Raw genomic sequence first — 57080 nt, forward strand, 5'->3', positions numbered from 1 at the left:
ACACCACGGCGGGCAACAGCGCCGGCGTCAGCAGCGGTGTGACCGTGTCGATGATGTAGCGGGTCATGCCCAGCTGATCGTTGACCTCCTTCAGAATGAAGCCGGCGCACACGGTGGCCAGCGGATACAGCATCACCTTGAAGCCGTCCAGGGTTGCCTCCACCTGCTGCTGAAACGACAGCAGCCGCTGCACCGAATAGAGCACCATGGTTACGCCCAGGGCCACCAGCACGCCCTTCAGCAGATCGATGTCGTAATACACGCTGGCCAGTACCAGCACCGCCATGGGCAGCAGAAAGTTGGTCAGTCCCAACCAGCCGGGCACGCTGCGCTCGGGGGCGGGCGTTTCTTCGTCCTGCCAGCCATCGGGCACAGGCTGACCGCCCTGAGCACGGGCCTCGGCCTTCTTCATGGCGCCCAGATCCGGCAGCTTGCGTGCGGCCACCAGTGCCACCACCAGCAGCGCCGCCCAGCCGTAAAACATCCAGGGAATGCTGGCCACATAGAGAGACATGCCCTGGCCGCTTTCGGTGGCGCCGGCGTCTTCCAGCAATGAGGCGAAAAACACCGCCCAGGTGGATACCGGCACCAGAATGCAGATGGGGGCGGCGGTGGAGTCCACGATATAGGCCAGTTTTTCCCGAGAGATATGAAAGCGGTCGGTAATGCGCTTCATGGATGACGATACCGCCAGGGAATTGAGGTAGTCGTCGATAAACACCACCAGCCCCAGGCCGACCGTGCCCACCATGGCGCCTCTGGGAGACTTGATAAGCCGGGTCATGACGGCGCCAAAGCTGTGCACGCCACCGCCTCGGGCCAGCAGGTTGATAAGACCCCCCATCATGCCGCACACCAGGATCAGCCAGGCGATGGTTTCGTCCATCATCACCGCCAGGGTGACGTCCGCCAGCGGGCTCACCAGGTTGGCCGGGTCAAGCAGCAGCAGGCCAAGCAGGCTGCCCGCCAGCAGCGACTCCACGGTTTTGCGGGTGAGCACCGCCATGGTGATCACCAGCGCCGCCGGCAGCAGGCTAAGGGCACCGTAGTCGCTGCCTGATTCATGGGTAAAACCGAGCCAGGCAAAGGCCAGGGCGGCAATCACGGCCACCGCCAGGCCACGCCAGAGCGGTGGCCATTTGACACTGGGGGTAAGGGCCAGGGAGTTGGGCTGTTCCATCATCATCTTCCTTTTTTGGTCGAGGGGACGCCTGTGGGGGCGCTCTTTTATATCAATCCACCCGAAAAGCAAAGCGCCCCGGCTTGTTATGGTGTTATTGGCCGGGGCGCCGGTGCCGTCATCAGGCGTTTTTCAGCATCCATTCCAGTTCGATATCGGTAATGCGCTTTTCAAATTCGAGCAGTTCGTCCTGCTTGCAGATGCGGTATACCTCAACGAACTCCTCGCCCAGGTAGCGCTTGAGCGGCGTGTCGCCTTCAAGCCGGGCCAGGGCACTGCTCTGGCGGGTGGGCAGGGGCAGGCCTTCCTGCTCCAGGCCGTTACCCACCACCGGCTCCGGCAGCGGCAGCGTGTTGTCGAGGCCATGCAGCAGGCCGGCCAGCATGGTGGCCACCACCAGGTAGGGGTTGGCGTCGGCACCGGGCACCCGGTATTCAATGCGACGCGCCTCGTCGTCGCCGGCAGGAATGCGCAGCGCCACGGTGCGGTTGTTGTGGCCCCAGGACGCCTGCACCGGTACATACATGCCCGGCTGAAAACGGCGAAAGGCGTTCATGTTGGGAGCCAGCAGCGCCATGCTGTCGGGCATCAGATCCAGCATGCCGGCCAGCGCCTGCTGCAGCAGCGGGGAGTCCTCGCCCTGTTCATCGGCAAACAGGTTGTCACCCTGTTCGTCGGTCACGCTGATGTGCACGTGCAGGCCGCTGCCCGGGTGTTCCTCATAGGGCTTGGCCATAAAGGTGGCGTCCATCTCGTACTGCTCGGCCACCAGCTTGATCAGCCGCTTCAGTGCCAGCGCCTGATCGCAGGCGGCCAGCACGTCGCTGCCATGATGCATGTTGATTTCAAACTGACCCGGTGCCGCCTCGGCCACGGCGCCGTCGGCGGGCAGCCCCTGCAGGGCGGCGATATTGTCGATGTCGGCGAGAATCTCCGCAAAGTTGTTGAGGTTGTCCACGGAATAGACCTGGCTGTAGGTGTCCCGCTTCTGGGTCAGCGGCGAGCAGGGGGGCTGCAGCCGACCCTGCTCGTCCCGGTCCCGGTCCACCAGGTAAAACTCCAGCTCCAGGGCGATTACCGGGGTCAGCCCGCGCGCCTTCACCTGCTTCCATACTCGGTTGAGTACGTTTCGGGGCTCCAGACCAAAGGGCTGTTCGTGTTCGTCCACCATGGTCAGCAGCAGCTGGGCCACGGTTTCCGCATCCGAGGCCGAGGGCACCAGGGTGCCGGCGATGGGATAGCAGGGCAGATCCGGCTCGCCGATGTCCTGGCCGATGCCGGTTTCTTCCACCACGTTGCCGCGAAAGTCCATGGCAAACACCGAGGCGGGAAAGAAGCAGCCGGCTTCAAGCTTGTCGAGGGCACTGATCGGCAGCCGTTTGCCACGAAAGATGCCGTTGAGATCGGTCAGTAAAACGTCCACATACTGGGTTTGGGGGTAGCGGGCAAGGTAGGCGGCCGCCTCCTGTTCAAAGGGAGTAAGGGCCGGCTCGTCGGCCGAGGGAAGGGTCGTTACCGTTGTATTCGCTTGCATGATTTCACCACCATGTGACCGTTAAAAATAATTTACGTTGATAACTTATGTGTGTTTATTATGTTTTGCAAGTGTTAAAAATTGTTGAGGTGAAAGCGGGCTGGTGCTAGGGTTTTGACTATATTTTTTACGGTGGCCGCGCGATAACGGCCAAGTGTTCAAAATTTAAAGCGGGTGAGCGAAGATGACAGCGGTTCATATATTTAACAAACCTTGGGTGGGGGTGATCCTGTGCCAGCAGCAGCTGGGGCCCCATGCCGGCCTGACCGTGCAGCAAAAATACTTGGACGCCATTACCGCCGCGGGGGCGGTGCCGGTGCCCCTGGTGCATCAGCTGGGCGAGGACGAGCAGGCCCTGGCGGCCATGCTGGCTCGCCTCGACGGCATTCTGCTTACCGGCAGCTACAGCAATATGGAGCCGCATCATTACGGTGAGCCCGGTGAGGAAGAGCACACCGATGTGGGTCGGGACCGGCTCAGCCTGCGGCTGATCGCCGCCGCCCGGACCATGAAGCTGCCGCTGTTTGGCATTTGTCGCGGTTTTCAGGAAATGGTGGTGGCCAGCGGTGGCAGCCTGCACCGGCGCCTGCACGAGACCGGCCTGTTTGCCGAGCACCGGGAAAACAAGGAACAACCCCTGGAGGTGCAATACGCCCCGGCCCACGACATTCAGCCCATGGCGGGCGGCCTGCTGGCGCAGCTGGCGGGCAGCGATGTGCAGAAGGTCAACTCACTGCATATGCAGGGGGCAAAGACCACCGGCACCGGTGTGCGGGTGGAAGCCACCGCTCCCGATGGCCTGGTGGAAGCCATCAGCCTGCCGGATCATCCCTTTGCCCTGGGCGTGCAGTGGCACCCGGAATGGCACAGCCGCGACGACGCCCTGTCCCGGGCGCTGTTCGATGGTTTTGTGGCCGCCTGCCAGCACTACGCTCAAGTGCGGGAGGCGGTATGAGCGCCGCTCAGGAACTGGCACCGGGCAGCCGGCTGGCGGACATTCGCCGGCGGCTGGGGCTCAGCCAGCGCCGCGTGGCCGAGCTGTCGGGACTGACCCACGGTGCCATTTGCACCATAGAGCAGGACAAGGTCAGCCCGGCGGTCAGCAGCCTGCAAAAACTGCTCAAGGTGTATGACATGTCGCTGTCGGAGTTTTTTGCCGAGCCGCAGGCACTCACCCGCAACAAGGTGGTCATTAACGAAGAGGAGCTGGTGGAGATCGGCAGCCAGGGGGTGTCGTTCAAGCTGGTGCACAACGGCAACCGTCAGCGGGCGCTGGGATTTCTTATCGAATGCTATGCCCCGGGCACCAGTACCGGCGGCCACCTCAAGCATCAGGGCGAAGAGGTGGGCACCGTGCTGGAAGGGCAAATCGAGCTGACGGTGGACGGCGAGCATTACCGGCTGCAGGCCGGGCAAAGCTATGTTATCGACACCGGGCTGCCCCATACCTTTACCAATACATCGGACCGGGAGTGCCGCATTATCAGCGCCCATACCCCGGCCAACCTGTAATCAAGGCGGAGACACATCATGGAGTTCAGAAACAAGGCTTACTGGCAGGCCGCAGCGAACAAACTGCAACCCGAGAGCCGGCTGTTTATTGAAGGAGAATACCGCGAGGCCATGGCCGGAGAGCGCTTTGCGGTAATCAACCCCGCCACAGATACCCCCCTTGCCGAGGTAAGCCGGGCCAGGGAGGCCGACGTCAACATGGCGGTGGTGGCCGCCCGGGCCAGTTTTGAGGCCGGCGCGTGGTCGCAGACCGCCCCCGCCGAGCGCAAGGCGGTGCTGCTGAGACTGGCGGAGTTGATGGAGCGGCACGCCGAAGAGCTGGCGCTGCTGGAAACCCTGGACACCGGCAAGCCCATTCGTCACAGCCTGCGGGACGACATTCCCGGCGCCGTGCGCTGCATGCGCTGGTATGCCGAGGCGGTGGACAAGATTTACGGTGAAATAGCCCCCACCGGCCCCGATGCCCTGGCCCTGGTCAGCCGTGAGCCCATTGGTGTGGTGGCCGCGATCGTGCCCTGGAACTTTCCACTGTTGCTGACCTGCTGGAAGCTGGGACCGGCGCTGGCCGCCGGCAATTCGGTGATCTTGAAGCCGTCGGAAAAGTCGCCGCTGTCGGCTCTGCGTCTGGCCGCACTGGCCAAGGAAGCCGGCCTGCCCGATGGCGTACTCAACGTGCTGCCCGGTTTCGGCCACGAGGCGGGCAAGGCCCTGGCCCTGCATGAGGATGTGGACTGCCTGACCTTTACCGGCTCCACCGGGGTGGGACGGCTGCTGATGGAATACGCCGGCCGTTCCAACATGAAACGGGTGTGGCTGGAAGCGGGCGGCAAGAGCGCCAATATCGTCTTTGCCGACTGCCCGGATCTGGCGAAAGCCGCCCGGGCCTCGGCCGCCGGCATTTTCTACAACCAGGGCCAGGTGTGTATCGCCGGCACCCGGCTGCTGGTAGAAAGCAGCATCAGGGACGCCTTTATGGCCGAGCTGAAAAAGGCCGCCGAGGCCTTCAAACCCAAGGATCCGCTGGATCCGTCTTCCACCATGGGCACCTTGATTGACAGCGATCACCACGGCAGCGTGTGCCGCTACATTGCCGAGGGCCTGGAAGAAGGCGCCGTGCTTGGCCTGGACGGCCGGGATCAGGCCGGCAACTTCATGGGACCGACCGTGCTGGAGCAGGTCAATCCGCACATGGCGGTGGCCCGGGAAGAGATCTTCGGACCGGTGCTGGCGGTGACCACCTTTGAACGGGAAGAGGATGCCGTGCAACTGGCCAACGACAGTCAGTACGGCCTGGGCGCCGGCCTGTGGACCTCGGATCTGCGCCGGGCCCACCGGCTGGCGCGCCGTCTCAAGGCCGGCTCGGTGTTTATCAACAATTACAACGACGGCGATATGACGGTGCCCTTTGGCGGCGTCAAGCAAAGCGGCAACGGCCGCGACAAGTCATTGCACGCCTTTGACAAGTTTACCGAACTCAAGACCACCTGGTTGGCACTGGATTAAGGGAGCATTTACATCATGGAACACGTCAACAGCTACTACGCGGCCACCGCCAACGAACACGCGCCCTGGCCGCAACTGACCGAAAACATACAGTGCGATGTGTGTGTGGTAGGGGGCGGTTACACCGGCCTGTCCACCGCCCTGTTTCTGACCGAGGCGGGCTTTGATGTGGTGCTGCTGGAGGCCGGCCGCATCGGTTTTGGCGCCAGCGGCCGCAACGGTGGCCAGCTGGTCAACTCCTACAGCCGTGATATCGACGTGATCGAATCCCGCTATGGCGCCGATACCGCCCGCATGCTGGGCAGCATGATGTTTGAAGGCGGCGACATTATTCGCGAACGCATTCAGCAGTACGACATTCGGTGCGACTTCAAGCCCGGCGGCATTTTCGCCGCACTGAACAGCCGGCAGTTGCATGAGCTGGAAAGTCAGAAGGGCAACTGGGAGCGCTACGGCCACGACGGCCTCGAGCTGCTGGATGCCGAGGCGGTGGCCCGGGAGATCGACTCAACGCGCTATGTGGGCGCCCTGCTGGATCACCGCGGTGGCCACATTCACCCCCTCAACCTGGCGCTGGGCGAGGCAGAAGCCATTCGCAAGCTGGGGGGGCGCATCTTTGAACAGTCGGCGGTCACCAGCCTGACATACGGCGATCCGGCCGTGGCAAAAACCGACAAGGGCAGCGTCAGCGCCAACTTCATGGTATTGGCGGGCAATGCCTACCTCGGCAACCTGGAGCCCAAGCTGTCGGCCAAAGCCATGCCCTGCGGCACTCAAATCGTCACCACCGAGCCGCTGAGCGAAGAGCAGGTCAGGCGCCTGATCCCCAACGGCTACTGTGTGGAAGACTGCAACTATCTGCTGGATTACTATCGGCTCACCGGCGACAACCGGCTGCTCTATGGTGGCGGCGTGGTCTATGGCGCCCGGGATCCGGACGACATCGACCGCCTGGTGTTACCCAAACTGCTGAAAACCTTTCCGCAGCTGGAAGGAATCAAGGTGGAATACCGCTGGACCGGCAACTTCCTGCTGACCCTGTCGCGCCTGCCCCAGTTTGGCCGGCTTGAGCCCAACGTGTATTACATGCAGGGCTACAGCGGCCACGGTGTGACCTGTACCCACCTGGCGGGACGCCTGCTGTCGGAAGTGCTGAAAGGTCAGGCCGAGCGTTTTGACGCCTTTGCGCGCCTGCCGCACCTGCCGTTCTTCGGTGGCCGCCGCTTTCAGGTGCCCTTCAGTGCCATGGGCGCCGCCTACTACAGCCTGCGGGATAAACTGGGGGTGTGACCCCTATCGGGGGAGCCGGAAGCTGGAAGAGAATACGTAGGTTGGCGATGAGCGAAGCGAATCCCAACATATGAGCCGACGGCTGAAATGTTGGGACTCGTGCCTCGTCCCAACCTACCACTTCTGTGCTCCACGTTTCCTCAGTTGGCCAGCAAGGTATCGGTGCGGGCCGCCATAATAAAATCATTGCGGTGCAGGCCATTGATGGCGTGGGTCCACCAGGTCACGGTGACCTTGCCCCATTCCAGCAAAATGGCCGGGTGGTGAAACTCGCTTTCGGCAAGTTCCGCCACTTTGTCGGCAAAGGCCCAAGCCTGCTTGAAGTTCTTGAATGTAAACTCTCGTTCCAGCTGCAGCACGCCGTCCCGGGCCAGAGGGGTCCAGTCGGGAATCTGCGTCATCAGTTCGGCCAGCTCGGCATCACTGACTCTGGGCGCATCGGCCCGGCAGGCCTCGCATTGTTGTTGGGCCAGTTGGGTCATGGGTTCTCCTTAAACGGCGGTTTTCTTGGGTGGAAAGGTGGGAGCAAACAGCCCCAGGGCCTGAGCCTTGCGCACCTCGGCCATGATGTCCATGTCGGCGATGGCAAAGAGATCGTCCAGGCTGTCCAGTACATAGTAGATGGGCTGCATGATATCGATACGATAGGGCGTGCGCAGCACGTCCAGCATGTTAAAGGGGCGAAACTCGGGTTCGCTCGACGCAAAGGCATATTGGGTTTCACCCGGCGATGACAGTATGCCGCCGCCATAGATGCGCCGCCCTTCCGGCGTGTTAAGCAGGCCGAATTCCACGGTGAACCAGTACAGCCTGGCCAGAAAGCCACGTTCCTTTGGGCTGGCCTCAAGGCCCAGCCGGCCATAGGTATGAGTAAAGCGGGCAAAGGCCGGGTGGGTGAGCATGGCGCAGTGACCAAACAGCTCGTGAAAGATATCCGGCTCCTGCAGGTAGTCGAGATCTTCCCGCCGGCGAATAAAGGTGGCCACCGGAAACTGCCGGTCGGCCAGCAGCGCAAAGAAACGATCAAAGGAGATCAGCGCCGGCACTCGGGCCACGCGCCAGCCGGTGGCCGGCACCAGCACCTGGTTGATCTCCTCCAGTTGGGGAATGCGATGCCGAGGCAGGGTTAACCGTTCCAAGCCTGTAAGGTATTCGTTACAGGCGCGGTGCTGCACGCAGCCGAGCTGGCGTGCAATCAGGGTGTGCCAGACGGCGTTTTCTTCCTCCGTGTAGTGAATGGTGCCATCGGGCCCGGGCTTGCGGGCCACGTAGGTGGAGGCGTTCATCAATATGCCCTTCGTCAGCGTCATTTCGTTGCTTTTTAATCTAGAGACTCGGGCGGACGCTGAGAAGGGCGGCTCGGAAGTTGGGCTTTACGATGGTGTCAGCTTTGGTTTACGGTGGGCGTTGGCACGCCAAACACCTGCGACAGATAGGCCAGGTAGCCGGCGTCTGCACACATGGCCTTGCCCGGGCTGTCGGAGAGCTTGGCCACCGCCTGGCCGTTGCAGCGGGTCATCTTGATCACCATGCTCAGCGGGGCGGTCTCCACCACGTCGTTGGTGAGATGGGTGCCAATGCCAAAGGCCGGGCGGCACTGGCCGGCAAAACGCAGGTACAGGTGCAGCGCCTTGTCCACGGTAAGGGAGTCGCTGTATACCAGCCGCTTGCCGAGGGGATCGATCTTCAGCCGGCGGTAATGGGCCAGGGCCTTTTCGGTCCAGACCACGGGGTCGCCGGAGTCGTGGCGCAGGCCGTCGAACAGTTTGGCGTAGTAGAGATCGAAGTCGCGCAAAAAGGCGTCCATGCCCACCACGTCGGTCAGGGCAATGCCGAGCCGGCCCCGATATTCGCTCACCCAGGCATCCAGGGCGGCTTTCTGGCTGTCGATAAGCCGGGGTCCCAGGGCCTGAAAGGCCTGCAGAAACTCGTGGGCCATGGTACCCATGGGCGGCCGGCCGATGAGGCGCGACAGCGCCAGGTTGCTGGTGCCGGAAAACTGCTCGGGCAACCCCTCGGCAAAGGCTTGCACCACTTCCTTGTGCCAGCGGCCGGAAAAGCGCCGGCGGGTGCCGAAGTCGGAAAAGCGAAAGCCTTCGGCCCCCTGGGTGCCGGCCACCTGGGCGATTTTTTGCTGCATTTTTTTTCGGGCATGCTGCCAGTCGGGGCTTGGGTAGTGATGGCGGCAAAACACCTCGCTGATAATGGCCAGCAGCGGCACTTCAAACAGAATGGTGTGCAGCCAGGGGCCGCGAATGACGAGTTCGAGCCTGCCCTCGATACACTCCAGCTGCACAAAGCGCCGATCCAGCCGGAACAGCCGCAAAAAATGAATAAAGTCGGGTTTGAGATAATCGAGGCCGGCCAGGTAGTCGAGCTCGTCATCGCTCAGTTGCAGGTTGCACAGGTGATCGATTTCCCGGCTGATGTCCTTCAGGCAGGCGGAAAAGTCCACGTTCGGCGTGCGGCAGCGAAAGCGGTATTCCACCTCGGCCGCCGGGTGTTGATGCAGTACCGCCTGCATCATGGTGTATTTGTACAGATCGGTATCGAGCAGGGATTGGATTACGGGTTCAGTCATGGCCTTGCTCAAGCTCCTGGCTGTCGTGCACGAAGTGGGCGCCCAGCTGAATCATTTCGGCCATGGCGTGGCGGCTGGTGTCGTCGGCCACGCCACGAATGGCGGAGCGGTTGACCACCACGTTCATGCCGGCGGCGAGCAGCTGTTTGACGGTGTGGAATACGCAGTAATCGGTGGCCAGCCCGCCGACCAGTACGGTGTCGATATCGTGGCAGCGCAGGTATTCAATCAGCCCGGTACTCTGGCGTTCGTCCAGATCGTGAAAGCAGGCGCCGTAGGGGTGCATGTCGGGCTCCACCCCCTTCCACACAAAAAAGTCGTAGTCGGCCGGATGGGGCAAACCGTCGAGCAACTCAAACCCGCGGGTGCCGGGCACGGCATGCAGGGGCCAGCGCAGATCCATGTTGTCACCTGCTATTTTGCTAAAGGCGGGATGGGCGTCGCTGGCTACCCAGTGGGCGGCGGGGGAGTGGGCATCCTTGGAGCCCAGGCGATGGCCGGCAAAGGCGGCCTGGCGATTCAGCTCGTCGGCGATGCTGTCACCGCCTGCCACCGGCAACTCATCGGGACAGACGGGGGTAAAGGTATACTGGGCATCCACGTCCAGACTGGCTACCCTGTGTTTGGCGGGCAATTTCATGTGCCACCTCCTGTAAGTGACGGGCGGACAACGGGCACTGTGCAGCACCGTGTTTTTAATATTGTTTTGATTGAGTCTAAGGGTAATTTGGTTCAGTATCGCCCCCATTCGGGGTATTTCCCCCTCATTAGCCAAAGGTGACCATAATGAGCCAGCTCCACCAGCCAGAATACCAGCGTTTTATCGATCAGGTGAAAGCCGACAACATGATGTGGGGGCTTCGCTTCGGAGACGAATGGGTGGTGTGTGATTCCACCGAATTTCAGGATACCGAAGTGATGCCGCTGTGGTCCACCCGGGCCGAAGCCAGCGCGCAGTGTGTGGACGAGTGGGCCCAGTATGAGCCGTTTGAAATTACCCTGGCCGAATTCCTGGAAATCTGGGTGGAAGACCTGTCGGAAGACGGCGTGCGCATTGGCCCCAACTGGAATGAGGAGCTCGACGGCATCGAGCTGGACGTACTGGAAATGGTAAAAGACCTGGCCTGATCTTCCGCCGGCCTTCGCCAAAAAAACGGCACTCGCAAGGGTGCCGTTTTTTTGTGCCTTTTGCCGGGTGCAACTAGAGTGTGAAAGGCGATATTCACAAGGCAAAGGAGAAGCGCAATGAGCAAGTTGCTGGTGTTGTATCACTCCATGTACGGCCATATCGAAACCATGGCCAATGCGGTGGCAAAGGGGGCGGCTGAGGTGTCCGGGGTTGAGGTCACCATCAAGCGGGTACCGGAAACCATGGATGCACAGGCGTTCAAACAGGCCGGAGGCAAGGTGGATCAGCAGGCGGAAGTGGCCAGCCCCACCGAGCTTGCCGATTACGATGCCATCATCATTGGCACGCCCACCCGCTTTGGCAACATGAGCGGCCAGATGCGCAATTTCTTCGATCAGACCGGCGGACTCTGGGTCAATGGTGGCCTGGTGGGTAAACTGGCCAGCGTGTTCAGCTCCACCGGTACCGGTGGCGGCCAGGAAACCACCATCACCAGCACCTGGATCACCCTGGCCCATCACGGCATGGTGATCGTGCCCATCGGCTATGGCGCCCCCGAACTGGCCGATATTTCCCAGGTGGGCGGCGGCACTCCCTACGGCGCCAGCACCATCGCCGGCGGCGACGGCTCGCGCCAGCCCGATGAACGGGAGCTGACCATCGCCCGCTATCAGGGCAAAACCGTGGCCGAGCTTTCAAAAAAGCTGTTTGGGTGAGTTACAGCGCCCAGCTAAGCTGCTGCCAGCCCCGTTCGGTGGCCAGGGCATTGAGGGTCTCGTCACCGTTGATCACCGCGGCCTGATCCACGTATTCCAGCAGCGCCAGATCGTTGAGCGAGTCGCTGTAGCCATAGCAGAAGCCGGGCTCGATGCCCTGCTCCCGCAGCCAGTGGCCCAGACGCACCACCTTGCCCTGCTGATAGCTGAACACGCCGGTGGGGCGGCCGCTGTAGCGGCCGTCTGCTATTTCGGTCTGCACGCCAATGGCATCCTGCACGCCCAGCCGTTGCGCGATGGGCCTGACCAGGTGCTCGCCGGTGGCGGAAATGATCAGGCAGCGGTGTCCCTGTTCACGGTGCCAGTTGAGCCGCTCCCGAGCCTGGGGGTAGACGATGGGCATAATGCAGTCGCTGATGAAGGCTTCTACCAGGGGGGCCAGCTCCGCCGGGCGGCGACCTTCCAGCGGCGACAGGGTCAGGGTCATGTAGGCGTGCATGTCCATGGTGCCGCGATAGTAGTCCTCCATCAGCCGGCGTTCTTCCGCCAGCAATGCCTCGCTCGCCAGGCCGTGCTCTGCCAGAAAGCTTAGCCACAGGGTGGCGGAGTCGCCGGCAATCAGGGTTTCGTCGAGATCAAAAATGGCCAGGTTCATCAGGCAACCTCTTTCAGTTCATGTTGGGGCAACAGTAGCTCCACTCGAGTGCCGGCGGCCAGTAGCGAAGCCGGTCCCCGGTTAAGGGCGTCCACGTCCAGGGTGGCGTGCTCCAGGCGCATACGGTAGCGGATCACGTTGCCCAGCAGCTGGTGGTGCTCCACTTGTGCCGGCAGCGGTGCCGTCATCATTTGGCCATAGTCCCGGCCCGCCTCCCGAATGTAAATGCTCTCGGGGCGAATGGCCAGCCGGCCCTGAATATGCAAGCCGAACAGGGCCCTGGCCTGCTGCGGGTCGAGCAGGTTGTAGCTGCCCATAAAGCCCGCCACAAAGTCGTTGGCCGGGTGGGTATAGACGGTTTCGGCGGTGTCGGCCTGAACGATGCTGCCCTTGTTCATGACAAAGATACGATCCGACATGGTCAGTGCTTCTTCCTGATCGTGGGTCACGAATACCGTGGTGAGCTCAAGCTGTTGCTGAATGCGCCGAATCTGCTCGCGCAGTCGCTTGCGAATGGGCGCGTCCAGCGCCGACAGCGGTTCGTCCAGCAACAGAATGCGCGGTTGCACCACCAGCGCCCGGGCCAGGGCTACCCGCTGGCGCTGGCCGCCGGACAGCTGGCCGGGATAATGGCGTTCGCGTCCTTCCAGGCCGACCAGCGCTACTGCTTCCGCCACCCGCTGGCGTACCTCGGCATTAGCGAGTTTCTGGGTACGCAGGCCAAAGGCAATGTTGCCGGCCACGGTCAGATTGGGAAACAGGGCATAGCTCTGAAACACCATGCCAATGCCCCGCTTCTGGGGCTTGAGGTGGGTGATGTCTTCGCCGGCCACGCGAATATGGCCCCGGTCGGGGCTGGCCAGGCCGGCCAGGCTGCGCAGCAGGGTGGACTTGCCGCAGCCCGAGGGGCCAAGCAGGGTGACCAGCTCGCCCCGGCGAATATCAAAGTTAATGTCGCTGAACACATGGGTGTCGCCAAAGGACTTGGCGAGATGGGCAACTTCCAGATAAAACATCAGGCGCTCCGGGATTGCAGACGCAGCGCCACCCAGGTGGCGATGCCGATAAACAGGAAATAGGACATCACCATGGCGCTGGTGAAGTGACCGCTGGTGGTACGCTGGCTATACAGGTACACCTGCAGGGTTTCAAAACGGGTGCCCACCAGCAGGTTGGCAAATACGAACTCCCCAAACAAAAATGAGAACGCCAGAAACAGGGCGCTGAGCAGGCCGTTGCGCAGGTTGGGCAGCACCACCTGCAGAAAGGCCTGAGTGGTGCCGGCCCCCAGCAGGTGGGCGGCGTCCATCAGATCGGGCAGATTGACCGCCTCCAGATTGTTGGCCAGGGCCCGGTACATAAAGGGCAGGCTCAGGGTGAAATAACACAGCACCAGAATCCAGGGGGTGCCCACCAGCGGAAGCGGGCCGCCGGCGTACAGCTGCAACAGTCCCACCGATGACACCACAGGCGGCACCGCAAAGGGCAGCAGCACCAGCAGGTTCATCAGCCCTTTCAGTTTCGGAAAGTAGTAAAACACCACGAACAGCACCGGCAGGATCAGCACCAGGCTGAGAAACAGGGCCGCCAGGCACACCAGCAGCGAGCGGCCAAAGGCGGCCAGAAAGCGGGTGTCGGTCCAGAGCGAGACATACCAGTCGGCGGTGAAGCCTTGCGGCAGAATATGGGCGCCCCAGTGTTCGGCCAGGGAATAGGCCAGGGTAATGACGATGGGGGTGGCCAGCACGGCCACCAGGGTCCACACCGTCAGGCGCGCGAACAGCGGAGATTCAGACATAACGACTCCGGGCAACAAGCCAGTGGTTGATGGCGGTTACCAGCACCAGCAGCGCCATCAGCAGCAGCGACAGGGCGGCCGCCAGCTGAGGCTCAAGGAAGATGTCTCCCGCCACCAGGCCGGCGATTTGAATGGTCACCAGGTTGTAGTTGCTGGTCATCAGGGCATAGGTGCTGGCATAGGCGCCCAGGGCATTGGCCAGCAGAATGATAAAGGTGCCGAGCAGGGCCGGGCTCAGCACCGGCAGCACCACCTTCAGCCAGTAGCGCACCGGGCCGGCGCCCAGCAGTGCGGCGGCATCGCGCCAGTCGTCGCGCACGGCATCAAAGGCCGGATACAGCAGCAGCACCGCCAGTGGCACCTGAAAATAGGTATACAGCACCAGCAGGCCGGTGCGGGAATAGAGCTGGAACTGCTCGGCCAGCCCCAGTTGTTGCAGCAGCAGGGTGAGGGCGCCGTTCATGCCCAGCAGCACGATAAAGGCAAAGGCCAGGGGCACGCCGGTAAAGTTGCTGGCCATGGTGGTGAAGGCCACCACGGCGTTTTGCAGACGCCCCGGTACTTGGCGCAGGGCCGCCGTTCCCAGGGTGGCGATGGCCAGGCCTGCCAGGCTGGACCAGAACGCCAGATCCAGGCTGTTGGCAAAGGCCTGGCGATACCAGGGAGAGCCAAGGATCTCGCGAAAATTGGCCAGGCTCCAGTCGCCGGCCACCTGAAAACCATTGATTGCCACCCAGCCAATGGGGGCGAGCTGAAACAGCGCAAACACCAGGCCAAAGGGCAGCAGTAACAGCAGCGGCAGACGCCGCCGCCGGGATGAAGGGCGCGCCACCGGTGGCACCTTCAGGCCGGCGGGCGCCGCCTGCAGGCGCTGAGCCGGCCGCAGGGCATGGTCGTTCATGACAGCAACTCCTTGCACAGGGGCTTGTCGTGTTCAATGCCCAGCAGGCTGGCTACGGTGCCACACAGCTCGGTCTGGCGCGGATGGGCGTGGCGGTCGTGACTAAAGGCCGAGCCCAGCACAAACAGGGGCACTTCGCGCTCTTCCGGCAGGGTGCCGCTATGGCTGCGATCCCGGTTCATGCCGTGATCGCTGGTGATCAACAACTGGTAGCCCTGCTCCAGCCAGCGCGGCACGTAATCGGCCAGCAACAGATCAAAGCGACGGGCGCTGTTGCGATACTGGGGCGAGTCCAGGCCAAACTTGTGACCGGCGTCGTCCACGTTCATCGGGTGGATCAACAGCAGATCGGGATCCGCACGCCGGCGCAGCCACTCGGCATCGAGCAACAGGTGGCTGTCGGGATAATCGTCCTGGTGGTAGAACACGCCGTGTTGAATGGGCAGGTTGTCATCGGCGGTAAAGCGGTCCTGTACGGCATCATAGGGCGCCCGATTATAGAGCTCGCTCACCCAGTGATAGGCCGCCGCCGCCGTGGTACGGCCGGCTCCTTGAGCCAGATGAAACAGGCTGGTTTCCCGGCTCAGTCGCACGACATTGTTGTGTACCACACCGTGATCCACCGGGCGGGTGCCGGTCAGAATGGTTTCATACAAGGGGCGCGACAGGGCCGGCAGCTCGCACTGCAACTTGTAGCCGGTGGCGCGTCCCGCCTCGGTCATGGCCAGCAGGTAGCCCAGGCTGTGCCGGGCTACCTCATGGGCCAAACCGTCAATGATGATCAGTATGACCTTGTTCATGCTTACCTCTGCTGGTGGATCAGCACCTGAGACTGCCATTGGCGCGGCAGGCGCTTGGTGCTTTGCTCCCAGGTGCCAAAGTCTTCAATGGGACGGGCCTTGGCATACATGTCGTTGGGCAGCAGCTGGGCCTGCACGTCCTCGGGCAGGGCCACACTGGTGCGAATGGGGCGGGCATAGCCTCGGGCCAGGTTGATCTGGCCGGCATCACTGAGAATGTATTCCCGCGCCAGCTTGGCGGCATTGGGGTGCTTGGCATACTTGTTGATGATGGTGGCGTAACCGGAGATCAACGAGCCGTCTGAAGGAATCACCACGGTAAAGCGGTCGCGGTCGATCTGATCCCGGTAGTTGAGGGCGTTGAAGTCCCACAGCACGGCCATTTCAATCTCGCCCTTTTCCAGGTTGGCGATATTGACATCCACCGGTGACAGTCGGCCCTGTTTGGCCAGATCCGCAAACAAGTCCAGCGCCGGGCTCAGGTCTGACTCATCGCCACCCATGGCAAAGGAGGCGGCCAGAATGGCGCTGTTGGCCTGGGCCGCCACGCCCACATCACCCACGGCAACCTGATAGTCGCCGTCGCGCAGGTCTGCCCAGGAGGTGGGTACCTTGTTTACCAGCTCGTTATTGACGATAAAGGCGATGGTGCCGGTGTAGCCCAGCATCCAGTGGCCGTCCTTATCCTTGGCCCACTCGGGAATTTCGTCCCAGGTGGTCGGTTTGTAGGCCTGGGTCACGCCCTGCTGTACGGCGATGGGAGCAAAGGCGGCGCCCACGTCACCGATATCGGCGGTGGCGTCTTCCTTTTCGGCGGCGAACTTGGCGATTTCCTGGGCCGAGCTCATGTCGGTGTCCTGGTGCTTGAGGCCATATTGGTCACCCAGATCCCGCCAGGTGTCCTTCCAGTTGGCCCAGCTGTCGGGCATGCCGACGCTGTAGACCTGGCCTTCGGCCCGGGCTTTGCTTTCCAGTTCGCTGAGGTCGGCGGCCTGGGCAAGGGTGCCCAAACCCAGGGTAATCAGACTTGCGGTGAACAGCTGTTTCATGAGTGTCTTATCCTCTGGACTAGGTCAGGTTCGAGACTCATGCTAGGCAGGCTTGATGACATTAATGAGTCAGTCATGCGACACTTGCATGGCAGTTTTGCGGTGTTTTGCTGAAGATGTCGGCTAATATTGTCATGTTAGTGTCACTTTTCTCGATCATGCTTGAGCTCATTCGTCTCTGGAACAGTCCAGGCATTCTCTTGAACACGACCACCCTGATCATCGATACCCTGCGTCGGCAGATCGCCGGCGGCTGCCTGGCTCCCGGCCACAAGTTGCCCGCCGAGCGGGAGCTGGCCGTGCTGTTTGATACCACCCGCATTACCGTCAAGGACGCCCTCTCCATGCTGGAAGCCGAAGGGCTTATCTACCGGGAAGAGCGGCGCGGCTGGTTTGTGTCACGCCCGCGGTTGATATACAACCCGGCCACCCGCTCCCATTTTCACGAGCTGGTGCACAGCCAGCAGCGTACCGCCGAGACTCGAGTACTGGCCTGCGAGGCGGTAGTGGCTCCCGGCGAACTGGTGGCAGAAATGGGGCTGGCACCGCTCAGCCGGCTGATCCGCATCTGCCGGGCCCGGCGTATTGACGAGCGCACCGTGCTTTATGTGGAGCATTTTCTGCGGCCCGAGTTGTTTCCGGGCATCGAACAGCAGGATCTGAGTCGATCACTGACCGAGCTTTACCGACGGAAATACGGGCTGGAATATGGCCGTTCGCGCTTTGATATTTGCCCCACGGCGGCGCGAGGAGAAGCGGCTGGGGTGCTCAATCTGGCCCAGGGCAGCCCGGTGCTGGCGGTAAGCCGCATCAATTACGATCAGTTTGATCGAGTGATCGATTGCGATCGCGAGGTCTGGCGTCATGACGCCGTGCGCATTCGCGTGGAAAGCCGGGGGGAACCACGTACTATCCTGCCGAGCCCGGCCTGCCCATAGCACTCGTCGGTCTGGAGATGCGGTGTCGATGAAAGGGCGTGCAGGGCGGGGACGAAAGGCGTAATATTCACCGCCCGTTTTTTACCCTCTTGTATACCCGCCGGCATGAATGACGGCAATCAAGGTGTAATGGCGATTGGACGCGTATGGATTTGAGGCCTAAAATTAGGCTTCGAACGTGTCCATTTTTTTATGCTTTCAGCGTCATTATTGAGGCGAACCCACACGTTATGCTGTCACTTGCCCTAGCTGTCGAACACCTGCCCCGAGAGGCCGCCCTGATGAGCGAGCCGGGCCTGCACTGGCTGTCACTGACCAGGCGGGATGACATGCTGTTGCTGGCCGCCGGCCTGCTGGCGGCATTGCCGGCGAGCCAGAGCACCACCTTGGTGTGTGCCGGTGATGAGCAGGAAGAACTGCTGGCCATGATTCCCGAGGCGGCCGGCCCCGACGAAATGTCGCTTTTCTCCCTGGCACCGGGCCGGCGTGGCGCCGATCTGAAATGGCTGACCAACGAGCTGGGGCGCAGTGGCGTCAGGTCCGGCGTGCTGCTGCTGGTACTGCCGGCGACCCGAGTCACATTGGCCGAGTCCCGAAGGCGGGCGTGGGCGTTGTCGTTGCAGGACTGGGCCAGCCGGCGCGGGCTCGTCATGCTGGTGCTGTGTCATGGTCAGGAGCAGGTACTGCCGGCCTCCCTGGCCGGGCGGGTGAATGGCCTGCTGCGGCTGGAGCGTAATGACGGCGGCATTCTGTTGCGGGTGGATGGCTGGCGCAATGCCCTCGGGTTGCTGGCCGGAGTCGATTACGACCTCATGCTTCATGCCGGGCGTTTTGCGGTGCGACCCGCCAGTGTGGCCCTACATGAATCTGCCCAGGACGAGGGGGGCACTCTGATTCAGCGCTCGGCCCTGGAGCACATGCCGGCACCGGCGGCGGACTGGCGTGTGCTGGATCCCGACGAGGATTTCTGGCAGCAGGCCACCACGGCAGGGGAAGGCACCCTGGTGATCGCCATTACCAGCAATGAGGAAGTGCCCGTCCTGGCGCGGCGCATTCACGCCCTGCGCCGTTTTCGCGGGCCCGGCTTCAGGCTGGCGATACGCAAGCTGCGTCCCTGCGTTCGGGATGCGGAACAGGAACTGCTGTTGCAGTGTGGCGCCAACCTGGTGATCCCTTATGGGTTGTCTCATGCCCAGTTTCTGTCGTTGCTGCGCTGCCTGCCGGGGCAACGCTGGCAGCGCAGCCTTGTCGGCAACATAGAGCAATTGCTGCAGCGCTTTCAGCCCCCGTCCGCCTGCGGGCTGCTTAGCCCCAGTGAGTTTTTTCATCATGCCGACGGCGTGTTTCGGGCCGGCAGTGGCGAAATGAGCCATCAATTGCTGGCCTTGCCCCTGCGTCTGGGGCTGGATGCCTCATTGTGTTTGAGTCAGCTCAGCCTGCGCCGTCAGGGGGATCTGGCCTGTCTGCTGGACGATTGCTGCTACCTGTTTTTGTTCGCCTGTCCGGACGAGGCCAGGGAGGCGGCCCTGGCCAATGTCTTTCGTCTGCCCTGGCCTGAGTTGTTTCGCGAATGTCGCTCCCTTCCCGATACGGAAGTGCTGCCCAGGCAGCGCTTTGAGCAGGAGCGGCAGCCGCCGGAGCTGGAGCACGAGCCCCCGTCGAGGCCGGCTGTCGCCGCCAAACAGCGCCATTTTGGCCGGCGTCCGGTACACCTTAACCTCAGGGGGCAGTAAATGTATTCTGATCTGTGGTTACTGGTGCTGGTGAATTCGATATTGGCGCTGCTTCTGTGGTGGACGTTGTCGCGTTGTGGGCGCGGTCTGTTTGCCTTGCTGCGGCGGTGCCGGCCCAATCGTTATCTCAGGCACAGGGGCGTGCGGCGAGTGAAGAAAAGGGAGACCGGTCATGAGTGATACCGAGGCTCGGGCCGTGCCGGCATGGCGTGGCCTGGGGCACTGGAATCTGTATTTTATGGGCAAGTTGCTGCTGCTGTGGCTGGGTTATCTGAACCTGCAGCCGGTGCCCAATCTGGCGCTGGCGGCCTTTTTATTGCTGCCGCTGCCGGGAGCGTGGCTCCGTCGCCTGCGACTGCTGCTGGCCCTGCCCCTGGCACTGGCACTGCTCTATCAGGACAGCTGGCTGCCTCCCTTTGCCCGTTTGCTGGCCCAGCCCGGTGTGACCGATTTCACCTGGGCCTATCTACTGGAGCTGGCGGGCCGCTTTATCAACTGGCAACTGTGTGGCCTGTTGCTGGCCATGGTGGTGGCCTATGTCTATCTTCAGGCCTGGGTTCGCTTTACCACTCTGACCCTGGCCGGCCTGGCCTGGCTGGCGTTGCAAGCCATGACGGGCGTAGCGCCGAGCATACCGATGGCGCCGGCCGTAACGGCAACCTCCGTCGATGCGCCGGTGCGCACTCAGGATGAAAAGCTGCAGCACTTTTACCGTACCCAGCAGCGGTTGCAGGTGGATTTTCCGGCCTCGGCGGGCACGCCGGCCCCCTTTGATCTCTTGCTGCTTAATATCTGCTCCCTTGGCTGGGACGATCTCGACGCCGTGGGCCTGAGAGACCACCCCCTGCTTGCGCGCATGGATGTGATTTTTGATCGTTTCAATACCGCCACCTCCTACAGCGGCCCGGCGGCCATTCGCCTGTTGCGGGCCGGCTGTGGACAGGGGAGCCATCAGAGCCTGTTTGAGCCGGCGCCACAGCAGTGCATGCTGATGGACAACCTGCGCAGCCTGGGTTTTGGCACCGATCTGGCCCTGAACCACAATGGCCGCTTTGACGATTTCCTCGGGGAGGCACAGCGTCAGGGTGGGCTGGCACAGCCCGTGGTGGAGCAACAGGGAATGTCACGCTACCTGATTGGCTTTGACGGTGCGCCCATTCGGCGGGATGGAGAAGTGCTTGGCCGCTGGTGGCAGCAACGCCTGCAACGGGACGGGCAGGCCAGGGTGTTGTACTACAACTCCACCACGCTGCATGACGGCAACCGCCGGATCCTGGCGGATGGCGGCACTCAGCCGGCGAGTTACCGGGAGCGAGTACAGGCACTGTTTGGTGATATTGAGCAGTTTTTTGAGCGCCTGGAGCGTAGCGGACGACCCGTAATGGTGGTGCTGGTGCCGGAGCACGGGGCCAACCTGCGCGGTGATCGCATGCAGATTTCGGGCATGCGCGAGCTGCCAGTTCCCGCCATTACCCATGTACCGGTGGGCGTGAAGCTGTTCGGCATGGGTGATAATGCCGCCGGTCCGTTGCGCGTGGAACAGGACAGCAGTTACCTGGCGCTGGCCGAGCTGGTGGCCCGGCTTTATCGGCAACGGGTGACCGAGGGAGGGCAGGTAGACCTGCCCAGGCTGCTTGCAAATCTGCCCGCCACCCCCTGGGTGGCGGAGAACGCCGGCAGCGTGGTGGTGCGGGAGCAGGACGCAACCTACATTCGGCTCAAGGAGGACGGCGATTGGCTACCCTACGCGGCAAAGTAAAGGCAGTGGAGAGATCGGCGGACGATACCCTTTATCTGCGCCGCCAGCTCGGTCAGTGGCAGCACCGGGATATTGCCGAGCAGCAGCGCCTTGATCAGGCCCTGCAGCGTTGGCCGTTGCTGGCCGAGCTTGCTTCAGCCGAGGCGGAAGTACAGCAACAGGAGGAGGCTGGCCTATGACCCTGCTTCGGCTGAATGGCATTCGTGGCGGCGTGGGGGTGACTTCGGTGCTGGCGGCCCTGGCGCAGGCATTGCACCGGCTCGGCCAACGGGTACTGCTGGTGGACCTGTCTCCCAACAATATGCTCGGGCTGCATTTCGAGTTGCCCTTTGCCCATGTCGATGGCTGGGCGCGGGGGGAGAACTGGCGGGAAAAAGCCCTGGAGCTGCAGCCGGGTCTGTGTCTGCTGCCTTATGGCAGGCTGGTCCGTGAAGAGCAGGAGCGCCTCGAGCTGTGGTTCAGGAATCGGCCCGGTGAATGGAACCGGCGCCTGTCGGGGCTTCGGGATGAGTTTGACTGGGTATTGTTTGACGCCCCTCAGGCGTTGCCCGGGCACGCCGAAAGCCTGGAGCCCGATCTGGATGTGCGGCTGATCCGCCCCGACATGGGCTGCCAGGTGCTGCTGCATCAGCAGCCCGAGCCGGAGTGGCTGTTGATCAACGGCCACGATCCCGCCAGCCGGTTACAGCAGGATTTGCTGTTGCTGTGGCGCCGGCAGTTTGCCGGTCGTTTGCTGCCGCTGGCGCTGCACCAGGACGAGACCATGGCCGAAGCGCTGGCCCACAAGCTTCCCCTGGGCACCTATGCCCCCCTGAGTGAAACCGCCGATCGCATTCACAGCCTGGCGGTGTGGTGCATGGGCAAACGGAGCCAGACATGCTGAGCCCGGCCCGTGCCTATGCCGCCCTGCGCCGGCGCGGATCCAGTCGGATCACCGCCCTGTGGCTGACCGGCTGGCAGCTGTTGGCCTGGCTGCTCCTGCGCCTGGAGCAGCCGGCGTGGCGGCACCTGCTTAATGCGCGAGGGCTGGCACACCTTGAGCACAGGGCGCCCCGTCCGGGGGATCCGCTGCGCTACCTGATTCAGGGCGGTTGGCTGTTGCTGGTCAGGCCCAGGCCCGAGCGGGGCGTCAGCATACGGACGTGGCTGCGAAAAGGCCTGGCCTGGCTGCGACGGCGGCGGGAACAACAGCAACGCTGGTTGCGCAGCCGGCTGTTTCGTTCCCTGGCGGGCTCGGTGAGCGCGCCCAGAGCGGTGAGAAGCCGGGCCTGGTGGCGGGAGCGGGGGCGCAGCAAGCGCCGCCTGACCATTTGGGTCATTCTTGGGCTGGCCTTGATGCTGGCCCTGCTGGGCGTGACCCAGCCCTTTGATTACACTGCCCAGCTGCTGTTCGTGGTGGTGCTGTGGTCGCTGGCCATGGTGGTGCGCCGTCTGCCCGGGCGTTTTCCCACCCTGCTGATGATAGTGCTGTCGGTACTTATTTCTTGTCGCTACCTGTGGTGGCGTTACAGTTCGACCCTGAACTGGAATGATGGTCTGGATCTGGCCCTTGGCCTGACCCTGTTGCTGGCGGAGACTTACTCCTGGCTTATCCTGCTGCTGGGTTATGTCCAAACCTGCTGGCCGCTCAAGCGCCCGCCCGCCCCCCTGCCCGCAGATACGCGGCTGTGGCCATCGGTGGATCTCATGATTCCCACCTACAATGAACCACTGTCTGTGGTGCGTACTACCGTATATGCCGCCCTGGGCATCGACTGGCCGGCCGACAAACTCAATATCTACATACTGGATGACGGCAGGCGCATGGACTTTCGCCGCTTTGCCGAAGAGGCCGGCGTGGGTTATATCGCCCGTACCGACAATCGTCATGCCAAGGCCGGCAATCTCAACCACGCCCTGAAACAGACCAGTGGTGAACTGGTGGCCATTTTCGACTGTGACCATGTGCCGGTGCGTTCTTTTCTGCAACTGACCGCCGGCGGCTTTTTGCAGGACCCCAGGCTGGCGCTGGTGCAGACGCCCCATCACTTCTTTTCGCCGGATCCGGTGGAGCGTAACCTGGGGCTGTTTCGGCGCTCGCCCAACGAGGGCGAATTGTTCTACGGCCTGGTGCAGGACGGCAATGATATGTGGAATGCCACCTTCTTCTGCGGCTCCTGTGCCCTGCTGCGGCGCAGTGCTCTGGAAGAGATCGGCGGCATAGCCGTGGACACGGTGACCGAAGATGCACATACCGCCCTGCGCCTGCACCGGCGGGGCTGGAATTCGGCCTATATGCGGATTCCCCAGGCGGCGGGGCTGGCCACCGAGAGCCTGTCGGCCCATGTGGGCCAGCGCATTCGCTGGGCCCGGGGCATGGCACAGATATTTCGTATCGATAATCCCCTGCTGGGCAAGGGGCTGACCCTGTTTCAGCGGTTGTGTTACGCCAACGCCATGCTGCACTTTCTGGCCGGCGTGCCCCGGCTGGTGTTTTTGCTGGCGCCCCTGGCCTTTCTGCTGCTGCATGCCTACATCATCTATGCGCCGGCCATTCTGTTGCTGCTCTATGTGCTGCCGCACATGATGCATTCCAGCCTGACGGCGGCGCGTATGCAGGGACGCTATCGCCGTACCTTCTGGGGCGAGGTGTATGAAACCGTACTGGCCTGGTACATCGCCCGGCCCACCATGGTGGCCCTGTTGGCACCTTCCAAGGGGGCATTCAACGTGACCGCCAAGGGCGGCCTGATGGAGCAGGCCCAGTTCGACTGGCGCATTGCCCGGCCCTACCTGGTACTGGCATTGCTGAACCTGGCCGGCCTGGGATTGGGGGTATGGCGCTTTATTTACGGTCCCGCTGCTGAGCAGGGCACCGTGGTGGTGACCAGTCTATGGGTGCTGTACAACCTGCTCATTATCGGGGCCGCCGTGGCCATCGCCGCCGAAACTCGCCAGGTACGGCAAAGCCCCAGAGTCAGGATGCGTTTGCCGGCCACCTTGCGCCTGCCCGGCGGGCACCTGTATTCCGGGGTGCTGCTGGATTATTCCGATGGCGGGGTGGCCATTCGCGTGCCCGGTGTGGCGGCACTGACGACGGGCAGCGAAGTGTCCCTGCTGCTGCGACGGGGCGAGCGGGAACACGTGTTTCCCGGCGTGGTCAGCCGCTCCCATGATCATGTGCTGGGCATTCATTTTGCCCGGTTGAGCCGGGAGCAGCGTATCGATTTCGTGCAGTGCACCTTTGCCCGGGCCGACGCCTGGCTGGACTGGCTTGAGCCGCGACGGGAGCGTCCCCTGCAGAGCCTGCTGGAGGTGTTTGCCGTCGGTGGCCGGGGCTATGCCCGGCTGTGGCGCTTTTTGCCCCGCCGGCTGCGTTTTGCATGCGAGCCCCTGCTGGCGCTGTTGCGCTGGCTTGGTTCCTTTTTACCGCGCTGGCCTCAGGCCAGAACCGATTCAGAACAACGAGAGTGGACAGCCTTATGAGCCGATTGCCGAGCCTGTTGATAACCAGCCTTGCCATGTTGTTGGCAAGCTCTGCCCTGGCCCAGGTGCCGTCCGGTGCCGAGCGCGTGTCCACCTGGACGCAGAACCACGGCTTCGATCAGCTGGCCCAGAACCGGGATATGCTGTTGCGGGGCGTCAAGAACACGCAACAGATCACCTTTGGCCTGCGGCGGGATCGGCTGGCCAGGGACGCGGCATTGCAGTTGGCCTATACGCCGTCTCCGGCACTGCTGCCGACGCTGTCGCACCTGCGGGTGTACTTGAATGAGGTACTGATGGACACCCTGGTCATCGAGCCGGGCGAGCCGGGCCGGTTGGTCGAAAAGCGTGTTCGTCTGGATCCTCGCCTGATCACCGACTTCAATCAGGTGCGTATCGAGTTTGTGGGCCACTACCAGGATATCTGTGAAGATCCCGCCCACAGCGCCCTCTGGCTCAACCTGGCCAAAAACAGCCGGGTGGAGCTGACTGAGCAGGCTCTGGCCCTGAGCAATGACCTGTCTCACTTTCCGCTGCCCTTTTTTGACCGCAATGACAACCAGCCACTGCAACTGGACATGGTACTGGCCCGGGAGCCCGGCCCCGCCGAGCTGCAGGCCGCGGGCGTACTGGCGTCCTATTTCGGCAGCCTGGCGGGCTGGCGCGGTGCCGGGTTTGAGGTGAGCTACGACAGCTTGCCGGCGGTGGGCCGAGGGCAGCCCCCCGGCCGTATTCTGGTGCTGGCGACCAATGAACGCAGGCCCGCCTTTATGCGTGACAACCGCCGCTTTCCCCCGGTCAAGGGGGCCGAAGTGCGGCTGATGGGTCATCCGGACGATTCCCTCACCAAGCTGCTGCTGGTGCAGGGAGAAGACGACGAACAGCTCGGCCGGGCAGTGCGGGCCCTGGCGTTGGGCGGCAAGCTGCTGCGGGGCGAGCGGGCGGTAATAGACGAGGTGCAACCGCTGGCGCCGCGTCAGCCCTATGATGCCCCCAACTGGACCCCCACCGACAGGCCGGTGCGGTTTGCCGAGCTGGTGGAATACCCCGGCCAGCTGCGTGCCAGCGGGCTGATTCCCGAACCCGTTGAGCTGACGGTTCGCCTGCCGCCGGACCTGTTCGTCTGGCAGAACGAGGGCATTCCGCTGCAAACCCGTTACCGCTATACCACGCCGTCGGCCGAGGATGACTCTCGACTCAATATCAGCCTCAATGGCGAGTTTATCGGCAGCCTGCCTCTGAACGGGGAACAGGGTAGCCAGCTGGAGCGGTTGCGTCTGGCGGTGACCGCCAATGAAACCACCAATGCCCATGATCGGCTGATGGTGCCATCGATAAAAATTGGCGCCCGCAATGTCATTCGCTACGACTTCAATTTCGCCACCACCTTTGGCAGTGCCCAGCCCGAGCGCTGCCAGACCACCCTGGTGGTGGACAGCCAGGCGGTGATTGACGAGAACTCCAGCATCGATTTATCCGGCTATTACCATTTCAAGGCCATGCCGGATTTGTCGGCCTTTGTGCACAGCGGCTTTCCGTTCAGCCGAATGGCGGACTTGTCCGACACCATGGTACTGATGCCGGAGGCGCCCTCGCCCCTACTTACCGGGCTGATGCTGGACACCCTGGCCCGAATTTCGGCCCATACCGGTTACCCGGCCATGGCACTGCAAGTCACCCACAAGGCGGCCGAAGTGCGTGACCGTGATGCAGACTGGCTGGTCTTTGGTCAGCTGCCGGCCGGCATGGAGCAGGCGCCCAGTGCCAACCTGGAACCTTCGGCGGGCTGGCTGTTGCAGGCCGCCAACGCCACACCGGTACAGGCCGCTACCCCGCAGCGGCTGAACCAGGACAGCTTTGCCGCCGAGGCTCGAGTGACGGTGTCGGCGGCCGGTCCGTTGGCGGCCCTGGTTGGCATGGAATCTCCCTATGTCGCCGGACGCAGCCTGGTGGCATTGCTGGGCAATGGTGACCAGGACTATGAATTGTTGCGTCAGGCCCTGCACGATGAAGCACGGTTGGGCGATGTCTTTGGCTCACTTGCGCTGGTGCGGGAAAGCGGGGTGCACAGCCAGCTGGTGGGGGAACAGTATTTTGTCGGCTATCTGCCTTGGTGGCTGAAACTCTGGTACCTGCTGTCGCCGCACCCGGTGTGGCTGGCGCTGTTGTCGGCGCTGGGTGCCCTGCTGCTGGCGGTATTGCTATGGCGCAGCCTGCGCTGGCTGGCGCATCGGCGTGAACTGGGCGACGAGGACTGAGTGATGAAGGCGGTCGTGCTGGCACTGCTGTGGCTGCTGATGCCCCTGCCGGCTCGGCCGGCCTGTGACTGGCCGTTGTGGCAGCAGTACAAGGCGGCCATGATGAGTGAAGACGGCCGCATTATTGATCATTCCTCTGCTCAGGCCATCACTACCTCGGAAGGGCAGAGCTACGGGCTGTTTTTCGCCCTGGTGGCCAACGACGCCACTGCCTTTGCCAGCCTGCTGAGCTGGACCCAGAACAACCTGGCCCAGGGGGATCTGAGCGCCCGGCTGCCGGCCTGGCAATGGGGGAGGGCCAGAGAAGGCGGTTGGCAAGTGCTGGATGACAACAATGCCGCCGATTCGGATTTGTGGATTGCCTATAGCCTGCTGGAAGCCGGACGACTGTGGCGACGGCCGGACTACACACGTCTGGGACGAGAGCTGCTGTGGCGTTCCGCGGCCCAGAGCCTGCGCCTGATGCCGGGGCTGGGGCTGGGGCTGTTGCCCGGTAACGCCGGCTTTGACAAGGCCCAGGGCTGGACGCTCAATCCCAGCTACCTGCCCTTGCCCTTGCTGGCGCGCTTTGCCGGCGAGTCGGTGGTGTGGCAGGACCTGGCCGCCAGCACGCGGCGCTTGCTGCTGAACTCGGCGCCGGCCGGGCTGGCGCCCGACTGGATCCTGTGGTCTGCCAACGGCCGGCCCGGTCCCGGTGAACTCGGCAGCTACGATGCCATTCGCGTGTATTTGTGGCTGGGACTGATGGCGCCGAGTGCCCCGGGACGCGCCGAGCTGCTGGCGCACTACGGCCCCATGCTGACGCTGACCCGGCAGGCCGGAGTGCCGCCGGAGCGGGTTAATGCGGCGACCGGCGCCGCCGAAGGCACCGGCCCGGCGGGTTTTTCCGCCGCCCTGCTGCCCATGCTGACGGCCGTGCCCGGGTTTGAAATGGTGGTGGCACGTCAGCGTGAGCGGCTGCGCCTCAACCCGCCGGCCCCTGATGCCTATTATGATCGCTCCCTGCTGTTGTTCGCGCTGGGCTGGGAGGAACAACGCTATCGTTTCGATGAACAAGGTCGATTACATGTGCCGTGGGAGGATTCATGCGAATAGGTATCTTGTCCAGTATCTGCCTGTTGATGGCTGTCCCGGCCGCCCTTGCTAAGCCTGACAACACCGCCGAGCAGCGTGTCTTGTTGCTGGAGCAATTGCGCACGGGGCAGGCGCTGTACCGGGATGACATGATTGAGAACGCGCTGAGGCGGCTGGCATTACTGGCACCTCAGGACGCCGACGTGGTGCTGGCTGGAATCGAGCTCAACCTGCGGCGGGGTGATATGGAGCAGGCCAGGGCGGACTTGCAGCGACTGACTCAGGACGGCGATAACCCTCGGCTGCTGCGGCAGGCTCAGGCCATGGTCAATGCCCACGAAGGCGAAGGCCGGGCGTTGCGGCAACAGGCACAGCTGCTGGCGGCCAGTGGTCAGCCCGAGCAGGCCATGGAGCTCTATCGGCAATTGTGGGGTGACGAACCGCCCGGCCTGAACCTGGGACTTGAGCACTGGCGTACCCTGGCCAGCGTGGACGGACAGCGCCCCCAGGCGATGGCTCGGCTGCAGCAACTGGATGCGCGTTATCCTGGCAATCCCGAGTTGCGTTTGCTGTTGGCCAGGCTGTGGCTGGCGGAAGATAAGCCTCAGCCGGCACTGGCGCTGCTGGGAGAGCTGGCCGGCAACCCGACGGCGGCCAACCGGGCCGCCGAGCTGGAGTACAACTACCTGGTCGAGCTGCCGGTCTCGGCGCAGAGCGAGGCTCTGTGGCAGCGTTTTCTCAGCCGCTATGAGGGCAGCAGTTACGAGGCCGGCGGACGGCGCCAGTGGCAGCAACAGCGGGCCTTGTTGCAGGATCCTGCCTGGCAGGACGGGCAGCGAGGCATTGCCCTGGCGCAACAAGGGCGCTACCACTCGGCCTTGCCCCGGTTGCGCCGGGCGCTGCAGGGCTATCCGCAAGATGCCGCCCTGCACGGTGCCCATGGCCAGACGCTGATCCAGCTGGAACGCTACGCCGAAGCTGAAGCCGCGTTGGGGCGAGCGGTACGGCTGGAGCAGGATGGCAGGGTTATCGCCAAGTGGCAGGAGCTACACCGTTATGCGCAAAGCCTGGTGTGGCACGATCGTGGCCGGCAGGCGCTGGCCAGACAGGAGCCGGACCGGGCCCGGGGCGCCTTTGAGCAGGCACGACAGTTGCGTCCCGGCGACGTGCTGCCCTTGCTGGGTTTAGCCGATGTGGCCCTGACGCAGGGACACTGGGCCGAGGCCGAGCAACGGCTGGAACAGGCGCGTAAACTGGCGCCAAACGATGCCCGGGTAGTTTATGCCCTTACCGACTTTTATCGCCAAACGTCACCGAAGCGGGCCTTGGCCGTGCTGGAGTCTCTACCGGCCGGTGTCCGCCGGGAATACAATGATTTGGAAAACCGCCTCAGGCTGGAGCGGCTGGCGCAGGAAATTGAGCAGGCCAGGACAGGGGGGCGAACTCATGACGCCATTGCCTTGTTGCGCAAATCAATACAGATTGCCCCGCCTCAGCCATGGAAGGCTTATGAGCTGGCGACGTTGTTGTGGCAACAAGGGGATACCGAGGAAGCGACGGCGGTATTTCCCCCTTTGCTGCGTTCGCACGGAGATGATCCCCAGGTTCGCCATGCCCATGCCCAGTTTCTGGCGTCATATGACAACGATGAAGCCGCCCTTTCCAGTTTGCGACATATTTCTCCCGACGCCTGGTCTGATGGCATGCGTGAGCTTTTTGTTCGTCTTGAAGGAAGTCTGCGCCGGGAAAAGGCCACACAATTGCGTGAGCAGGGTCATAACGAACGGGCGCTGGCACTGCTGACGCAATCGGGAACGGTGGAAGATCACCTGTTGCAGGCCGGCTGGCTGATGGAAGACGGACAATACCGGCAGGCACTGGCCCTGTATGAGCAACTGAGCCGCGAGCACCCCGATAATACCGAAGCCTGGCTAGGGGTGGCGGAAAGCCGGCTGGCGTTGCAACAGCCTGGCGCGGCTCGGCAGTGGCTGCAGGAGCATTCCCTGCCTAATGATGCCAGTGTGAACCAGCGGCGTCGCTATATCAACTTGCTGGTCGGCAGCGGTCAATCTCGGCAGGCGGAGCAGCTGATGGCAGGGTTGCTGGATGAGGCGCCGACGGACCCCTTACTGTTGCGGGATGCGGCCCGCCTGCAGCCCGTGCCAAACCGGGCCCTGTTGCTCTATGGGCGCGGGCTGGCAGCCACCGGGGAGCTGGCGCCCGATGCCCTGGCCCCCCTGGATGGGGCCGCCCTGACCCAGGCCAGCCGGGAACGAGCGGAGGATGACTGGCTGCAGCGCAGCCTGAAGCGGGAAGCGGCCGATCTTTACCGCCGGCAGAATGCCACCCTGCAAGTGCAGCATGATTTGGGCTGGCGAACCGACAACAACCCGGAAGGGGTTAATGATCTCAGTCTGAACACCACCATGGTGAGGGCCGAATGGCCCTGGGTGAACGGCCGGGCCTGGGTGCAGGCCGAGCACATCAGGCTGAATACGGGCTCGCCCGCCGCCGATGATCGTTTCGGCGCCTGTAATGCTGTGGGCAACTGTGCGACCGGCTCCCTCGATACCTCGGGCTCCGCACTGGCGCTGGGCTGGCAGGGAGAGGCGTGGAGCTGGGATCTGGGCCACACCCCCCAGGGGTTTGAGGTAAGCAACTGGCTGGGCGGGCTGAGCTACGCCGGCGACTGGCGCGATATTGGTTACAGCATAACGCTGTCACGGCGGCCCATGAGCAACTCTCTGGTGTCTTATGCCGGCGCGGTCGATCCCGTGACCGGCCTGAGCTGGGGGGGCGTGACCGCCACCGGCCTGACCCTGGGCCTGAGTCGGGATCAGGGAGGGAAGGACGGCGTCTGGGCCAGCCTGGGTGCCCACCAGCTCGAAGGGGAGCGGGTGGACAACAACCGCCGTTTCAGCGCCATGACCGGCTACTATTATCGCCTGACCGATACACCGAATGAGCAATTGCGGGTGGGCGCCTCCCTGCTGTATTTCCACTATCAGAAGGATTTGAGTGAAGACACCCTGGGCCAGGGGGGGTACTACAGTCCGCAGCACTACCTGTCGGTGGGGCTGCCATTACGCTACGGTCAGCGCAGCGGACGTTGGTCCACCACCCTGGAGGCTTCGCCGAGCTGGTCCTGGTCTCGCTCCGAGGGTAATGATCTATATCCCGGCCAGTGGTCTGCCATTGCGGACAGCGGCAAGCCCTTGCTGGCGGGTGCGGCCCGGCGCAGCGATGACGACAGCAACAGCGGTCTCGGGCTGAGCCTGGCGGCCCGGGGGGAATACCGGCTGAACGAGCGCTGGATTCTGGGCGGGGGCCTGAACTGGCAGGTGAGCGAGGACTATGCGCCCGGTCACGGGTTCCTGTATCTTCGTTATTACCTTCAGCCCTGGCTGGGAGATCTGGACTTTCCGGTTGAGCCGCTTGCCCCTTATGCGGAGTGGCGCTAAGCCATTATTGGCAATACGTCATCAGCCGGTTTTAAGTGTTGTCTTTTTTTAGTTCAATAAGCAAAGCTGTCACTGAAAAACGCCTTGTTTCACCGGAAACAAGGCGTTTTTTATTTATCTCAATGACCTGTCCGTTATTTCAATGCCGTAAAGTGAACCTCACTCTGGTATGGTCACCGATTTAACCGGTCGCTATGACCGTGATTAGTGTGGCGGAATAATGATGTTTAAACGGATAGTGCTATGGTGGCTGATAGCCTGGGCCTTACTGGGGCTGGGCTTGTGGGTTGGAAAGGCGATTTACGACAACGGGCTTCAGCAACAGGCGCTAAACCGCCATCAACATCTGATAAAGGCTGCCAGAACCATGTTGCACGAACACCTAATGGTGTCCGTTCAGGATACTCAGCAGCTCTCGGCGGTGGCCTTTGAACTGGGCTACCTGGATAATCCTACCGAGCAAAACCAAGAAATGCTAAAACGGGTATTTCTTGACAGTGCCGCCATTTATGGCCGCTATGATCAAATTCGTATACTGGATCTGAACGGTCACGAGCGTATTCGCGTTAATAATTCCAACGCAGGTGCCGAGGCTGTGCCTGAACACAGGTTGCAAAGTAAACGGGATCGCTATTACGTTCAGCAGGGGCTGAAGCTCAGTCCCGGGCAGGTTTACCTGTCGCCGCTGGATCTGAATAAAGAGCGAGGCGAGCTGGAAGTGCCCTTCAAGCCCACCCTACGGTTGGTGCGCATGATGAAAAGTGCCACAGGTGAGCCTGCCGGCCTGCTGGTGCTTAACCTCAAGGCCGCGGGTATGCTCAATCAGTTTATTGAGCTGTTCCCTGAAGGCGACCGGGCCATGCTGCTCAATGCTGATGGCTACTGGATGGTGAACCATGAGCCGGACAATGAATGGGGCTGGATGCGTGAACAGCCGGAACTTACGGTTGCCAACTGGGAGCCGGCGCTATGGCAGCAGTTACAGCAGTCCCGGTCGGGCAGCCTGCATCTGGAGCAAAACTTATTTACTTTTCATTGGCTGGATATTGCCAATATCTACGAAAGTACTTCCGTTGCGCGATACATAAACGATCTCGGCCTGGTAAGTGATGTGCAGGCATCTCAGTGGGCCATTCTGGTGGAGTCTGATCAGCAAAGGTGGCAGTCGGTGGCTATCTATCACCGCCCCTGGTTCAAGGGAGTCCTGGCCGGCTGTTTTGCGTTGGTACTTCTGGTGGTGTATCTGATCGTGCGTAATCGGGAACAGGCACGGGAAAAAGCCGTACTGCAGCGTGAACAGCTGGACAATTTCAGGGATCTCTATGAAAACGCTCCCATTGGCTATATCACCCTGACCCAGGATGGACGCATTACCAACGTCAACAGGCGCACCCTGGAATACCTGGGCTACCGGCGTGAGGAGCTGATTGACCACATGCACCTGGCCGAGCTGATGGAGGTGCATTCGCTGGAACAGGCACAAGCCATGCTGGCCAGCATGATGGAGGGGGAAGAACGTTATCAACGAATCAGGATCAACGCCAAAAACGGTGACACTCTGGTGATGTCCTGCAGCGTGTCGTCGCGCTTAAGTGACGAGCGTACCCTGGAACTGGGTCGGTTCAGCATGCAGAACGTCAGTCAGCAGGTTTATATGGAACAACAATTGAAAGAGCTGGCGTTAAAGGATCCTCTGACCGGTGTGGCCAACCGACGTTGGTTTGATGAGCAGGCCGAGCGGGAGATGACCCGAGCCCACCGGACCGGCTCGCCGCTGACGCTGATGGTGATGGATATCGACTATTTCAAAAAGATCAATGATACCCATGGTCACGATGCCGGCGATGAAGTACTCAAGGCCCTGGCGGAGCATTGTCAAAGCATCATTCGGCGAGCGGATCTGCTGGCCCGCTTTGGCGGCGAGGAATTTGTGTTGTTGTTGCCCGACACGTCACTGACACAGGGAATTCACAAGGCTGAATCCATTCGTCACGCCCTGGCCAGTTTTCGTGTCATGGTAGCAAATGAAACTGAAATCCGGTTTACCGTATCGCTGGGGGTGGCCGCAGTATCAAGCCGTCATGCCGACATCAAGACCTTGTTCAAGGCCGCCGACGACGCGCTCTATCAAGCCAAGCAAGCCGGTCGCAACCGGGTGTGTGTCGCCGCTCTCGGTCATGAGCATGACCGGTTAGAGCGCTGAACACGTGGCTGCTATCACTCGAAAATGCACTGTTTTTATATGCAGTATGTTGTGGTGGTGGAAATGGCAATCCTGATGGGGGCGCATAAGGCATTTTTGAATCCATTTCTGCTGGTAGACCGGGCGTCCCGTGGCTTTCCCGGCCCGTCCCGGGATCACGTGGAGCAGGGCATTCCTGTCGCCGGCCTACACCACCCGTATCAGCGATTTGCCACGCGTGTATTAAGGCCGGCAGACGCCGGCGTGATTGCTCATGCCGGCGTCTGCTTTGGCGGGAGGAAGTTAATGGAGCCGGCTATGCTCGCGCTTTTTGCTGCCGGGGAGACAGGATCACCGGCAGCAGCAGCAGGGCAATGGGCAGACCGATGAAAATGGGGTGAATGCCAAAGGGCTGACCGATCAGCTGCCAGCCAACCGCCGAGCCCAGGCCTGTCCACATGGCCAGAATGCCGGCGGTGCGGTTCAGCTCCTTGGCCAGCAGGGCGGCGATGGCCGGCACCAGCACGCCACAGACCAGCATGGCGCTACCCAAAATCCAGATGGAAACCAGCTTGGGCGCATACAGGGCCAGACCGGCGGAGAGCAGTGACATGATCACCACCGAATGACGGCTGAGGCGCAGCAGCAGCTGGTTATCCTGGGCTTTCTGTGTGTTCAGGCGGGGACGGATAATGTCGTTGGCAATGGACGAGGCGCCGGCAATAAAAAAGGAGTCGGCGCAGGACACCACGGTAGCCAGCAGCACCACTATCATCAGGGCGATCATGGGCAGCGGAAGGGTGGCCTTGAGCACCGCATAAAAGGTGAGATCCGGATTGGCCACGCTCAGGTTCATGCCCAGATAGGCAAAGCAACCAATCAGTACCGCCGCCCCGGCCACCAGGAAGTTAAACACCACGGCCACACTGTAGCTGGTATAAGCCACCTGAGCGTTTTTGGCGGCCCAGAAGCGTTGCCACAGATCCTGGCGCACAAACTGGTAACCCCCTATGGTCAGCAGGTAAATAAACAGGTCGCTGGTATCAATGCCGGTGAGGCTGAGAAAATCTTCCTGGCCAGTCAGTTTGTCACTGATAGCGATGTTCTCCCAGCCGCCCGAGGCCTGATAAACAATGGCGAGCAGCAGGAAAATACCCAGGGTTTGCAGGGTGCCCAGAATGGCGTCAGACCAGATCACCGCCTTCAGGCCGCCCAGGTAGGTTTTCAGTGTCAGCACCAGCCAGGTGAGCATAATGCCATGGGCCATCTTGAGGTCGAAGAGCAGGTTAAGCACGGTGGCAATGGCGACAAACTGCATGCCGGTAATGGCCGAATAGGCGCAGACCATGCTGATCACCGTGGGCAAACGGGCGCCATCACCGTAACGGTTCACCATAAAGTCGGCCAGGGTCACCATCTTAAAGCGCTCGCCATAGGCTCGAATGCGGCGCACCAGGAACAGCAGCAGAATGCCGGCAATGGTAATGGCGCCGGGCAGCCACATTTGTCCCAGGCCCTGCTGAAAGCCTTTAGACATAAAACCGAGCAGGGTGGAGCCGCCGACGGCGGTGCCCACCAGGGTGCAAATCATGGGAAACATTCCGGTAGCACGGCCGGCCATGTTGAAGTCGTCATAGGTCTTGATTTGACGGAAAAAATAGTAGGACAGGCCAATCAGGCCCAGGGCGCATAGCACCACCACAACGGAAAGAACGAAAGTATCTGCAGCTGAAAACATCACAGCACCATCCTTGTTGGTTTAATCGATACTTGAGGCCGGCGAAACCCCACCGGCCCCTAGTAAGTGTGACCCGGTTATTCAGGTCTGGAGGCAGGCCTAATCCAGGTGCATCCAGGTGGTTTTGAGATCGGCATATTTGCTCAGGGCATGGAGCGACTTGTCGCGTCCGAACCCGGATTGCTTGACGCCACCAAAGGGCACGCTGATATCGCCATCGGCATAACAGTTCACCCACACCAGGCCGGCCCGCAGTCGTTTCGAGACTCGGTGCGCGCGGCCGAGATCCCGAGTCCACAAACCGGCGCCCAGGCCATATACGGAATCATTGGCCAGGGCGATGACCTCTTCTTCGCCGGTAAAGCGGGTCACCCCCAACACGGGACCAAATACCTCGTCACGCATCAGAGTCTGGTCATGCCGACCTTCCAGTATGGTTGGCGGCAGATACCAGCCTCCGGCAACCGGTGCCGTGGTATTGCCACCGGCCAGCAGCTTCATGCCTTCATCCTGGGCCAGGGCAATATAGTCCTGCACCCGCCGGTATTGGGTGGCATCCACCATGGCGCCCATGGGGGAGTTGGGATCCAGTGGGTTGCCCGGCTGCATTTGCGCCGCCGCCGCGGTTAACAGCGACAAGAACTCGTCATAGATGGCATCCTGAACATAGAGTCGGGAACCGGCAATGCAGACCTCGCCCTGGTTGGTAAAGATGCCGGCGGCAGCGGCCCGGGCCGCCGCCGCCAGATCCTTGCAGTCATCAAACACGATATGGGGAGACTTGCCGCCGCACTCGAGCCAGACCCTTTTGAGGTTGGAGTCACCGGAGTAGTGCATAAAGCGCTTGCCGGTTGCGGTGGAGCCGGTAAAGGCCAGGCAGTCGACATCCATATGCCGGCCCAGGGCCTGGCCGGCCACGGCGCCCAGCCCCGGCGTGACATTGAATACCCCGTCCGGCAGCCCGGCCTCGCCGGCCAGGGCCGCCAGCCGCAGAATACTGAGGCTGGACTGCTCGGCGGGCTTGAGCACCACACTGTTGCCCATGGCCAGCGCCGGGGCAAACTTCCAGGCGCTGATCATCAGCGGGAAATTCCACGGGGTGACGGCAGCCACCACGCCGAGCGCCTCGTGGGTCAGGGTGGCGTGTACATGGTCGGCGGTCGGTGCTATCTCATCATACTGCTTGTCGAGGGCCTCGGCATACCAGGCCACGCAGCGTGCGGTTTCCGCCAGATCAAAGCTCAGGCTGTCGGCGATGGGCTTGCCCATCTCCAGGGTCTGTAACAGGGCCAGCTCTTCCGCGTGCCGTTCAATCAGGGCGGCAAAGCGCAGCAGGGTCGCCTTGCGCTCACGGGGCGCGCGCCGGGACCAGCTGCCGGATTCAAAGCTCCGGCGGGCGGCGGCCACGGCACGGTCAATGTCCTGCTGGCCGCAGGCGGTCACTTCCGCCAGGGCTTCGCCGGTGGCCGGATTGCGGGCGGTAAAGGTGGCGCCGTCGGCGGCGGCCATATAGGCGCCGTCAATATAGGCGCCGGTAGGGATCTCCAGCCGGCTGGCCAGTTGCTCCCAGTAAGTCAGATCATGCAAGGTCATGGAGAACTCCTACTGCGCCTGGTCAGTGGGGGGAATGGGCTCGGCAGTTTGCAGCATGGCATGCAGCAGTACATTGGCGCCGGCTTCAAGGTCCTCGGGTTTGGCGTCTTCGCATTCGTTGTGGCTGATGCCATCGACACAGGGCACAAAGATCATGGCGGTGGGGGCCACCCGGCTGATATAAACGGCGTCATGGCCGGCACCGGTCACCATATCACGGTGAGGAATGGCCAGCGCCTCGGTACAGGCGCGAACCCGTTCAACCAGCTTCGGGGCAAAGGGCGTCGGCGGAATGCGCTGCACCTCGAACAGTTCCACTTCGATGCCGGCGTTATTACCGTGGGTGTCACACAGTTCACGCAGACGTTGCTCCATCGTGGTCAGCACCGCCGGCTCGAGGTGGCGCAGATCGACACTGAAGTTCACCCGCCCGGGAATTACATTGCGCGAATTGGGGAATACCCGGAACTCGCCGCAGGTCACCCGGCCATGAGGGGCATGGGGCTCGGCCAGGGTCAGGATATCGCTGACCAGGGCGCAGGCGGTCTGCAGGGCGTCCCGACGGTATTCCATCGGCGTAGGTCCGGCGTGGGCCTCCTGGCCGGTCACCACCACATCGAACCAGCTGAGGCCCAGTGAGCCGGTCACCACGCCCACTTGCAGCTGTTCTTTTTCCAATACCGGCCCCTGTTCAATATGGGCTTCAAAGTAGGCCCCGAGGGTGCGTCCGCCCACCGGCATGTCTCCGGCGTAGCCGATGCGGGTCAGTTCATCGGCGACACTGATGCCATCATGATCCCGCGCCGCCAGGGCCGCCTCGGGGGTGAACATGCCGGCGAAAGCGCCGGAGCCCATCATCACCGGCACAAAGCGGCTGCCTTCTTCATTGGTCCAGATCACCACTTCCATCGGCGCTTCGGTGGTGATGCTCTGCTCGTTCAGCACCCGCATTACTTCCAGGCCGGCCAGCACGCCGTAGTTGCCGTCAAAGCGCCCTCCGGTGGGCTGGGTATCAATATGGCTGCCGGTCACCACCGGCGGCAGATCATTATTGCGGCCCGGGCGACGGGCAAAGATATTGCCGAGTCGGTCAACCCGAATATCCAGCCCCGTGTCCCGCAGCCAGCCGGCCACCAGATCACGGCCCTGGCGATCCTCATCGGTTAACGCCAGCCGGCAGTTGCCGCCCTTGGGCGTGGCGCCCACACGCGCCAGATCCATCAGTGATGCCCACAGGCGGCTGCCGTCAACACGCAGCGCATCGGTTGCCAGTGGTTGGTTTATTGCAATCGTCATGTTCGGGTTCCTCAATCCTGGTGTTGCTGGCGCAGCAGCGCATCGTCACGAAGCTGGCTCAGCAGGGTGCCGGGGGCGATGCCGTCCGGGTCGTAGCGCAGTTCTATCAGGGCCGGCAGTTGTTCACGCTCGGTAAAGGCCAGGGCACGTTCAAAGGCGGCGGCAAACTGGTCGTCTTCGGTCACCACCTCACCGTGTCCGCCGTAGGAGGTGATCAGCTGGCTGAACTCGGGGTTGGTGAAGGAAAGGGCGATTTCGCGGCCCGGGAAGCCGCTTTCCTGGTGGGCGCGAATGGTGCCGAACATGCCGTTGTTGAACACCAGCACGATCACGCCCACCCGGTATTGCAGCGCCACACCCAACTCCTGCATGTTCATCTGAAAACAACCATCACCGGCGAAGCACACCGCGGGTTGATCCGGGTGTTCCATCTTGAAGGAGATGGCCGCCGGCAGGCCGTAGCCCATGGAGCCGACGGTGGGAGTCAGCGAGCTGCCGAGCCCGAAATAACGGCGGTAGCGGTGAGGGTAGAGGGCGTAGTTGCCGGCGCCGACGGTGATGCAGCCTCGCTCACCCAGCATGTGGTCGACCTGCAGCGCCACCCGGTCCAGGCTGAGCGGGCCGGGCGCGGGCTGACACTCGAGGGAAGCCAGGTAGGCGTTTCTGGCCTGGTCGGTCAGGGGGGCCCAGGCCGGTGCACCCGGCAGTTCGGGTACCAGATCCAGCATGGCGCTGAAGCCGTTGACATCGGCATGAATGGCAAGATCGGCCTGATAGACACGGCTCAGCTCTTCCGGATCGGCATAAACATGCACCAGTTTCTGCCGGGGCCGGGGCGAGTTGATCCAGCGGTATCCTTCGCTGGTGGCTTCGCCCATGCGGGTGCCGACGGCGATGATCAGATCGGCTTCTTCCAGCTGCTGGCGTAGTGCCGCATGCATGCTCCAGCCCACATGGCCGACAAACTCGGGTTGGCGCTGGTCATAACACTCCAGCCGGCGCCAGGCCACGCCAACCGGCAGCTTGAAGCGGCGGGCAAAGTCGGTGACGTGTCGCTGGGACGACGGGGTCCAGCCGCTGCCGCCCACCAGCAGGAAGGGACGTTTGGCGGCGGCCAGGCGGTGGCCGAGTTCGGCCATGTCTGCCGCCCCCGGATAGCTGAAGCGGCGCGGCACCGGTTTGAGCTGTTCCACCTCGGCTTCGCCCCACAAGGTATCTTCGGGCAGGGCCAGCACCACGGGGCCGGGGCGGCCGGTGGTGGCGACGGTCCAGGCGCGGGCAATGTATTCCGGAATGCGGTCGGTCCTGTCGATCTGGGCAACCCACTTGGCCATGGGGCCGAACATGCGTCGGTAATCGATCTCCTGGAATGCCTCGCGCTCCACGAAGTCGTTACCGACCTGGCCGATAAACAGGATCATCGGGGTTGAGTCCTGAAACGCGGTATGCACACCGATGGAGGCGTTGGTGGCGCCCGGCCCTCGAGTGACAAAACAGATGCCTGGGTCTCCGGTCAGCTTGCCGTAGGCTTCGGCCATGTAGGCGGCGCCGCTTTCCTGTCGGCAGACAATGGGCTCGATGGCGTCACGGTGTTCGTTCAGGGCATCGATACAGGGCAGGTAGCTTTCGCCGGGAACCAGAAAAATGCGGCGGGCACCGAGATCCCGAAGTTGCTGGATCAAAATCTGGCCGCCGTTACGGCGAGTCGGGTTGGTCATTGTTATCTTCCTCTCAGGAAATACGGTAAAAGTCTGATGAATGTTGTTGGTTGTTTTGGCTGGCATGCAGTGCCGGCAGTTGCCCGGTATTGACCACACAACGGGCCCTGAACCCGAGCGCCACCGACCAGGCCTGATCCTGTTCAAAGCCCTGTGGCGCCGGCCAGGGGCCGTCGATGGCGAGCACGCCGGCAGCCTGGCAGGCCGCCAGAAAGCGCTGGCGATAGGGCCGGATGGCGTCAACCCGGTTTGCCAGTGGCATGTCTGCCGGCAACCGCAGGTCGGTCGCCAGATCGCCGGTGCCGATCAGTGCCGCACGCAGCCGGGGACTGGCTGCCAGCAGCTCATCGGCACGACTCAGTCCGGCCCGGCTTTCCAGGGTTGGCACCATGGCGGTGCTGCCGAGGGGAATCCCAAGGGCGGCCTCGCCGGTATCCAGCAGCCCGGCGAGGTCCCGCAATTGGGACACCCGCTCCACCTGTGGCAGAAATACCGCGGCCGGTCGGGCCGCCAGCAACAGCTGCAATTCCTGCTCACCGCCGTTTTCCAGTCGGTTGATGCGTACCAGGGGCAGGCGCGTCCTGGCCCGGCAGTCATCGGCAAAGGCATGAAAGGCCAGGCAAGCCTGGTGTTGTTGTGCTTTGGGAGTGAACTCTTCCAGGTCGACCACCAGTGCCTGGGCGTTGCTGGCCAGGGCCAGCTCACGCCGTTCGGGCTGATGGCCGGGCAGAAACAGCCAGCTGCCCGCCCGATTCAGAGAGAGGGAGTCATGGTTCATGGTCAGCTCCTCACTCGCTCATCAGGTTTGGCAAGAACAGCACCAGCTCGGGCACAAAGGTCAGCAGCATCAGCACGGAGAACATGGCAACCAGCATCATCACCAGGGGGCGCAGCGACTCCATCACGCTGATACCACCGATCCGGCAGGCGGCCATGAGATCGACACCCAGCGGAGGCGTGTTGGCGCCGATGGCCAGGTTAACGGTCAGCAACACCCCGAAGTGGACAGGGTCGATGCCGTATTGGCTCAGCAGCGGCATGACGATGGGGGTGATAATGATGATGATGGCGATGCTTTCCATGAAGGAGCCAAGGATCAGCAATACCAGGGTCAGCAGCAGCAGCACGCTGGTCCGGCTGTCGGTCAGTTCACCTATCAGTGAGGCGATGGCCTGGGGCACCTGCTCATAGGTCAGTCCCCAGGCAAAGAGGCCGGCGGCACCGATGATCACCAGAATGGCGGCGCTGGTTTCCGCCGTCGCCTTGACACAATTCAGGAGGTCGGTCAGGCGAAGGTTGCGGTACAGACCCATGCCGACGACCAGCGCATACAGGCAGGCCGAGGCCGCCGCTTCGGTCGGGGTAAAGACGCCGAAGCGAATGCCGCCGATGATCAGTACCGGCACCATCAGGGCGGGCAGGGCATCGACAAAGGCGCTGAGCTTTTCGCTGGTGGTACTGGGGGTGCCTCCGCCCCAGCCATGCTTGCGGGAGACGTAGAGGGCGACCCCAACCAGTGCCAGGGTCAGCATCAGGCCGGGGATCACGCCGCCCATGAACAGTTTGCCGACCGAGGTATTGGAGGTGGTGCCGTAAACGATCATGACAATGCTGGGCGGGATCACGGTGCCGATGGAACTGGCGGTGCCCACCAGCGCACAGCTGAACCCCTTCTGGTAACCGCTGCGTTGCATGGCCGGCAGCAGCATGCTGCCGATGGCAATGACGTCGGCCACCCCGGAGCCGGAGAGGGCACCGAAAATCATGCAGGCCAGCACGGCGACCACCGCCAGACCGCCCTTGATATCTCCCACCAGGGTGATGCACAGACGGACTATTTTCTGGGTCAGCCCGGCGCTGTTCATCAGCTGAGCGGCGAGAATGAACAACGGAATGGCCAGCAGGGTAAAGCTTTCCATACCGGCGGCGAATTGCTGGGCAGAGACCAGCATGGGGGCGGCCGCAAATGCCGCCAGGTACACCACGGCAGCAATCAGCAGGGCAAAGGCGATGGGAATATCAATGAGTATGCCGAGACCAAAGACCCCGAGCATGGTTAAGGCGCCGGCGGTCATAGAGCGTCTCCCCGGTTAAACAAGTGAATCAGTTGAGCCAGCGCCATGGCGGCACAGCCGACGGGTACCGCCAGGTAGCTGATTCCGGCCGGAATTTGCAGGGCGGTGGTGGTCTGGCTCATGGTCAGCATGGCCAGCTCCCAGCCGGCCTTGGTGATCACCAGCAGCATCAGCAACACCAGCAGGTCGCCGATATGGGTCAAGACCTTCAGCCAGCGAGCCGAACGTACCAACAGCGGCAGCAGGCCGGCACTGAGGTGTGAGCGATGACAGGAACAGGCCACGGCACCAAGCAGGGTGGACCAGAGCAAAATCAGCTGTGGCAACTCTTCGGCCCAGTGTGGCGGCTGACCCAGCACCCAGCGCATAAAGACCACATAACCGACCAGCGTCGCCAGCGTGGCGACGCCGGCGGCCGCGAGGCCGTGGCAGACAAGGCTGAGTGCAGATGCCATTCGGGTCAGCACTCCGACCTTGCCCCGCCGGCTGACATGGCCGGCCGTTTCGGCAAGTCTGGTAAGCATATGGACCTCACTTGGCACTGCGGTAGCGCTCGATAATGCTCATCAGATCGCTGCCGAACTGAGGGGTGTATTGCTGCCAGATGCCGCTGACGGCGTCCTGAAAGGGGGCGGGGTCAACGGTGTTGACCGCCATGCCCATGTCTTTCAGTTTGCCGACCAGTGCTTCGTCATCCTGCCGGGTCATGTCCCGCTGCCGGTCCCGCCAGCGGGAGGCCATTTCCTGTACCACGGCCTGATCGGCCGGCGAGATCTTCTTCCAGGTAAAGTCGGTAACGGTCAGACAGGCGGGGGCCCATACATGGCCGGTAAGGGAGACATAATCCTGCACTTCGTTGAAAGAGGAGGAGTAGATGATGGACAGCGGATTTTCCTGGGCGTCAAACACTCCCTGCTGCAGGGCGGAGTAGAGCTCCCCAAAGGCCAGGGGGGCGGGGCTGGATCCCAGGGCGCTGAAGGTGTCGAGCCGCATCTTGTCGGGGGTGACCCGAATCTTGAGGTTACTCAGATCCTGTGGGCTGGTGATGGGGCCCCGGTTGTTGGTGACGTGACGGAATCCGTTTTCCCACCAGGAAAGAATGCGCAGGTTTTTCTTGAGGGCCAGTTCCTCAAGCGCCCCACCCAGCTCACCATCAAAGGCGGCGTAGGCGCTTTCCCGTTTGTCCCAGGAATAGGGCAGTTCCACGATGCCGAATTTGGGTTCGATAGGCTGGAAGGAGCCACAGCCGATGACGCCGGCATGCACACTGCCGATTTGCATGCCCTCAATCATGACTTTCTCGTTACCCAGCTGACCACTGGGGAAAACCGTGATGTTGACGCGCCCCTCGGTGGCTTTACGGACATCGTCGGCAAACCCTTCTGCCGCTATGTTCCAGCTGTGGGTGGTGGGCAGTACATGGCCCAGTTTGATGTCCAGTGCGTGTGAGGAAGTGGCTGTCGCGAAGAGGGCTGCGCCGAGGCAGAGTGATAAACGTTTCATTTCCATGTCATGTCACCTAGGTCTGGTTGAATCGGTGTCCTGCTGCTCTTCAATGAGCAGTGTCCTAAGGGTGACAGTTATGTGACATAAGACAATTTGCCATTTTTAATGGTAAGTATTTGTCAGATTTATAGATGGAACTGAGACAGGAAGAGGGCGAACTGACCATCCAACCTAAGTGAGGCCGGGGCTGGCATGTGCAGGGAGAGAGCGGCCGGAACGCACACCGGCCAGAGATCAGGGGGTGTGATGCTGTTCCAGCAGGCGTTTTTCCAGGGGGACGCGTGCCAGTGCATTCTGGCAGAAATCAAAAAAGGCCTGTTCGGCAATACCAAAGCGTGCATCCTGATGCCAGATCAGGTGCATATCAATATCGGCAACACCGTCGTAGGGCGGAAGGGGCCACAGCTTTCCCAATTTTACATCGTTGGCAACGGTATGCTCCGGCAGACAACCGATACCCCAGCCGGCCCTGACCATCCTCTTGACGTCATCCAGGCTGCTCGACTGGGCAACAATGTCGCTCGACAGCTGGTTATTGGCGCAAAAGACCGCCAGTGGCGACAATACACCGTCCAGCTGGGCACTGCTGAAGGAAACCTGGGGTTCATGTCGCATGTCTTCCAGACTCAGGTTGTCCTTGCCGAAAAACCTGTGGGTATGACCGCAATAGAAGCGGTAAAGCTGGCGGGCCAGCACCTGGGACTGAAGACCTTCAACATCATGATTCATCAGGCAGATGCCCACTGTGCCTTCTTTTTGTAGCAGGGCCTGCTGAACCTCAATGCTGGACATGACATCGATATTGCAGGTGATATAGGGATGCAGCTGATGGAAGTCCTTGAGCACCTGGTCGAGAAACGGAATTTCGATGCCGCTGACCATCAGCAGGTGAATATTGCCGGCCACTTCCGGACGGGACTCGTTAACGGCCACACTGAGCCTGGCCACATTGGCATAAATTTCGACTGCCTCGTTATAGACCAGCTCTCCGGCCTTGGTGACCCGAAAGCTGCGGCTGCCGCGCTCTATCAGGCTCTGCCCCAGGCGTTCCTCCAGGCGTTTGAGTGCCAGGCTGACCGCCGGCTGGGACAGATGAAGCCGTGCGGCCGCACGGCTGACGCTTCGCTCCTGCACGATCGCCATAAAGCTGCGAAGCAAATTCCAGTCGAGGGTATCGTGTATGGGGCGCATGCTGCTTGGCCTCAAGATTCTGAATGTTGCCAGATATAGCAAATAACCGGCAAAGATGCCGTTGCGATCTGGCGGCCACTCGAAGCCGTATGCAATAAAAGCGACCCTGCTCACAGGGCGTTGTTGCTCGGCTTTCATGAAGGGTGATATTGAGTCACTAGATGACAAGGTACGGTTTCGGCCCGTAGTCAAAAGCGTGAAGCCACCTTCAGCCTCTGATCCTGGCCTCCGGCCATGTGGTTCCAGTCCGATCGGATAGATGCGAAAATACTGCCTCCTCATGTGTGCTGTTGAGGTTCCGGGTCAGGGTATCAAATGAAATTTGTGTATCAGGGCGGGTGTCGCGGCAGTGCTTGGCTGGTTAGTATCTTTAAAATCAAAGAGATAAGTGCAACATGCTGCTGATGATCGACAACTACGACTCCTTTACCTGGAACCTGGTGCAGTATTTCGGTGAACTCGGACAGAAGGTGGTGGTGCGCCGCAACGACGACATCGGCCTGGACGAGATGGCCGCCATGGCGCCGGCGGGACTGATCATTTCCCCCGGCCCCTGCACTCCGAACGAGGCCGGCGTGTCGCTGGCAGCCATTGAACGTTTCGCCGGTGCACTGCCCATCCTGGGCGTGTGTCTGGGCCATCAAGCCATTGCCCAGGCCTTTGGCGGGCGAGTAGTGCGGGCCCGGCAGGTCATGCACGGCAAGACCTCGGCCATTCGCCATACCGGCACCGGCCTGTTTGCGAATCTGCCCGATCCGCTCACCGTCACTCGCTATCATTCCCTGGTGGTTGAAGCCGGCACCCTGCCGGCCTGCTTTGAGGTCACCGCCTGGAGTGAACACGACCATGGCGGGCGGGACGAGATCATGGGCATGCAGCACAAAACCCTGCCGGTGCACAGTGTGCAGTTTCACCCGGAAAGCATTCTGACCGAAGGCGGTCACCGGCTGCTGCGCAACTTCCTTACGCTGTTGTAAGCGCCGCCAATGAGCGTAGTCGTCGTTCGGTGCCATTCGCTGCGCTCATCACCTTCCTTCCTGCACACGACTTGCAGTTCCATGCGAACCATCAAGGCGATGTGCCTTGCGAGCCTCACTATTAGTTTTTCTTGTTTTCCTTATCAGACTTTCTCGTTCGCCAGCCGTCGTTCTGGCGGGAATAATGGCCGCGAGCCCGTTTTTTCGTAAAAAAATTTTTCTTGCCTGTTTATGCAGTGAAAAACCCGTGATCACGGGGACGGACTCGCCGGGTTGCGAGCTTATGCAAGATAAATGACTACAATTTTTCAGGTTGCAAAATAAACGACCAAAATTGTTGGTTTGTGTAGAGACAAGTTGTGGTCACTTTGCAATAATGCTTGCACGTTTACATGGATTTAACTTTTATCGCAGAGCATGCTGCGGTAAATCAGAGGAGCAACGCATGTCTGATATGGCTGTTACCCGCGAACTGTTTGACCAGGTGATGGTGCCCAACTACGCCCCTTCCGGAAGCATTCCGGTGCGGGGCCAGGGCGCTCGCGTATGGGATCAGCAAGGCCGGGAATTTATCGACTTTGCCGGCGGCATTGCGGTCAACTGCCTGGGTCATTGCCACCCGGCCCTGGTCGGCGCGCTCAAGGAGCAGGGTGAAAAACTCTGGCACCTGAGCAACGTCTGGACCAACGAGCCGGCCCTGCGCCTGGGCAAGAAGCTGGTGGATGCCACCTTTGCCGAGCGCGTCTATTTCTGCAATTCCGGCGCCGAGGCCAACGAGGCCGCCCTCAAGCTGGCCCGCCGCTACGCCATCGAGCATCACGGCCCGGAAAAAACCCAGATCATCGCCTTTCACCAGGGCTTTCACGGCCGCACCTTCTTTACCGTGACCGTGGGTGGCCAGGCCGCCTATTCCGATGGTTTCGGCCCCAAACCTGCTGACGTTGAACACGTTCCCTACAATGATCTCGACGCACTCAAGGCCCTGATCTCCGATCGCACCTGCGCCGTGGTGATGGAGCCACTGCAGGGCGAGGGCGGCATCATCAGCCCCAACGCCGACTTTGTACAAGCGGTGCGCGAACTGTGCGATCAGCATAATGCACTGCTGGTGTTTGACGAGGTACAGACCGGCGTGGGCCGCACCGGTGCCCTCTATGCCTACATGGATCTGGGTGTGACCCCCGATATTCTTACCAGTGCCAAGGCCCTGGGCGGCGGCTTCCCTATCGGCGCCATGCTCACCCGTGCCGACATCGCCGCTTCGCTCAAGCCGGGCACCCACGGCTCCACCTATGGCGGCAACCCGCTGGCCTGTGCCGTGGCCGAGGCCGCCTTTGATACCGTCAACACGCCGGAAGTATTGGCCGGGGTGAAGGAGCGCGAGGGCTGGTACCGGGAAGAGCTGGCGAAAATCAACGCCAAATACCAGTGTTTCTCGGAAGTTCGCGGCAAGGGCCTGCTGCTGGGCTGCGTCATGAATGAGCAGTACCAGGGCCGTGCCAAGGAATTTCTGCAGGCCGCTTCAGAAGAAGGCCTGATGGTGCTGATCGCCGGTGCCAACGTGGTGCGCTTTGCGCCGTCACTGGTGATCACTCGAGAAGAAGTGCAAGAAGGCCTGGCCCGCTTTGAGCGCGCCGTGGCCAGGGTGGTCAACGGCTGAGGGCCACCACCGTTATAACAGGCGGGGCCGGAGCGCCCCGCCACACGCTGAAAGGAGTGCTGCATGCTGGTGATTCGCCCCATAGAGCAGCGAGATTTACCCACGCTCAAGCAGATCGCCATCGAGTCCGGCCACGGCTTTACCTCACTGCCGGTCAACGACGAGCTGCTGCAGAATAAAATCAACCATTCCCTCGCTTCCTTTGCCAGCCGTGCCGGCGGCAAGGGCGAGTGTCTGTATTTTTTTGTCGCCGAAGACAGCGACACCGGCGAGGTGCTCGGCACCACGGCGCTGGAGTCGGCGGTGGGGCTGTCGTCCCCCTTTTATACCTACCTGCTGGGCAAGCAGGTGCACAGCTCGCGCAAGCTGGGCATTTACAATGTGGTGGAAACCCTCACCCTCACCAATGACTACACCGGGGTCAGTGAGTTGTGCACCCTGTTTCTGCGCGAGCCCGCCCGCCATGGTATGAATGGTCGCTTGTTGTCGAAGAGTCGGTTTCTGTTCCTGGCCGAGTTTCCCGAGCTGTTTGATCGGCGCATTCTGGCGGAAATGCGCGGGGTGTCCGACGACGATGGCAACAGCCCGTTCTGGAGCTGGTTGCAGGAGCATTTTTTCTCCATGGACTTTCCCACCGTGGATTACCTCACCGGCATCGGGCAGAAGGGCTTTATCGCCGATCTCATGCCCAAATATCCGATTTACGTCAGCCTGCTGTCAAAACAGGCGCGGGCGGTGATCGGCAAGACTCACGAAAAGACCCGGCCGGCCCTGCACCTGCTGGAAGAAGAAGGCTTCAGCTGGCGCGGTTATGTCGACATCTTCGACGCCGGCCCCTCGGTGGAGTGCGAAGTGCGCGAGATCCACACGGTGCGCAGCAGCCGCCAGCTGCGGGTGCATATCGGCGAGCCGACGCAGCCGGGCCAATACCTGATCAGTAACGGCCGCTTTGGCGACTTTCGCGCCCTGCTGGGCGACATGGCAATCAATGAACAGCAACAGGCGGTCATTTCTTCGAAAATGGCCAGCCTGCTGAAAGTGGAAGACGGAGATACCGTCAGGGTAGCGGAGATGAAACGCAATGACTGAGGCAGTGCAATACATCAATGGTCAGTGGTTGACGGGTGAAGGCGAACGGTTTGATTCCCTTGACCCGGCGAAAAACGAGGTGGTCTGGCAAGGCGCCGCCGCCAGTGCGGCCCAGGTGGATGCCGCCGTGTCCGCCGCCCGCGGGGCACTGGCCGACTGGGCCTTTCGTTCGCTAGATGAGCGCCTGGCCGTGGTCAAGGCCTTCTGTAGCCTGCTGGAACAGCACAAGCCGCAGCTGGCCGGCCTGATTGCCAGGGAAACCGGCAAGCCTCAGTGGGAGGCGCTGACCGAGGTGGGCGCCATGATCGGCAAGGCCGCCATTTCCGAAAGGGCCTATGCCGAGCGCACCGGCACGGTGGAAAACCCCATGCCCGGCGCCCGTGCCTTTATTCGCCACAAGCCCCACGGCGTGGTGGCGGTGTTCGGCCCCTACAACTTTCCCGGCCACCTGCCCAACGGCCATATCATTCCGGCCCTGATCGCCGGCAATACCGTGGTGTTCAAGCCGTCCGAGCTTACTCCCCTGGTGGCCCAGGAAATGGTGCGGCTGTGGGCCGAAGCCGGGCTGCCCGAGGGCGTGCTCAACCTGGTGCAGGGCGAGGTCGGCACCGGCAAGGCGCTGGCGGCGCACCCCGGCATTGACGGCCTGTTCTTTACCGGCTCATCCAATACCGGCAAGCTGCTGCACCAGCAGTTCGCCGGCCAGCCGGGCAAGATCCTGGCGCTGGAAATGGGCGGCAACAACCCCCTGGTGGTCACCGACGTGGCCGATGAGAACGCCGCCGTGCACGCCATCGTGCAATCCGCCTTTATTACCTCCGGCCAGCGTTGCACCTGTGCCCGCCGTTTGCTGGTGCCCAGGGGCGAAGCCGGTGACCGGCTGCTGGCGCGGCTGGTCGAGGTGACCAAGGCCATTAGCGTGGGTCACTACGATGCCGATCCCCAGCCCTTTATGGGCGCGATGATCTCCGAGCGCGCCGCCCGGGGCATGGTAGCGGCCCAGGCCAACCTGCTGGCCTTTGGTGGCGAGTCGCTGCTGATGCTGAAGCACCTGCAGCCGGGCACCGGCCTGGTGTCGCCGGGCATCATCGATGTGACCGGCGTGGCCGAGCTGCCCGACGAGGAACATTTCGGCCCGCTGCTGCAGGTGATTCGATTCGACTCCCTGCCCGAGGCACTGACCCTGGCCAACCGCACCCGCTACGGCCTGTCGGCGGGCCTGCTGTCCGACAGCGAGGACGACTGGGACTATTTCTATCGCCATATTCGCGCCGGCATCGTCAACCGTAACCGCCCCATTACCGGCGCCTCCAGCGCCGCGCCCTTTGGCGGGATAGGGGAAAGCGGCAACCACAGGGCCAGCGCCTACTATGCCGCCGACTACTGCGCCTATCCGGTGGCCTCGGTGGAAGGCGAGAGCCTGGACATGCCCGAGACCCTGTCTCCCGGGTTGCGCTTTTAATCCAGGCTGGTATGCGTCGGCTGGCGGCCTCGGCAGACTCGATGTTTGAGGGCAGCCGCGCCGGCCGAACATAACCGTAATCCCGCTTTTGAGAACCCTGCTTTCGAAATGAAAAGCAGGGTTTTTCTTGTCAGGGAGCGGGTGTCTCCGGTCCCAGGGCCTCTGGCCCCGGGGTCAGCGCAGAAGTGTGGTTGCCCAGTATCCACCCGCCCAGCATCATCAGCAGGACTGCACCCCCGGCGAGCATCATAAAGACCGCATCCAGAGAGCCGGTAATGGCGCGCAGGTAACCCGCCAGCAGATTTCCCAGGCTGCCTCCCAGGCCAAAGGTGACCATGCAAAACCCGCTGATCTGCATGGTAGCGGTGGCGGAGTAGTGCCTGCCCACCCAGCCGGCCACTATGCCCCACATGGGAAAGTACATCATGCCGTAGCCAAATCCGGCCACCATGGCAAAGCGGGCCGGATCATACACAAAGGCCAGCTGGCCGAGGGCAAAGCCGCCGAAGATCACCAGCAAGGCCACGCCGTGGCCTCTGCGATCGGCCAGCCTGCCGGCAAGCAGGCCGGCCACCATGCCGGTGACGCCCACCATGGTCCAGGTGTAGCCGCCGAGGCTGGCGGGAAGGCCCAGTTGATCCAGGTAGGTCGCAAGCCAGCTGGAGAACGGCATGGTGGTGAACCCGGCCAGAAAGCAGATAAGGCAGGCCAGAAAGGCGGTGCGTTCGCGGCAAAGGGCAAGCAGCAGCCTTTGAGTCGGCATGGCCGGCTCGGGTTGTGCATTGGTGGCCGGCTGGCCGAGGCCGCGCAGCAGCTGCCAGGTCAGGGCCACCACCAGCAGGCCACAGGCTCCCGCCAGTTGCCAGGCCTGCTGCCAGCCGAGGGAAGGCACCACCAGCAACAGCAGCAGGCCGTTCAGCCCATACCCCCAGGCGGTGCCGCTGGATACGGTGGAAAGACAGGTGGAGCGCTGCTCAGGGCGAGTGTGGTGGCTGATGATCTCCACCAGGGCGCCCCAGCTGATGGCCGCACTGGCGGCCAGACAGGTCAGGGTCAGCATTATCAGGGGCGGGCTCTCAAGGTGTGCCATGGTAAACAACAGCACCGAGCACAGTGCCCCGGTTGCCAGAGACAGTCGCCCCGTATTCAGGCGATGGCCGCACAGCCCAAGCAGCATGGCGCCGGCAAGGTAGGCCAGCTGGGTAAGTGCACCAATGGCGGCCAGGTGCCAGTGGCCGAGTTGAATGGTCTCGCGCATCAGGGGCACCAGGGCGGCAAACAGAAACATGCCAAATCCATGGCTGACTATCTGGTTCATTCCGAATATTACGACCATCTTCATCCTTGATGCTCTCCAACCGAGTGATTAAAAATCCTGTTTCGCCATCCTGACGACTTGTTGGTTTTCGGTAAATCGATGAATATTGAGGTCTGCGTTCAACAAGGTTGAAATCTGAGCATGCGTGATTTGCCCATTACCCTGCTGCGTACCTTTGTGGTGGTGGCGGAAACCCTGAACCTGACCACCGCCGCCGGTCGCCTGCACCGGGCCCCCTCGACCATCAGCATGCAGCTGAACCGGCTGGAAGGCCTGGTGTCGACCGCCTTGCTGGAGCGGGGGCAATATGGCGTGAGGTTGACTCCGGCGGGAGACCTGCTGCGCGCCCATGCCCAGCTGCTGCTGAATCAGCACGACCGCATACTGGGGGCTTTTCTGCACGGAGATATTGACGGCAAGGTGCGTTTTGGCACTCACGATCAATATGCCACCCGCAGCCTGCCGCCCTTGTTGGAAACTTTTGTGCTTAATTACCCGGAGGTTCGGCTGGAAATTCAGTGCGATCACCGTCCCGACTACCTGCAGTCACAGGTGCGGCAGGGCAAACTGGATCTGGCCCTGGTCGAAATGCCACTGCTCTCGCACGACGGTGAGCGCCTTGGCGGTGATGAACTGGTCTGGGTGCGTTCACCCGTGCACCAGGCGCACTTGCGCGACCCGCTGCCACTGGCGGTGTTTGTTGAGGGCTGCTATCACAGAAACGCGGCCCTGCAGGCACTGGCGCAATGGCAAAAGCCCTGCCGGATTGCCTTTACCAGCCAGAGCCGGGCCGGGGTGCTGGCGGCGGTAAGGGCGGGCATTGGCGTGGGCATTATTCCCCGTAGTACCCTGGAGGAAGGCCTGGTGGTGGAAGCGGGACTGCCCCCTTTGCCCGGCACCGACGTGACCCTGTTGGTGGCGGCCGAGGCCAACGAGGCAACCGACAGGCTGGCGCAGATCATTCGAGAGAGTCCGCAGTTTTCTTGCGCCGACCATGGCATGGCCAGGGTGCTGCACCAGCTTGGCTGAGCGGTAGCAACCTTGTTCCCCGATGATGAGCATGGGATCATGCTCGCCGACGACATTCATTCAAAGGAGCCGAAGCATGAAACTGGCATTTATCGGACTGGGCGTCATGGGCTTTCCCATGGCCGGGCATCTGCAGCAGGCGGGCCACGAGGTGTGCGTGTATAACCGCAATTCAGCAAAGGCGGCGGACTGGGTGGCCCGGTTTGGCGGCAGCCAGGGTGCCACGCCGGCCGAGGCCGCGCGGGGTGCTGACATGGTGATGGTGTGCGTGGGTAACGACGACGACGTGCGCTCCGTGGTTTATGGTAGCGACGGCGTGCTGGCGGGTATGCAGGCCGGTGCCCTGCTGGTTGACCATACCACCACCTCGGCCCAACTGGCGGAAGAGCTGGCAAAAACCGCCGGCAAGCAGCATGTGCGCTTTATCGATGCTCCCGTGTCCGGCGGTCAGCTGGGGGCGGAAAACGGTGCTCTGACCATCATGATCGGCGGCACCGAGGCCGATGTGGCCGAGGCGGCGCCGGTGCTGGCGGCCTATGGTAAAAAGGTGACCCGTATGGGCCCGGTGGGCGCCGGCCAGCGCTGCAAAATGGTCAACCAGATCTGTGTGATCGGGGCGGTACAGGGCATCGCCGAGGGCCTGATGATCGCCCAGAAAGCTGGCCTCGACATTCCCACCCTGATTGAGGTGCTGGCCGGTGGTGCGGCCCAGAGCTGGCAACTGCAGAACCGGGCCCAGACCATGGCCGACGACCAGTTCGATTTTGGCTTCGCCGCCCAGTGGATGCACAAGGATCTGGGCATCTGCCTGGATGAGGCCGAGCAACAGGGCCTCAAACTGCCCCTGACCGAGCATGTGCACGCCGTGTATGAGCGCCTGCTGGAGCAGGGCATGGGGCGCTGCGATTCCACCGTGGTGATTCGGGATCTCAAGTCCTGAGATGCAGGCGGGCGCGCGGCGAATTTTGCCGGCCCTGTCGCGGCGGGGCTTGGCAGAGCCGGGGCGGCTCGGCTATGCTGAGCTCTGCCTCAAAGTGTGGCCTCGAGTGTTTCCCGCTGTTATGTGATGTTTTCCGCAGTTTCCGCACAAAACAACGGCACTTGATGTGAGGGTTTGAGCCAAAGGCTTTGCTTGAGCCTCGAATTTGAATAGAGTGGGCAACCGCTTAATGCCAAGTGAGAAAGGATACCCTATGAACAAGACTCAGCTTGTCGATGCAATCGCCGCCAAGGCCGACCTGAACAAGGCTCAGGCCAAGGCTGCCCTGGAAGAAGTACTCAACGGTATCACTCAAAGCCTGAAAGAAGGTGATCCTGTTCAGCTGGTTGGCTTTGGTACCTTCAAGGTAAACCACCGTGCCGCCCGTACCGGTCGCAACCCGCAAACCGGCAAGGAAATCCAGATTGCAGCGGCAAACGTGCCAGCCTTCGTGGCCGGCAAGGCGCTGAAAGACGCGGTCAACTAAGACCCAGTCAGAACACACCCAACCCGGCCCAGGCCGGGTTTTTTTTAACACTTTTCTTGCCCCCGCGATCATTAGGTTGTTATAACTGAACCAGGTCCTGTCCCGAACCAGGGAGGCTTTTATGGAAGTGAACGCTATTCGTCAGGTCGCCATTCCATGGGCGGGAGCCCGGGAACTGACCACGGGGCTGATGCTCACCGAGTTGCATCAGGATGTCTGGAGCGGTTGCCTGGAGCTGGCCATGGGGGTGCCTTCCGACATGGACACGCCGCCGCACATTGTGTACTGGCTCAGCTTCGGTCATCTCTATGGTTACCGCGTGCTGGAAGGTGCCGATGTGCCCGAGCTGTTTGAGGACGAACCGCACAACGACAGTCAAATCCAGCTGATCACCCCATCCCGTTTTCTGACCTGGTTTCACCAGGAAACCCAGGGCACTCACCTGAACGAGGACATTCAGCACTACCGCATAGCCTGCTGGGATTTTTGCGTCGACGTGCTGGCGGCCCAGCCGCCGGAAGTGTGTATCAACAAGGAGTAGCATGAAAGGCTTTATTCTGGTCGCCCACGGCAGCCGGCGGGCTACTGCCAACGAGGAAATTGCCGGGTTCGCCCAGCGTATGACAGCCGCCATGAAGGGCGGCTTTGATTTGACCGGCTATGGCTTCTGGGAGCTGGCGGAGCCGTCCCTGGGGCAGGTGATCGACGCCCAGGTGGCTGCCGGCGCCCGGGACATTACCCTGTTCCCCTACTTCCTGGCGGAAGGCAAGCATGTGGTGAAAGACTTGCCCTCGGTGCTGGCGGAGAAAAAGACCCAGTATCCCGGAGTGAAACTGACGCAACTGCCGCACCTGGGTGCCATTCCCGGCTTTGATCAGTGGCTGGCGGCGCAGTTGCAGGAAGATGACGAGGCGAATAGCTAGGGTAGGTTGGCGATGAGCGAAGCGAATTCACAACGTGAAGGCGCCTGTGAAATGTTGGAATTCGCGATGCTCATTCCAACCTATGGCTCTGCATTAACGCCGCAGGCGCTCAATATTCGAATATTTCGATGTGGAGTTTAATAAAAACGGGGCCAAACTGGCCCCGTTTTACTTTCGGCTTCAAGCTTTCAGCTGCGAGTTGATTATTGCGCTTCCCGCGCAATTGCCCGCCAGGCGATATCGCTGCGGAAGAACACGTCGTCCCACTGGATCTGACGGGCCAGCTCATAGGCGTTGGCCTGTGCCTGACTGACGCTTTCACCCAGGGCGGTGGCGCACAGCACCCGCCCGCCGGCGGTGACCACGTCATCGCCCTTGAACTGAGTGCCGGCGTGGAATACCTTGGCGCCTTCGGCCTCGGCGGGAATGCCGGTGATCACATCACCCTGGCGATAGGCGCCGGGGTAACCGCCGGCGGCCAGCACCACGCCCACGGCGGCGCGCTCGTCGAACTCGGCAGTGGCCTTGTCCAGCTCACCCTTACAGCTGGCCAGGCACAGCTCCACCAGATCGGATTTCAGCCGCAGCATAATGGGCTGGGTTTCCGGATCGCCAAAGCGGCAGTTGAACTCGATGACCTTGGGCTGACCGTTCTGGTCGATCATCAGGCCCGCATACAGGAAGCCCTTGTACACATGACCTTCGTCCGCCATGCCGCGTACGGTAGGCATGATCACCTGTTCCATGATGCGGTCATGAATGTCCTGGGTCACCACCGGGGCCGGGCTGTAGGCACCCATGCCGCCGGTGTTGGGGCCGGTATCCTTGTCGCCCACGCGCTTGTGATCCTGGCTGGTGGCCATGGGCAGTACGTGCTCGCCGTCCACCATCACGATAAAGGAGGCTTCCTCGCCATCGAGGAATTCCTCGATCACCACCCGGCTGCCGGCATCGCCAAAGGCGTTGCCCGCCAGCATGTCGCGCACCGCTTCTTCGGCTTCTTCCAGGGTCATGGCCACGATCACGCCCTTGCCCGCGGCCAGGCCGTCGGCTTTGATCACGATGGGGGCACCCTGCTCACGCAGGTAGGCCAGCGCCGGCTCCACCTCGGTGAAGTTCTGGTAGGCGGCGGTGGGGATTTGCTGGCGGGCCAGAAAGTCCTTGGTAAAGGCCTTGGAGCCTTCCAGCTGGGCGGCGCCGGCGCTGGGGCCGAAAATGGCCAGGCCGTCGGCTTCAAAGGCGTCAACCACGCCGGCCACCAGGGGGGCTTCGGGGCCGACGATGGTCAGCTCCACTCGCTCCTGTTTGGCAAAGGCCAGCAGGCCCTGAATGTCGGTGGCGGAAATGGCCACGTTGGTCAATGCCGGCTCAAGCTCGGTGCCGGCGTTGCCCGGGGCCACGAACACCTTGCTTACCTTGGGTGACTGGGCGGCTTTCCAGGCCAGGGCGTGTTCACGACCGCCACCGCCGATTACCAATACGTTCATGCTGTGTCCTCGCAATCAGTGACGGAAGTGGCGCATGCCGGTGAACACCATGGCCATGCCGTGCTCGTCGGCGGCCTGAATGACTTCCTCGTCGCGCATGGAGCCACCGGGCTGGATCACGCAGCTGATGCCGGCGGCGGCGGCGGCGTCGATGCCGTCACGGAAGGGGAAGAAGGCGTCGGACGCCATCACGGAGCCCTCAACCTGCAGGCCTTCGTCGGCGGCCTTGATGCTGGCGATCTTGGCGGAGTACACCCGGCTCATCTGGCCGGCGCCCACGCCTATGGTCTGGCTGCCCTTGGCATAGACGATGGCGTTGGACTTAACGAACTTGGCCACCTTCCAGCAGAACAGCAGGTCTTTCAGCTCTTCCTCGGTGGGCTGGCGCTTGGATACCACCTTGAGGTCGGCCATGTCCACCATGCCCTGATCCCGGTCCTGCACCAGAATGCCGCCGTTCACGCGCTTGATGTCGAGACCGCGGGTACTGGTGCTCCACTGGCCACACTCCAGCAGGCGCACGTTTTTCTTGTCGGCCACGGCGGCTTTCGCCTCGGCGCTGATGGACGGGGCGATGATCACTTCCACAAACTGGCGCTCGATAATGGCGCGGGCGGTGGCGTCGTCCAGTTCACGGTTAAAGGCGATGATGCCGCCAAAGGCGGAAGTGGGATCGGTCTGGTAGGCACGGTCATAGGCTTCCAGCAGGTCCTTGCCCAGGGCCACGCCACAGGGGTTGGCGTGCTTGACGATGACACAGGCCGGCTCATCGAATTCCTTCACGCACTCCAGGGCGGCGTCGGTGTCGGCGATGTTGTTGTAGGACAGCTCTTTGCCCTGCAACTGGGTGGCGGTGGCCACGGAGGCTTCGTCGACGTTGTTTTCCACGTAGAAGGCGGCGCTCTGGTGGCTGTTTTCGCCGTAGCGCAGATCCTGCTTCTTGGTGAACTGGTAGTTGACGGTGCGCGGGAATTTGGAACCCTCGGCGGACTGGTGATAGGCCGGTACCATGGTGCCGAAGTAGTTGGCGATCA

50 protein-coding genes (2 of these 50 cut by a window edge) are annotated in these 57080 nt (G+C 62.0%); 26 read left to right on the top strand and 24 right to left on the bottom strand.

Going from position 1 to position 57080, the window contains the following annotated elements:
- Together OJHNALOF_RS04850 and OJHNALOF_RS04855 are read right to left on the bottom strand one after the other, a co-directional pair.
- On the bottom strand, positions 1-1180 hold the 5' portion of the coding sequence (locus OJHNALOF_RS04850; RefSeq protein WP_165661327.1) for a Na+/H+ antiporter NhaC family protein. It extends 305 nt beyond the left edge of the window; only the first 1180 of its 1485 coding nucleotides appear in the window; it begins with the start codon at positions 1178-1180; its stop codon lies off the left edge, out of view.
- 121 nt (positions 1181-1301) lie between these two features.
- Positions 1302-2714, bottom strand: coding sequence for a glutamine synthetase family protein (locus OJHNALOF_RS04855; RefSeq protein WP_094200209.1), 1413 nt, complete (start codon positions 2712-2714; stop codon positions 1302-1304).
- Positions 2715-2898: 184 nt separating this feature from the next.
- Here OJHNALOF_RS04855 and puuD point away from each other — a divergent pair, with 184 nt between their 5' ends.
- Genes puuD through OJHNALOF_RS04875 form a run of 4 tightly spaced genes read left to right on the top strand, consistent with a single transcriptional unit; the run spans position 2899 to position 7019 of the window.
- Positions 2899-3669: a gamma-glutamyl-gamma-aminobutyrate hydrolase gene (gene puuD / locus OJHNALOF_RS04860; protein ID WP_094200208.1), complete on the top strand. Its 771-nt coding sequence runs from the start codon at positions 2899-2901 to the stop codon at positions 3667-3669.
- Positions 3666-4226 carry an HTH-type transcriptional regulator PuuR gene (puuR, locus tag OJHNALOF_RS04865; RefSeq protein ID WP_094200207.1) on the top strand — a complete coding sequence of 187 codons (561 nt, stop codon included), beginning with the start codon at positions 3666-3668 and terminating at the stop codon, positions 4224-4226. Before puuD ends, puuR begins: the two co-directional genes overlap by 4 nt.
- A gap of 18 nt (positions 4227-4244) precedes the next feature.
- Positions 4245-5729 carry an aldehyde dehydrogenase PuuC gene (gene puuC / locus OJHNALOF_RS04870; protein WP_094200206.1) on the top strand — a complete coding sequence of 495 codons (1485 nt, stop codon included), beginning with the start codon at positions 4245-4247 and terminating at the stop codon, positions 5727-5729.
- 12 nt (positions 5730-5741) lie between these two features.
- Positions 5742-7019 carry an FAD-binding oxidoreductase gene (locus tag OJHNALOF_RS04875; RefSeq protein WP_165661878.1) on the top strand — a complete coding sequence of 426 codons (1278 nt, stop codon included), beginning with the start codon at positions 5742-5744 and terminating at the stop codon, positions 7017-7019.
- 140 nt (positions 7020-7159) lie between these two features.
- Here the strand turns inward: OJHNALOF_RS04875 and OJHNALOF_RS04880 are convergent, their stop codons facing one another.
- From OJHNALOF_RS04880 to OJHNALOF_RS04895, 4 genes are all read right to left on the bottom strand, one after another.
- Positions 7160-7501 carry a 4a-hydroxytetrahydrobiopterin dehydratase gene (locus OJHNALOF_RS04880; protein ID WP_165661328.1) on the bottom strand — a complete coding sequence of 114 codons (342 nt, stop codon included), beginning with the start codon at positions 7499-7501 and terminating at the stop codon, positions 7160-7162.
- Positions 7502-7510: 9 nt separating this feature from the next.
- On the bottom strand, positions 7511-8305 hold the full coding sequence (gene phhA / locus OJHNALOF_RS04885; RefSeq protein ID WP_206063615.1) for a phenylalanine 4-monooxygenase: 795 nt from the start codon (positions 8303-8305) through the stop codon (positions 7511-7513).
- 98 nt (positions 8306-8403) lie between these two features.
- Positions 8404-9600 (bottom strand): nicotinate phosphoribosyltransferase, encoded by a 1197-nt coding sequence (pncB, locus tag OJHNALOF_RS04890; RefSeq protein ID WP_165661329.1) that lies wholly within the window; start codon positions 9598-9600, stop codon positions 8404-8406.
- Positions 9593-10240 carry an isochorismatase family protein gene (locus OJHNALOF_RS04895; RefSeq protein WP_165661330.1) on the bottom strand — a complete coding sequence of 216 codons (648 nt, stop codon included), beginning with the start codon at positions 10238-10240 and terminating at the stop codon, positions 9593-9595. The genes pncB and OJHNALOF_RS04895 overlap by 8 nt, the downstream gene beginning before the upstream one ends.
- Before the next feature lie 146 nt (positions 10241-10386).
- On the opposite strand from OJHNALOF_RS04895, the gene OJHNALOF_RS04900 reads away from it, so the two are divergent.
- Positions 10387-10728, top strand: a complete 342-nt coding sequence (locus OJHNALOF_RS04900) for a DUF2750 domain-containing protein (protein ID WP_094200201.1) — start codon at positions 10387-10389, stop codon at positions 10726-10728.
- A gap of 117 nt (positions 10729-10845) precedes the next feature.
- Entirely contained in the window at positions 10846-11445 is a 600-nt protein-coding gene (gene wrbA / locus OJHNALOF_RS04905) for an NAD(P)H:quinone oxidoreductase (RefSeq protein ID WP_165661331.1), read from the top strand.
- A 1-nt stretch (position 11446) separates the two neighbouring features.
- Here the strand turns inward: wrbA and OJHNALOF_RS04910 are convergent, their stop codons facing one another.
- Genes OJHNALOF_RS04910 through OJHNALOF_RS04935 form a run of 6 tightly spaced genes read right to left on the bottom strand, consistent with a single transcriptional unit; the run spans position 11447 to position 16648 of the window.
- Positions 11447-12100, bottom strand: coding sequence for an HAD family phosphatase (locus OJHNALOF_RS04910; RefSeq protein ID WP_165661332.1), 654 nt, complete (start codon positions 12098-12100; stop codon positions 11447-11449).
- A complete protein-coding gene (locus OJHNALOF_RS04915) occupies positions 12100-13116 on the bottom strand; it encodes an ABC transporter ATP-binding protein (RefSeq protein ID WP_094200198.1) in 1017 nt (338 codons plus the stop codon). Before OJHNALOF_RS04915 ends, OJHNALOF_RS04910 begins: the two co-directional genes overlap by 1 nt.
- A complete protein-coding gene (locus OJHNALOF_RS04920; protein ID WP_165661333.1) occupies positions 13116-13898 on the bottom strand; it encodes an ABC transporter permease in 783 nt (260 codons plus the stop codon). Before OJHNALOF_RS04920 ends, OJHNALOF_RS04915 begins: the two co-directional genes overlap by 1 nt.
- Complete coding sequence (locus OJHNALOF_RS04925) at positions 13891-14799, bottom strand: ABC transporter permease subunit (protein WP_165661334.1); 909 nt, start codon at positions 14797-14799, stop codon at positions 13891-13893. Before OJHNALOF_RS04925 ends, OJHNALOF_RS04920 begins: the two co-directional genes overlap by 8 nt.
- Positions 14796-15599: an alkaline phosphatase family protein gene (locus tag OJHNALOF_RS04930; RefSeq protein WP_165661335.1), complete on the bottom strand. Its 804-nt coding sequence runs from the start codon at positions 15597-15599 to the stop codon at positions 14796-14798. The genes OJHNALOF_RS04925 and OJHNALOF_RS04930 overlap by 4 nt, the downstream gene beginning before the upstream one ends.
- Positions 15600-15601: 2 nt before the next feature.
- Complete coding sequence (locus OJHNALOF_RS04935) at positions 15602-16648, bottom strand: ABC transporter substrate-binding protein (RefSeq protein WP_165661336.1); 1047 nt, start codon at positions 16646-16648, stop codon at positions 15602-15604.
- A gap of 200 nt (positions 16649-16848) precedes the next feature.
- Here OJHNALOF_RS04935 and OJHNALOF_RS04940 point away from each other — a divergent pair, with 200 nt between their 5' ends.
- From OJHNALOF_RS04940 to OJHNALOF_RS17140, 11 genes are all read left to right on the top strand, one after another.
- Positions 16849-17586, top strand: a complete 738-nt coding sequence (locus tag OJHNALOF_RS04940; RefSeq protein ID WP_206063563.1) for a UTRA domain-containing protein — start codon at positions 16849-16851, stop codon at positions 17584-17586.
- A 230-nt stretch (positions 17587-17816) separates the two neighbouring features.
- Positions 17817-19319, top strand: a complete 1503-nt coding sequence (locus OJHNALOF_RS04945) for a BcsE family c-di-GMP-binding protein (RefSeq protein WP_165661337.1) — start codon at positions 17817-17819, stop codon at positions 19317-19319.
- Positions 19320-19491: 172 nt separating this feature from the next.
- Positions 19492-21078 (top strand): cellulose biosynthesis protein BcsG, encoded by a 1587-nt coding sequence (gene bcsG / locus OJHNALOF_RS04950; RefSeq protein ID WP_165661338.1) that lies wholly within the window; start codon positions 19492-19494, stop codon positions 21076-21078.
- On the top strand, positions 21054-21257 hold the full coding sequence (gene bcsR, locus OJHNALOF_RS04955; protein WP_165661339.1) for a BcsR/BcsP family cellulose biosynthesis protein: 204 nt from the start codon (positions 21054-21056) through the stop codon (positions 21255-21257). Before bcsG ends, bcsR begins: the two co-directional genes overlap by 25 nt.
- Positions 21254-21961: a cellulose biosynthesis protein BcsQ gene (bcsQ, locus tag OJHNALOF_RS04960; RefSeq protein ID WP_094200189.1), complete on the top strand. Its 708-nt coding sequence runs from the start codon at positions 21254-21256 to the stop codon at positions 21959-21961. The genes bcsR and bcsQ overlap by 4 nt, the downstream gene beginning before the upstream one ends.
- Entirely contained in the window at positions 21955-24543 is a 2589-nt protein-coding gene (bcsA, locus tag OJHNALOF_RS04965; protein WP_165661340.1) for a UDP-forming cellulose synthase catalytic subunit, read from the top strand. Before bcsQ ends, bcsA begins: the two co-directional genes overlap by 7 nt.
- On the top strand, positions 24540-26801 hold the full coding sequence (gene bcsB, locus OJHNALOF_RS04970) for a cellulose biosynthesis cyclic di-GMP-binding regulatory protein BcsB (RefSeq protein WP_165661341.1): 2262 nt from the start codon (positions 24540-24542) through the stop codon (positions 26799-26801). The genes bcsA and bcsB overlap by 4 nt, the downstream gene beginning before the upstream one ends.
- 3 nt (positions 26802-26804) lie before the next feature.
- Positions 26805-27896 carry a cellulose synthase complex periplasmic endoglucanase BcsZ gene (gene bcsZ / locus OJHNALOF_RS04975; protein WP_165661881.1) on the top strand — a complete coding sequence of 364 codons (1092 nt, stop codon included), beginning with the start codon at positions 26805-26807 and terminating at the stop codon, positions 27894-27896.
- On the top strand, positions 27887-31336 hold the full coding sequence (gene bcsC / locus OJHNALOF_RS04980) for a cellulose synthase complex outer membrane protein BcsC (protein WP_165661342.1): 3450 nt from the start codon (positions 27887-27889) through the stop codon (positions 31334-31336). The genes bcsZ and bcsC overlap by 10 nt, the downstream gene beginning before the upstream one ends.
- A 367-nt stretch (positions 31337-31703) precedes the next feature.
- Complete coding sequence (locus tag OJHNALOF_RS04985) at positions 31704-33539, top strand: sensor domain-containing diguanylate cyclase (RefSeq protein ID WP_165661343.1); 1836 nt, start codon at positions 31704-31706, stop codon at positions 33537-33539.
- A 130-nt stretch (positions 33540-33669) separates the two neighbouring features.
- Positions 33670-33765, top strand: coding sequence for a DUF4113 domain-containing protein (locus tag OJHNALOF_RS17140; protein ID WP_094200183.1), 96 nt, complete (start codon positions 33670-33672; stop codon positions 33763-33765).
- Between the two features lie 69 nt (positions 33766-33834).
- Here OJHNALOF_RS17140 and OJHNALOF_RS04995 read toward each other — a convergent pair whose 3' ends face one another.
- The 9 genes from OJHNALOF_RS04995 to OJHNALOF_RS05035 form a co-directional block, all read right to left on the bottom strand.
- Positions 33835-35256 carry a sodium:solute symporter gene (locus tag OJHNALOF_RS04995; RefSeq protein WP_094200182.1) on the bottom strand — a complete coding sequence of 474 codons (1422 nt, stop codon included), beginning with the start codon at positions 35254-35256 and terminating at the stop codon, positions 33835-33837.
- A gap of 99 nt (positions 35257-35355) precedes the next feature.
- Positions 35356-36843: an aldehyde dehydrogenase gene (locus OJHNALOF_RS05000; RefSeq protein ID WP_206063618.1), complete on the bottom strand. Its 1488-nt coding sequence runs from the start codon at positions 36841-36843 to the stop codon at positions 35356-35358.
- A 15-nt stretch (positions 36844-36858) separates the two neighbouring features.
- On the bottom strand, positions 36859-38145 hold the full coding sequence (locus tag OJHNALOF_RS05005) for a Zn-dependent hydrolase (protein WP_165661345.1): 1287 nt from the start codon (positions 38143-38145) through the stop codon (positions 36859-36861).
- 11 nt (positions 38146-38156) lie between these two features.
- A complete protein-coding gene (locus OJHNALOF_RS05010) occupies positions 38157-39863 on the bottom strand; it encodes a thiamine pyrophosphate-binding protein (protein ID WP_165661346.1) in 1707 nt (568 codons plus the stop codon).
- Positions 39864-39876: 13 nt separating this feature from the next.
- Positions 39877-40641 (bottom strand): CoA ester lyase, encoded by a 765-nt coding sequence (locus tag OJHNALOF_RS05015; protein ID WP_165661347.1) that lies wholly within the window; start codon positions 40639-40641, stop codon positions 39877-39879.
- A 10-nt stretch (positions 40642-40651) separates the two neighbouring features.
- Complete coding sequence (locus tag OJHNALOF_RS05020) at positions 40652-41938, bottom strand: TRAP transporter large permease (protein WP_165661348.1); 1287 nt, start codon at positions 41936-41938, stop codon at positions 40652-40654.
- Positions 41935-42462, bottom strand: coding sequence for a TRAP transporter small permease (locus tag OJHNALOF_RS05025; protein ID WP_206063564.1), 528 nt, complete (start codon positions 42460-42462; stop codon positions 41935-41937). The genes OJHNALOF_RS05020 and OJHNALOF_RS05025 overlap by 4 nt, the downstream gene beginning before the upstream one ends.
- A 7-nt stretch (positions 42463-42469) precedes the next feature.
- On the bottom strand, positions 42470-43447 hold the full coding sequence (dctP, locus tag OJHNALOF_RS05030) for a TRAP transporter substrate-binding protein DctP (protein ID WP_094200176.1): 978 nt from the start codon (positions 43445-43447) through the stop codon (positions 42470-42472).
- Positions 43448-43678: 231 nt separating this feature from the next.
- On the bottom strand, positions 43679-44635 hold the full coding sequence (locus OJHNALOF_RS05035; protein WP_165661349.1) for a LysR family transcriptional regulator: 957 nt from the start codon (positions 44633-44635) through the stop codon (positions 43679-43681).
- Between the two features lie 395 nt (positions 44636-45030).
- Here OJHNALOF_RS05035 and OJHNALOF_RS05040 point away from each other — a divergent pair, with 395 nt between their 5' ends.
- The 4 genes from OJHNALOF_RS05040 (at position 45031) to astD (ending at position 49823) form a co-directional block, all read left to right on the top strand.
- Entirely contained in the window at positions 45031-45612 is a 582-nt protein-coding gene (locus OJHNALOF_RS05040) for an aminodeoxychorismate/anthranilate synthase component II (protein ID WP_094200174.1), read from the top strand.
- Between the two features lie 445 nt (positions 45613-46057).
- Positions 46058-47272, top strand: a complete 1215-nt coding sequence (locus OJHNALOF_RS05045) for an aspartate aminotransferase family protein (RefSeq protein ID WP_165661350.1) — start codon at positions 46058-46060, stop codon at positions 47270-47272.
- A 63-nt stretch (positions 47273-47335) separates the two neighbouring features.
- On the top strand, positions 47336-48361 hold the full coding sequence (gene astA / locus OJHNALOF_RS05050) for an arginine N-succinyltransferase (RefSeq protein WP_094200172.1): 1026 nt from the start codon (positions 47336-47338) through the stop codon (positions 48359-48361).
- Positions 48354-49823 carry a succinylglutamate-semialdehyde dehydrogenase gene (gene astD / locus OJHNALOF_RS05055; RefSeq protein ID WP_165661351.1) on the top strand — a complete coding sequence of 490 codons (1470 nt, stop codon included), beginning with the start codon at positions 48354-48356 and terminating at the stop codon, positions 49821-49823. Before astA ends, astD begins: the two co-directional genes overlap by 8 nt.
- A gap of 130 nt (positions 49824-49953) precedes the next feature.
- On the opposite strand, the gene OJHNALOF_RS05060 is transcribed toward astD, so the two are convergent.
- The gene (locus OJHNALOF_RS05060; protein WP_240919637.1) at positions 49954-51159 is read right to left on the bottom strand and encodes an MFS transporter; all 1206 of its coding nucleotides are present in this window, start codon (positions 51157-51159) and stop codon (positions 49954-49956) included.
- A 123-nt stretch (positions 51160-51282) separates the two neighbouring features.
- Between OJHNALOF_RS05060 and OJHNALOF_RS05065 the strand changes: the two genes are divergently transcribed.
- The 5 genes from OJHNALOF_RS05065 (at position 51283) to OJHNALOF_RS05085 (ending at position 54559) form a co-directional block, all read left to right on the top strand.
- Positions 51283-52170 (top strand): LysR family transcriptional regulator, encoded by an 888-nt coding sequence (locus OJHNALOF_RS05065; protein WP_165661353.1) that lies wholly within the window; start codon positions 51283-51285, stop codon positions 52168-52170.
- 31 nt (positions 52171-52201) lie between these two features.
- Complete coding sequence (locus tag OJHNALOF_RS05070; protein WP_370462293.1) at positions 52202-53110, top strand: NAD(P)-dependent oxidoreductase; 909 nt, start codon at positions 52202-52204, stop codon at positions 53108-53110.
- A gap of 253 nt (positions 53111-53363) precedes the next feature.
- Positions 53364-53636 carry a nucleoid-associated protein HU-alpha gene (gene hupA / locus OJHNALOF_RS05075; RefSeq protein ID WP_094200167.1) on the top strand — a complete coding sequence of 91 codons (273 nt, stop codon included), beginning with the start codon at positions 53364-53366 and terminating at the stop codon, positions 53634-53636.
- Between the two features lie 121 nt (positions 53637-53757).
- Positions 53758-54177, top strand: a complete 420-nt coding sequence (locus OJHNALOF_RS05080) for a hypothetical protein (RefSeq protein ID WP_094200166.1) — start codon at positions 53758-53760, stop codon at positions 54175-54177.
- A gap of 1 nt (position 54178) precedes the next feature.
- Entirely contained in the window at positions 54179-54559 is a 381-nt protein-coding gene (locus OJHNALOF_RS05085; RefSeq protein WP_165661355.1) for a sirohydrochlorin chelatase, read from the top strand.
- 203 nt (positions 54560-54762) lie between these two features.
- Here OJHNALOF_RS05085 and purD read toward each other — a convergent pair whose 3' ends face one another.
- Together purD and purH are read right to left on the bottom strand one after the other, a co-directional pair.
- A complete protein-coding gene (purD, locus tag OJHNALOF_RS05090) occupies positions 54763-56046 on the bottom strand; it encodes a phosphoribosylamine--glycine ligase (RefSeq protein ID WP_165661356.1) in 1284 nt (427 codons plus the stop codon).
- 15 nt (positions 56047-56061) lie between these two features.
- Positions 56062-57080 carry the 3' portion of a bifunctional phosphoribosylaminoimidazolecarboxamide formyltransferase/IMP cyclohydrolase gene (gene purH, locus OJHNALOF_RS05095; protein WP_165661357.1) on the bottom strand. 565 nt of this gene lie beyond the right edge of the window, so 1019 of the gene's 1584 nt are visible here — the last part of the coding sequence; its start codon lies off the right edge, out of view; it ends in the stop codon at positions 56062-56064.

It is taken from the genome of Oceanimonas sp. MB9 (assembly GCF_011319775.1).
Classification (GTDB): domain Bacteria; phylum Pseudomonadota; class Gammaproteobacteria; order Enterobacterales; family Aeromonadaceae; genus Oceanimonas; species Oceanimonas doudoroffii.

Excerpts from the sequence above, each read along its gene's own strand:
- OJHNALOF_RS04855 (WP_094200209.1), bottom strand. The coding sequence starts at position 2,714 with ATGCAAGCGAATACAACGGTAACGACCCTTCCCTCGGCCGACGAGCCG.
- puuD (WP_094200208.1), top strand. The coding sequence starts at position 2,899 with ATGACAGCGGTTCATATATTTAACAAACCTTGGGTGGGGGTGATCCTG.
- puuR (WP_094200207.1), top strand. The coding sequence starts at position 3,666 with ATGAGCGCCGCTCAGGAACTGGCACCGGGCAGCCGGCTGGCGGACATT.
- puuC (WP_094200206.1), top strand. The coding sequence starts at position 4,245 with ATGGAGTTCAGAAACAAGGCTTACTGGCAGGCCGCAGCGAACAAACTG.
- OJHNALOF_RS04880 (WP_165661328.1), bottom strand. The coding sequence starts at position 7,501 with ATGACCCAACTGGCCCAACAACAATGCGAGGCCTGCCGGGCCGATGCG.
- phhA (WP_206063615.1), bottom strand. The coding sequence starts at position 8,305 with ATGAACGCCTCCACCTACGTGGCCCGCAAGCCCGGGCCCGATGGCACC.
- pncB (WP_165661329.1), bottom strand. The coding sequence starts at position 9,600 with ATGACTGAACCCGTAATCCAATCCCTGCTCGATACCGATCTGTACAAA.
- OJHNALOF_RS04895 (WP_165661330.1), bottom strand. The coding sequence starts at position 10,240 with ATGAAATTGCCCGCCAAACACAGGGTAGCCAGTCTGGACGTGGATGCC.
- OJHNALOF_RS04900 (WP_094200201.1), top strand. The coding sequence starts at position 10,387 with ATGAGCCAGCTCCACCAGCCAGAATACCAGCGTTTTATCGATCAGGTG.
- wrbA (WP_165661331.1), top strand. The coding sequence starts at position 10,846 with ATGAGCAAGTTGCTGGTGTTGTATCACTCCATGTACGGCCATATCGAA.
- OJHNALOF_RS04910 (WP_165661332.1), bottom strand. The coding sequence starts at position 12,100 with ATGAACCTGGCCATTTTTGATCTCGACGAAACCCTGATTGCCGGCGAC.
- OJHNALOF_RS04915 (WP_094200198.1), bottom strand. The coding sequence starts at position 13,116 with ATGTTTTATCTGGAAGTTGCCCATCTCGCCAAGTCCTTTGGCGACACC.
- OJHNALOF_RS04920 (WP_165661333.1), bottom strand. The coding sequence starts at position 13,898 with ATGTCTGAATCTCCGCTGTTCGCGCGCCTGACGGTGTGGACCCTGGTG.
- OJHNALOF_RS04925 (WP_165661334.1), bottom strand. The coding sequence starts at position 14,799 with ATGAACGACCATGCCCTGCGGCCGGCTCAGCGCCTGCAGGCGGCGCCC.
- OJHNALOF_RS04930 (WP_165661335.1), bottom strand. The coding sequence starts at position 15,599 with ATGAACAAGGTCATACTGATCATCATTGACGGTTTGGCCCATGAGGTA.
- OJHNALOF_RS04935 (WP_165661336.1), bottom strand. The coding sequence starts at position 16,648 with ATGAAACAGCTGTTCACCGCAAGTCTGATTACCCTGGGTTTGGGCACC.
- OJHNALOF_RS04945 (WP_165661337.1), top strand. The coding sequence starts at position 17,817 with ATGCTGTCACTTGCCCTAGCTGTCGAACACCTGCCCCGAGAGGCCGCC.
- bcsG (WP_165661338.1), top strand. The coding sequence starts at position 19,492 with ATGAGTGATACCGAGGCTCGGGCCGTGCCGGCATGGCGTGGCCTGGGG.
- bcsQ (WP_094200189.1), top strand. The coding sequence starts at position 21,254 with ATGACCCTGCTTCGGCTGAATGGCATTCGTGGCGGCGTGGGGGTGACT.
- bcsA (WP_165661340.1), top strand. The coding sequence starts at position 21,955 with ATGCTGAGCCCGGCCCGTGCCTATGCCGCCCTGCGCCGGCGCGGATCC.
- bcsB (WP_165661341.1), top strand. The coding sequence starts at position 24,540 with ATGAGCCGATTGCCGAGCCTGTTGATAACCAGCCTTGCCATGTTGTTG.
- bcsZ (WP_165661881.1), top strand. The coding sequence starts at position 26,805 with ATGAAGGCGGTCGTGCTGGCACTGCTGTGGCTGCTGATGCCCCTGCCG.
- bcsC (WP_165661342.1), top strand. The coding sequence starts at position 27,887 with ATGCGAATAGGTATCTTGTCCAGTATCTGCCTGTTGATGGCTGTCCCG.
- OJHNALOF_RS04985 (WP_165661343.1), top strand. The coding sequence starts at position 31,704 with ATGTTGCACGAACACCTAATGGTGTCCGTTCAGGATACTCAGCAGCTC.
- OJHNALOF_RS04995 (WP_094200182.1), bottom strand. The coding sequence starts at position 35,256 with ATGTTTTCAGCTGCAGATACTTTCGTTCTTTCCGTTGTGGTGGTGCTA.
- OJHNALOF_RS05005 (WP_165661345.1), bottom strand. The coding sequence starts at position 38,145 with ATGACGATTGCAATAAACCAACCACTGGCAACCGATGCGCTGCGTGTT.
- OJHNALOF_RS05010 (WP_165661346.1), bottom strand. The coding sequence starts at position 39,863 with ATGACCAACCCGACTCGCCGTAACGGCGGCCAGATTTTGATCCAGCAA.
- OJHNALOF_RS05015 (WP_165661347.1), bottom strand. The coding sequence starts at position 40,641 with ATGAACCATGACTCCCTCTCTCTGAATCGGGCGGGCAGCTGGCTGTTT.
- OJHNALOF_RS05020 (WP_165661348.1), bottom strand. The coding sequence starts at position 41,938 with ATGACCGCCGGCGCCTTAACCATGCTCGGGGTCTTTGGTCTCGGCATA.
- OJHNALOF_RS05025 (WP_206063564.1), bottom strand. The coding sequence starts at position 42,462 with ATGCTTACCAGACTTGCCGAAACGGCCGGCCATGTCAGCCGGCGGGGC.
- dctP (WP_094200176.1), bottom strand. The coding sequence starts at position 43,447 with ATGGAAATGAAACGTTTATCACTCTGCCTCGGCGCAGCCCTCTTCGCG.
- OJHNALOF_RS05035 (WP_165661349.1), bottom strand. The coding sequence starts at position 44,635 with ATGCGCCCCATACACGATACCCTCGACTGGAATTTGCTTCGCAGCTTT.
- OJHNALOF_RS05040 (WP_094200174.1), top strand. The coding sequence starts at position 45,031 with ATGCTGCTGATGATCGACAACTACGACTCCTTTACCTGGAACCTGGTG.
- OJHNALOF_RS05045 (WP_165661350.1), top strand. The coding sequence starts at position 46,058 with ATGTCTGATATGGCTGTTACCCGCGAACTGTTTGACCAGGTGATGGTG.
- astA (WP_094200172.1), top strand. The coding sequence starts at position 47,336 with ATGCTGGTGATTCGCCCCATAGAGCAGCGAGATTTACCCACGCTCAAG.
- astD (WP_165661351.1), top strand. The coding sequence starts at position 48,354 with ATGACTGAGGCAGTGCAATACATCAATGGTCAGTGGTTGACGGGTGAA.
- OJHNALOF_RS05060 (WP_240919637.1), bottom strand. The coding sequence starts at position 51,159 with ATGGTCGTAATATTCGGAATGAACCAGATAGTCAGCCATGGATTTGGC.
- OJHNALOF_RS05065 (WP_165661353.1), top strand. The coding sequence starts at position 51,283 with ATGCGTGATTTGCCCATTACCCTGCTGCGTACCTTTGTGGTGGTGGCG.
- OJHNALOF_RS05070 (WP_370462293.1), top strand. The coding sequence starts at position 52,202 with ATGGGATCATGCTCGCCGACGACATTCATTCAAAGGAGCCGAAGCATG.
- hupA (WP_094200167.1), top strand. The coding sequence starts at position 53,364 with ATGAACAAGACTCAGCTTGTCGATGCAATCGCCGCCAAGGCCGACCTG.
- OJHNALOF_RS05080 (WP_094200166.1), top strand. The coding sequence starts at position 53,758 with ATGGAAGTGAACGCTATTCGTCAGGTCGCCATTCCATGGGCGGGAGCC.
- OJHNALOF_RS05085 (WP_165661355.1), top strand. The coding sequence starts at position 54,179 with ATGAAAGGCTTTATTCTGGTCGCCCACGGCAGCCGGCGGGCTACTGCC.
- purD (WP_165661356.1), bottom strand. The coding sequence starts at position 56,046 with ATGAACGTATTGGTAATCGGCGGTGGCGGTCGTGAACACGCCCTGGCC.